Annotated in this window: 22 protein-coding genes (1 of these 22 running past the window's edge); 21 read left to right on the top strand and 1 reads right to left on the bottom strand. The window is 36.9% G+C overall.

All coding sequences use genetic code 11. The features are described 5' to 3' along the window. On the bottom strand, nucleotides 1-886 hold the 5' portion of the coding sequence (locus tag ACP6PL_RS17135) for an MFS transporter (protein ID WP_426546472.1). 440 nt of this gene lie to the left of the window's left edge; 886 of the gene's 1,326 nt are visible here — the first part of the coding sequence; the start codon lies at nucleotides 884-886; the stop codon falls past the left edge of the window. Nucleotides 887-1,767: 881 nt separating this feature from the next. Between ACP6PL_RS17135 and ACP6PL_RS17130 the strand changes: the two genes are divergently transcribed. From ACP6PL_RS17130 to ACP6PL_RS17030, 21 genes are all read left to right on the top strand, one after another. After that, on the top strand, nucleotides 1,768-3,576 hold the full coding sequence (locus ACP6PL_RS17130; RefSeq protein WP_426546471.1) for a fatty acyl-AMP ligase: 1,809 nt from the start codon (nucleotides 1,768-1,770) through the stop codon (nucleotides 3,574-3,576). Further along, nucleotides 3,561-4,526: an acyl-CoA desaturase gene (locus ACP6PL_RS17125; protein ID WP_426546470.1), complete on the top strand. Its 966-nt coding sequence runs from the start codon at nucleotides 3,561-3,563 to the stop codon at nucleotides 4,524-4,526. The genes ACP6PL_RS17130 and ACP6PL_RS17125 overlap by 16 nt, the downstream gene beginning before the upstream one ends. 92 nt (nucleotides 4,527-4,618) lie before the next feature. Next, nucleotides 4,619-4,885 (top strand): acyl carrier protein, encoded by a 267-nt coding sequence (locus ACP6PL_RS17120; RefSeq protein ID WP_426546469.1) that lies wholly within the window; start codon nucleotides 4,619-4,621, stop codon nucleotides 4,883-4,885. A 135-nt stretch (nucleotides 4,886-5,020) separates the two neighbouring features. Continuing rightward, nucleotides 5,021-5,902: a class I SAM-dependent methyltransferase gene (locus tag ACP6PL_RS17115; protein WP_426546468.1), complete on the top strand. Its 882-nt coding sequence runs from the start codon at nucleotides 5,021-5,023 to the stop codon at nucleotides 5,900-5,902. A gap of 274 nt (nucleotides 5,903-6,176) precedes the next feature. Continuing rightward, on the top strand, nucleotides 6,177-9,566 hold the full coding sequence (locus ACP6PL_RS17110; RefSeq protein WP_426546467.1) for a type I polyketide synthase: 3,390 nt from the start codon (nucleotides 6,177-6,179) through the stop codon (nucleotides 9,564-9,566). A gap of 9 nt (nucleotides 9,567-9,575) precedes the next feature. Continuing rightward, on the top strand, nucleotides 9,576-14,558 hold the full coding sequence (locus ACP6PL_RS17105) for a type I polyketide synthase (protein WP_426546466.1): 4,983 nt from the start codon (nucleotides 9,576-9,578) through the stop codon (nucleotides 14,556-14,558). Nucleotides 14,559-14,644: 86 nt separating this feature from the next. Further along, entirely contained in the window at nucleotides 14,645-18,499 is a 3,855-nt protein-coding gene (locus ACP6PL_RS17100) for a type I polyketide synthase (RefSeq protein WP_426546465.1), read from the top strand. A 501-nt stretch (nucleotides 18,500-19,000) separates the two neighbouring features. Then, nucleotides 19,001-22,480: a non-ribosomal peptide synthetase gene (locus tag ACP6PL_RS17095; RefSeq protein WP_426546464.1), complete on the top strand. Its 3,480-nt coding sequence runs from the start codon at nucleotides 19,001-19,003 to the stop codon at nucleotides 22,478-22,480. Between the two features lie 276 nt (nucleotides 22,481-22,756). Further along, nucleotides 22,757-27,319, top strand: coding sequence for a type I polyketide synthase (locus tag ACP6PL_RS17090; RefSeq protein WP_426546463.1), 4,563 nt, complete (start codon nucleotides 22,757-22,759; stop codon nucleotides 27,317-27,319). A gap of 356 nt (nucleotides 27,320-27,675) precedes the next feature. Then, nucleotides 27,676-31,035 carry a non-ribosomal peptide synthetase gene (locus tag ACP6PL_RS17085; protein WP_426546462.1) on the top strand — a complete coding sequence of 1,120 codons (3,360 nt, stop codon included), beginning with the start codon at nucleotides 27,676-27,678 and terminating at the stop codon, nucleotides 31,033-31,035. Nucleotides 31,036-31,077: 42 nt separating this feature from the next. Continuing rightward, a complete protein-coding gene (locus tag ACP6PL_RS17080; protein ID WP_426546461.1) occupies nucleotides 31,078-35,697 on the top strand; it encodes a type I polyketide synthase in 4,620 nt (1,539 codons plus the stop codon). Between the two features lie 162 nt (nucleotides 35,698-35,859). Then, nucleotides 35,860-38,397 carry a condensation domain-containing protein gene (locus tag ACP6PL_RS17075; RefSeq protein ID WP_426546460.1) on the top strand — a complete coding sequence of 846 codons (2,538 nt, stop codon included), beginning with the start codon at nucleotides 35,860-35,862 and terminating at the stop codon, nucleotides 38,395-38,397. 159 nt (nucleotides 38,398-38,556) lie between these two features. Then, entirely contained in the window at nucleotides 38,557-46,401 is a 7,845-nt protein-coding gene (locus ACP6PL_RS17070) for an amino acid adenylation domain-containing protein (protein ID WP_426546459.1), read from the top strand. 510 nt (nucleotides 46,402-46,911) lie between these two features. Beyond that, nucleotides 46,912-47,928, top strand: a complete 1,017-nt coding sequence (locus tag ACP6PL_RS17065) for a TauD/TfdA family dioxygenase (RefSeq protein ID WP_426546458.1) — start codon at nucleotides 46,912-46,914, stop codon at nucleotides 47,926-47,928. A 250-nt stretch (nucleotides 47,929-48,178) separates the two neighbouring features. Then, nucleotides 48,179-53,974 (top strand): SDR family oxidoreductase, encoded by a 5,796-nt coding sequence (locus tag ACP6PL_RS17060; RefSeq protein ID WP_426546457.1) that lies wholly within the window; start codon nucleotides 48,179-48,181, stop codon nucleotides 53,972-53,974. A 294-nt stretch (nucleotides 53,975-54,268) separates the two neighbouring features. Beyond that, nucleotides 54,269-55,213: an aldo/keto reductase gene (locus ACP6PL_RS17055; protein WP_426546456.1), complete on the top strand. Its 945-nt coding sequence runs from the start codon at nucleotides 54,269-54,271 to the stop codon at nucleotides 55,211-55,213. A gap of 59 nt (nucleotides 55,214-55,272) precedes the next feature. After that, nucleotides 55,273-55,449: a hypothetical protein gene (locus ACP6PL_RS17050; RefSeq protein ID WP_426546455.1), complete on the top strand. Its 177-nt coding sequence runs from the start codon at nucleotides 55,273-55,275 to the stop codon at nucleotides 55,447-55,449. 96 nt (nucleotides 55,450-55,545) lie between these two features. Further along, a complete protein-coding gene (locus ACP6PL_RS17045) occupies nucleotides 55,546-56,292 on the top strand; it encodes a hypothetical protein (protein WP_426546454.1) in 747 nt (248 codons plus the stop codon). Between the two features lie 327 nt (nucleotides 56,293-56,619). Beyond that, complete coding sequence (locus ACP6PL_RS17040; RefSeq protein WP_426546453.1) at nucleotides 56,620-56,826, top strand: hypothetical protein; 207 nt, start codon at nucleotides 56,620-56,622, stop codon at nucleotides 56,824-56,826. 57 nt (nucleotides 56,827-56,883) lie between these two features. Beyond that, on the top strand, nucleotides 56,884-57,171 hold the full coding sequence (locus tag ACP6PL_RS17035; RefSeq protein WP_426546452.1) for a hypothetical protein: 288 nt from the start codon (nucleotides 56,884-56,886) through the stop codon (nucleotides 57,169-57,171). 21 nt (nucleotides 57,172-57,192) lie between these two features. After that, nucleotides 57,193-57,621, top strand: a complete 429-nt coding sequence (locus ACP6PL_RS17030) for an NAD(+) synthetase (protein WP_426546505.1) — start codon at nucleotides 57,193-57,195, stop codon at nucleotides 57,619-57,621. Nucleotides 57,622-57,671: the final 50 nt, after the last annotated feature.

The following is a 57,671-nucleotide window of genomic DNA, read 5'->3' as shown; positions in this document are numbered from 1 at the left end:
ATATTCCATGAATTCGTAACTTTGGTCCTCCCCAAATACTAAACATCATCGCACCTATTGAAGCACCGACTCCAAAAGCAATGTTGACACTTGCAAGTATCTCTGGATTGTTATTAGTTCGAGCTAGAATCATAGATGAGAAAACTGCCATTCCGACTTTATCTACAAAATTATTGGTTAGCAGAAATGTAAGGAGAGCTAATAAACTTGGTCTGGCGAATATATAACGGAAACCAAAAGTTAATTCTGGCAATATTTTATTGTCACTGAAGTTTTCTATTTTAGGAATGGAAGGCTGAGGAATATGTACCAACAACAGAGTAGTACCTGCAATAATACAGGTGATGACATCAATAAGTAGGATACCTTTTAAACTAATGATTGGGTAAAAAGCTCCTGCAAGTGCCGGACCTAAAATTACAGAGCTAGCTAGCTTTAATGATGACATTGCCGAGCATCTTGCGTAATGCTGTTTTGGTACTATTGTAGACATGGAAGCAGAGTAGGCTAGACTTTGGAAATATCCAAATAAGCCGTTGATCGCTGTTGTTACATATAGATGCCAAATTTGTAAGTTGTTGTTTAGCAGTAGTAGTAAAATGGCAATAGTAGATAAGGCAGCTATTGCATCCCCTACTATCATCAGTTGCTTCCTATTCCAACGGTCTACTAATATTCCGGCAAAACAAGCTGCAATGACTGTGGGCGTCTGGGTAAAGAATAAGATTAGAGATAAAGGTGTTGCTTTACCTGTTAGTTCCCAAGCCCAGATAGCGATCGCAAAACTTGTCATGTTAGAGCCGATAGTTGAGACTAATTGACCTCCCCAAATTATGAAGAAAGTTTGCAAGCTCGTCGGTTCTCTTGGCGACGTTTTTACGGTCATGTATTCATATGGTATTTAGTTTTATTTTTAATTAAATTTTATGATTATTTAATTTCAAGTGTTTCTAGATAAGTTAACATAGATTTATTAGAAATAACTGTAATTCAACAAAAAATCCATTTAAGGCGATAAATCCATTTAAGGCAATATTGATCTTTCTGGCAATAGCTATATTATAAAGAAAATATAAAATAAAAATTGTTCTAAGTAGAAAGGTGTTATCAGTTTTTTTAAACTTCTTAGTTAAAAATTTGAGAAACTGATATTATGTTCGCCAAAGCTAGCTGAAATTTTGAGGTTCCTTTGGGTTCACTGACTCAATTTAGGCTTGTAAGTCACGATAGTATATAACAAAAACAAATTATTAATTTTTTGTTAATAATATTTATTTATGGTAGTTGCCAAATTGAAACCAAGTAGTTAACATATTAATAGAATTTTATTGAGATGTTATATCAATAAGTTATAAGGCAAAATTTTTATAGATACGGTTATGCTATAACACCTTCAATATTGTGAAATCTAAGTTTTCCTTGCACAATTTTATCTAAAAATGAAGGTATGTAGTCCAGATAGAGCAAATATAAGGGTATTTTTTTAAGAAAATTTCTTAATTAGTATGTTATTTTGTTTCTGTAAAAGCAAACCGATCATTTAACTTTGATGCAAATCTACTACAAGGCAAAAGATAAATAGCTACATACTATGTAGTAAACGCAATAAAACTATGAAGACCATCAAAACAATATATCTAGCATCAGTAGTTTCTGTAGGGATCATGTAGCAGAAGCAACTATGGTTTAGTTCCCTTCGTCCAAATTTTAGATGTTGAAAAATGACGAATTTAATATTTATTGACATAAAAATAGGGTGCAGTATTTATGAAGCAGTTATACGAAAAATTTTCTATAGAACACAGACTAAAATGCAATACATTAGTAGATTTACTAATTAGTCTAGCTAGTCATCAACCAAACAAAATTGCTTATACTTTCCTTGAGGATGGAGAAGCAAAAGAAATTAGTCTAACTTATCAAGAATTAGATCGGCAAGCACGAGCGATCGCCAATCAAATTTTATCAGTAACAACCAGTGGCTCAACTGCTTTGCTACTCTACCCGTCTGGTTTAGAATTTATCACTGCATTTTTTGGATGTTTGTATGCGGGAGTTATTGCAGTACCAGCTTATCCACCGCGTCGCAATCAAAATATGTCTAGGCTAGAAGCAATTATTACAGATTCTCAGGCAACAGTAGCACTGACTACTAAAGATATATTAGTTAATATCAAAACTCGGTTGGCAGAAAATTCTGAATTAATTAACTTAGAATGGTTAGCAACTGATATTATAGCCACAGAAGCAACAGATAATTTGGTAGACATTCCCTACATCTCTAGGGATACCATAGCGTTCCTACAATACACTTCTGGTTCTACGGGCACTCCAAAAGGAGTAATAGTAAGCCATAGAAATTTGCTTTATAATGAGGAAATGGTTAGAGTAGCTTACCAACATACAGAGAAAACAATATTTGTTGGTTGGTTGCCTCTATTCCACGACATGGGGTTAATTGGTAATGTACTGCAACCTTTATATCTAGGCATACCCTGCATTTTAATATCGCCAGTAGCATTTCTCCAAAAACCTTTCCGTTGGTTACAAGCAATTTCTCGCTATCATGCAACAACCAGTGGTGGGCCTAATTTTGCTTACGATCTCTGCGTGCGTAAAATTACACCGGAACAGAAAGCTACTCTTGACTTAAGTAGTTGGGAATTAGCTTTTAGTGGAGCGGAGCCAGTAAGAGCAGAAACGTTAGAAAATTTTACTAACAGTTTTGCATCTTGCGGTTTTCGTCGCGAAGTATTTTACCCATGTTATGGTATGGCTGAGGCGACATTATTTGTTTCTGGAGGACTAAAGGCAGCAGCACCTCTAGTTTGCTCTGTAGAAAGTAATAGTTTAGAACAAAACCAGATCGTTGCAGTTTCCGATAGCAACATCTCACAAAAAGAGGTAAAAAATATTGTTGGTTGTGGTCGAGCATGGTTAAATGAGGAAATAGTTATTGTCGATCCTGAATCTTTAACACAATGTCCAGCAGGTCAAGTAGGAGAAATATGGGTTTCCGGTACAAATGTAGCTCTCGGATATTGGCATCGACCTGTGGAAACAGAGAACACTTTTAACGCCTATATTGCAGATACTAACAAAGGTCCGTTTCTCCGCACAGGAGATTTAGGCTTTTGTATTGATGGCGAGTTATTTGTTACTGGGAGACTTAAGGATGTAATTATTATTCGCGGTCGCAACCATTATCCTCAAGATATTGAACTGACAATAGAAAGAAGTCATCCAGCACTTCGCTCTAATAGTGGAGCAGCTTTTTCCCTGGATATTAATGGTAAAGAGGAGTTGGTAATAGTTCAAGAAGTAGAACGAACTTATTTGCGTTCTATGAATGTAAAAGAAATTGTGGGGAATATTCGTCAAGCTGTTGGTGAAGAACATGAACTGGAAATCTATGCTATTCTTCTATTGAAGACTGCTAGCATTCCCAAAACTTCTAGTGGTAAAATTCAGCATTATGCTTGCAAAAAAGGTTTTATCAAGGGAAGTTTAAATGTCGTCGCAAAGTGGAGTAAAAATCCTCAGAAGTTGGAGGCTTATTTATGTCAATATCAATAACGAGAAAATTAGAAACCCAAGAAGAACCACTTCAGAGAAAAAGAATAACAATTGAAAGCGATCGCCTAAAAAAAACACAACAAATTCATGCTTTAGCAATTAACATCATTCCTTTATTAGGCTCTATTGCTGCAATTATAATTGCTTTTTACTGGGGCATTGGCATAGTAGAAGTAGGATTATTCTTAGGAATGTACGTTCTGACTTTTCTGGGAATTACTGTTGGTTTCCATAGGCTGTTTGCTCATTGTGCTTTTCAAACCACTACTCCTGTTAAAGTTATCTTAGCAGTACTTGGTTGTATGGCTTTTCAAGGCCCTGTAACCTATTGGGTTAGCAATCATAGACGTCACCACCAGTACAGCGATCGCCCAGGAGACCCTCATTCTCCCTATTGCTCTGAAGGTGATGAGCAATACTTAAGTCAAACTCAAGGGTTATGGCACGCTCAAATTGGCTGGACGTTCACTCACAAAATCACAAATACTTTATTTTTTGCTAAAGATTTACTTCGGGATAAATATGTTGCTAAAGTCAACCAACTTTACTACGTTTGGGTAATAATGGGAATTGCCATTCCTACTATTTTAGGAGGCATATTAACGGGAACTTGGAAAGGCTTATTATCAGGATTTTTATGGGGAGGTGCGGTACGTTTATTTTTGTCTTATCATTTTACAAACAGTATTAACTCCATTACTCATTTATATGGCACTCGTCCTTTTAATACTCGCGAGCAAAGTACAAACAATATCTGGCTAGCTATTCCTACTCAGGGAGAATCTTGGCATAACAATCATCATGCTTTTCCTAATTCCGCAAAATTTGGTTTAAAGTGGTGGCAGATAGACTTTGGTTATTGGGCGATCCGTACTTTACAATTGATAGGGTTAGCGTGGAATGTTAAATCTCCTACTAGAGAAATGATAGAGGCTAAAAATAGAGGATAAAAAAAAATAATTCGATGCTTGGGTCTCCAAGAAAACACCTCGTAACTACAACAACACTTAACGTACACTAATAGTAAGACTAAAACAAAAAAATGCAAACTCAAAATAATCAATTGACACAGGCAGAAATTCAAGAGTGGTTGGTCTCCTACTTAGCTGAAACCTTAGAGATAGATAAAAATGATGTCGATATTGAAGAACCATTTACCCGCTATGGCTTAGATTCATCGTCAGCAATTGTGATGACTGGAGATTTAGGAACTTTTTTGGGTTTTGACATCGATCCTACAATACCATACGATTACCCAACTATCGAAGCTTTAGCTAAATATTTGGAGGAGCAAAAAAAAGTTGCATAGACTATTAAGGTCTATTAAAAGATACAAAAAAATATTCTGAGAGTTACTTTTGTAACATTAACTTTGGAAATTTTTCAAAGCTTACAAAGACAAACAGTAAACAAAACCAATTGAACCAGGGATCACCAAAGAAAAATGACTAACACAACAACTAAAAATCCTGGAACTTCTTCTGAAGCTCTACACTATCATTACGATATTAGCAACAATTTTTATCAGCTTTGGCTAGACCCGAGTCTGACATATTCCTGCGCACTTTGGGAAGAGAATGAGGGGTATGAATCTCACGAAATAGCCCAAATTAGGAAACTGGATTTTCATATTAATCAAGCTAGGGTAAAAGATGCAAAAAGAGTATTGGATATAGGGTGTGGTTGGGGTTCTACTTTGAAACGTCTAGCCGATGTTTATAAAGTAGAACGCGCTGTAGGAATAACCTTAACTAAATCTCATGCAGATGCAATTACTGCTTTTAAGAATCCGAATATAGAGGTGCTGCTTGAAAGTTGGGCAGAGCATTCTCCAGCAGAACCTTATGACGGGATTATTTCCTTAGAAGCATTCGAGCATTTTGCTAAATTAAATGCTTCCGAAGCTGAAAAATTGGAGGGTTATCGTTCTTTTTTCTCCCAATGTCATTCTTTCTTAAAACCAGGTGGTTGGATATCGATTCAAACAATTATATATGGGAACTCAACTAAAGAAGACTTCAGTAAATTTTGTGCGGAGAAAGTTTTCCCAGATTCTGATTTACCTCGCTTATGGGAGATCGTAAAAGCAAGCGAAGGACTTTTTGAAATAGTAGCTTTACGAACAGATCGCGAACATTATGTCCGTACATTTAAAGCTTGGCTGAAAAAGTTGAAGGAAAATAGACAACAAGCTGTAGATTTAGTAGGTGAAGAATCAGTTGCCAGATATGAGAAATATTGCGGTCTATTTATGATTGGTTTTCATACAGGAACAATGGATTTATCACGTATTGCTATGCGTCGCATTGACAAGCCACGTTTTTAATCACTGTTCAGTTTTTTCCTAACCTGATTAATCTTTGAATTTACCAAAACCAAAATTGTTCTTATCGGTACTTTGATATTTTTCACGGCGAAAATTGCTTCAAACCCAGTATTAGTAAGGAAAATACCTCAAACCCATTAAATAGCTTAAACCTAGATATATCAAGAAAATAATTATCTAATAAATAGTATTACTGTCTAAGGTTTTAGTCTCATTTTTAAGCTATTTTTTCCTAAAGTCCCACTATCCTCAAAACAAGATTTAACTATTTAGAATGGAACCAATAGCAATAATAGGTATGGGCTGTCGTTTTCCGGGGGCAAAAAATCCAGATTTGTTCTGGAAATCGCTTTCTGGTGGTAAAGATGCGATAGTAAAAGTACCTCCAGATAGATTTTCAAGTAACAAACAATGGAATATTGACAACTCCCAGCTCTGTTGGAGTGGCTTTATCGAAAATGTTGATAGCTTTGATGCCAGTTTTTTTGGTATTTCTCCCAAGGAAGCAGAAGCAATTGACCCTCAGCAGAGACTATTATTAGAGGTAGCTTGGGAATCTCTTGAAAATGCAATGATCGTTCCCCAAAATTTAGCTGCCAGCAATACCGGAGTATTTGTTGGCATCACTAATGTAGATTACCATAGGCTTTCTTACCAGGATAATTCTAGCTTGAGTGCTTATAATGGTACGGGTACTTCCCTCAGCATAGCAGCCAACAGGTTATCCTATCTCCTAGATTTACGAGGGCCTAGCATGGCGATAGATACTGCTTGTTCCTCATCCCTGGTGGCAGTACATTTAGCAACTTCTAGTTTGCAAGCTGGGGAAACCAATCTTTGCTTAGTGGGAGGAGTAAATCTAATTTTATCTCCTGAACCGACTATTACTTTTTCTCAAGCGGGAATGCTCGCATCAGACGGCCGCTGTAAAACTTTTGATGCTAGTGCTGATGGTTACGTTCGGGGGGAGGGATGCGGTATGGTGGTGCTAAAACGTTTGTCTGATGCGATCGCTGATGGTAATAATATTCTCGCAGTTATCAAGGGTTCGGCAGTTAATCAGGATGGTTTGAGTAATGGTATCACTGCACCCAATGGACCAGCACAACAAGCAGTTATCAGACAGGCGCTAGCCAAAGCTAATGTGGAACCCCATCGTATTAGTTATGTAGAAGTTCACGGTACTGGTACTTCTTTGGGAGACCCCATTGAGGTAAGGTCTCTGAAAAAAGTATTGATGTCTGGCCGTTCTAGTAACGAACCTTGTTGGATGGGTTCGGTTAAAACTAATATCGGTCATTTAGAAGCTGCTGCTGGTATTGCTGGTTTGATCAAAGTAGTGTTATCCCTGCAACACCAGGAAATTCCTCCTCATTTACATTTGAAAAAATTAAATCCACTGATTTCTTTGGCAAGTACTCCTTTTGCTATTCCAACTGAACCGCAACCTTGGTTAGTTGGTATGCAACCTCGTTTTGCTGGAGTTAGTTCCTTTGGTTTTGGTGGAACTAATGCTCATGTAATTTTAGCAGAAGCACCCTATGAAGTTAGAAGTCAGGAGTCAGAAGTCAGAAGTGATAATGATGGGGTGACTCCTCTAGAAAAGGCAGATGCTTTAGAACGTCCAGTGCATTTGCTAACATTGTCGGCTAAAAATGAAGGGGCGTTGAAGGAACTGGCGCAATGTTATGTAGAGAAATTGGAGTTTGCTTCGCAAGTATCTCTAGCCGATATCTGCTTTACTGCTAATACGGCGAGGTCTCGTTTTTCTCATCGCTTGGCAGTGGTAGCTGAGTCTATTGGTGAATTGAGCGATCGCCTAAATAATTTTATTAAGGAAGAAAAAGATGTATTCATAGGAAAAGTCCGCAAACGGAAAAAACCCAAAATAGCATTTTTATTCACAGGGCAAGGTTCCCAATATGTAAATATGGGGAGACAACTTTATGAAGAATCATCAGTATTCCGAGAAGCTATTAATAAATGTGACGAAATCTTAGGTACATTCCATACAACCTCCCTCAAAGAAATTCTCTATCCTGAAGACATAAACGCATTCAACTTATCCATATTAAATCAAACCGCTTATACCCAACCTGCCCTATTTGCTGTAGAATATGCTTTAGCACAACTATGGCAATCCTGGGGCATTAAACCAGATATAGTCATGGGTCATAGTGTGGGCGAATATGTGGCAGCTTGTGTAGCTGGAGTATTCAGTCTGGAAGACGGTCTGAAATTAATTGTATCGAGAGGTAGATTAATGCAGCAGTTACCTTCTGGAGGTGAGATGCTTTCTGTTATGGCATCGGAGTCTTATGTTAGAGAAGCGATAGCTTCCATTCCTCAAATATCCATAGCAGCAATTAATGGACCAGAAAGTGTAGTGATTTCAGGGGAATCTGTTGCCGTTCGCTCTATTGTTAATAGCTTAGAGTTATCAGGAATTAAAACCAAACAACTACAGGTATCCCACGCCTTCCATTCACCATTAATGGAACCAATGTTGACGGTATTTGAAGCAGTTGCTAATCAAATCACATATAATAACCCTCAGATACCCATTATATCTAATGTTACAGGAACAACAGCAGACAATAGTATTGCTTCTGCCCAATATTGGGCGGAGCATATCTGTAAACCAGTGCTGTTTGCCCAAGGGATGGAAACTTTGCACAAACAAGGGACTGAAATATTCCTGGAAATTGGACCCAAACCAATATTATTAGGGATGGGAAGACGGTGTTTGCCGGAGGATGTAGGTGTGTGGTTGCCATCATTGCGTCCGAGGAAAATCCCCCAACCGTCCCCCTTGGAATCCCCCAACCGTCCCCCTTTCCAAGGGGGAAAGCCAGAGGATGTTGCACTTTTGAGCGATGAATGGCAACAGATGTTGTCTAGTTTAGGAGAGTTGTATGTACGGGGAGCTGAAATAGACTGGATGGGAGTTGACCAAGATTATACTCGTCAGAAAGTAGCTTTACCTACTTATCCATTTCAAAGACAACGGTATTGGGTGAAAACAGCAATTGTTGATTCCTTCCACGATACTCAAAATCTCCAGTTTTCTACAGGTCATAAAAGTCATATTCAAAGTCTAATTAATTACTTAAAAACAACCGAAAAATTTTCTGAATCAGAATTAAAAATATTTGATAAAGTAGAAGATGTATTAGACAATGATTTTGTGACTCAATTAGAAGAAGAGTTAGAAAAACCTAAAACGGATACTGAATTTATCCAAATTTTAGAAAAAACTCCTGAAAAAGAACGTCAAGCTCTTTTAATCAATCATCTACAAAATCAAATTGCTGCTGTTCTAGGTTTACCACCTTCAGAACTTCCAGACCCAGAAATAGGTTTCTTTGAAATGGGTATGGATTCGCTGATGGCTGTAGATTTAAAGAAAAGATTAGAAAAAACACTATTAATTTCTCTGTCTCCAACTTTGGCTTTTAATTATCCTAATGTTTTAGCTTTATCTAGTTATATACTTGAGGATATATTAGGATTTAATGAGACAAAAAATGAAGCCATAAAATCAACAATAAATAATAAAAATTATATTAATAATATTTTGTCAGAAATAGAAGAATTGTCAGAAGATGAAATAGAAGCTTCAATTCTTGAAGAAATTTCTGAATTAGAAACAATTTTAAAATAAATAAATGCAATGGATAATTATTTACAAGAAAGGGAAAATTTGTCTTCATCTAAACGGTTATTACTGTTAGTTAAACAGTTACGGTCAAAAGTAGAAGAGTTTAAAAAAACAGAAAAAGAACCTATCGCTGTCGTTGGTATGGGATGTCGATTTCCAGGGGGTGCAAATAACCCGGATGCTTTCTGGGAACTATTGCGCAGGGGAATGGATGCAGCGATAGAAGTACCACCAGAACGATGGAATGTTGATTCTTACTATCACCCTGACCCCGGAACTATTGGTAAAATGTATGTCCGTCAGAGCAATTTTTTACACGAAGAAATAGATAAATTTGATGCCGATTTTTTTGGTATTGCTCCCAAAGAAGCAGTTAGCATGGACCCTCAACAAAGGTTATTATTAGAGGTCAGTTGGGAAGCATTAGAAAATGCCGGTATTGCCCCCAACAAACAGACAGGTAGTTGCAATGGAGTATTTATAGGGATTAATAACTCTGATTATATGCAGCTACAGATGAATTCATCTAATGGAAATAGCTTAGGAGCTTATTTCTTTACAGGCAATACTCCTAGTGTAGCAGCAGGTCGTTTATCTTATTATTTAGGTTGGCAAGGCCCAACAATGGCAGTAGATACAGCTTGTTCATCTTCTCTAGTGGCAACTCATTTAGCCTGTCAAAGTTTACGCGCTGGAGAGTGTAATCTAGCTATTGCTGGAGGAGTAAATTTAATTATTTCTCCCCAGGGAAATCTAGTTTTATCCCAGATGCGGGCGCTATCTACTGATGGTCGTTGTAAAACTTTTGATGCAGCAGCAGATGGTTATGGACGGGGTGAGGGTTGTGGAGTAGTGGTATTGAAGCGATTATCTGATGCTATTTCAGATAATGATAATATTCTAGCAGTCATTCGTGGTTCCGCAGTTAATCACGATGGACGTAGCGGTGGGTTGACTGTTCCTAATGGTTTAGCTCAACAAAAAGTGATTCGTGCTGCTTTAGCAAATGCTGATATTGCACCCCACCAAGTTAGTTATGTAGAAGTTCACGGAACAGGTACTTCTCTAGGAGATCCGATAGAAGTAGAAGCTTTGGGAGAAGTATTAAACCCAGAGCGAACTTCCGATCTACCTTTAACAATAGCTTCTGTAAAAACTAATATTGGGCATTTAGAAGCAGCGGCTGGAATAGCAAGTTTAATCAAAACTGTGCTAGTAATGCAGCATCAGGAAATTCCTGCTCATTTACATTTCAAGCAACCAAACCCTGCTATTGCTTGGGATAAAATACCCGTGACAGTTCCGACAAAGTTAACTCCCTGGCAAGTAAATAAGGATGAAAGACGTTTTGCTGGAATAAGTTCCTTTGGCATGAGTGGTACTAATGCTCATGTTGTCTTGGGAGAAGCACCGTATGAAGTCAGAAGTAGGGGCGATTCGCGAATCGCCCCTACAGAAGTAAGAAGTGATAATGGTAGTGCAGCTTCTCTGCAAGAGGGAAATTATTTAGAACGTCCGCTACACCTATTAACTTTGTCAGCAAAAACAGAGACTGCTCTTAAAGAGTTAACAGATAAATATGCAAATTATTTAGAAACTCATCCAGGGACATTCGATGGAAAGTCTTTAGCAGATATTTGTTTTACAGCTAATACAGGACGTAACCATTTTTGTCATCGACTGGCTTTAATAGGAGAATCATCAACAGAAATAGCTGAAAAACTAGCTGTTATAAACTTTTCAGATGAACCGTTGTCGTCGAATGCTCGACCTAAAGTAGCATTTTTATTCACCGGGCAAGGTTCCCAATACATTTATATGGGGCGAGAGTTGTTTGACACTCAACCCATATTCCGCAAAATATTGGAACGCTGTGATGAAATTCTCCGGCCATATTTAGATAAACCACTTTTAGAAGTATTGTATCCACCGCTTCGCGAAATTCAAAAGTCAAAAGTCAAAAGTCAAAAGTATGACTCCACAGATGAATCTAGGGGCTTGTATACATTAGATGAAACAGCTTACACCCAACCTGCTCTATTTGCTATAGAATATGCTCTTGCCGAGTTATGGAAATCTTGGGGAATAGAGCCAGATATAGTCATGGGGCATAGTGTAGGTGAATATGTTGCTGCTTGTGTAGCAGGAGTATTCAGTTTAGAAGATGGGCTAAAATTGATTGCCGAACGGGGACGACTAATGCAGGCGTTGCCAAAAAATGGCAAAATGGTAGCCATTTTTGCCTCGGAAGACCAAGTACGGGCGGCTATATCATCATCTAATTTTGACCAAGTTTCTATTGCAGCTATTAATGGTCAGAATAGTATAGTTATTTCTGGGGAAGCGACAGTAGTAGAAGCTGTGGTATCTCAACTAGAAAATCAGGGATTAGAAACCAGACAGTTAAATGTTTCTCATGGTTTCCATTCTCCATTAATGGAGCCAATGTTAGATGATTTTGCTAAAGTCGCATCAGAAGTTCAGTATTCATCCCCAAGTATTAAACTTATTTCTAATTTGACTGGCAAGTTAGTAGAGGAAAATCAAGTTTGTCAAGCAAGTTATTGGTGTCAGCACATTCGGGAAGGAGTACAATTTTCTGCAAGCATGGAAACTTTGCACCGAGAAGGATACAATATTTTTCTCGAAATTGGTCCTCATCCTGTTTTATTAGGAATGGGGCGCAGGTGTTTACCAGAGAATGCAGGGATGTGGTTCCCTTCATTGCGGAAAAAAATATCTGATTGGCAACAGTTATTGACTAGCTTGAGTGAATTGTATGTTCGGGGAGTTGAGGTAGACTGGGATGGATTTGATGCAGGTTATTCCCGTCAACGTTTACAACTACCGACTTATCCATTTCAAAGACAACGGTATTGGATAGAAGAAGGAAGAAGGGAGAAGGAAGAAGGAAGAAGTCAAGACAAGGAACTGTCGAAAAAGTCCGATATTTCTGATTTATTTTATCAAGTGGAATGGGAGGAAAAAGCGCTGACAAATGTTAGTTTGCCAACAAACCTTACTCCCGGAACTTGGTTAATATTTGCTGAGTCAAATGGGCGTTTATGGGAAAATCTAGTAGATTTATTAGAGAAACAGGGGCAGACTTGTATTGTTGTGTTTGCTGGGGAAGAACGTTGGTCGATCGCCCTTAAAGGTGAACGGGAAATGTGGCAAATTAATCCAGCACGACTTCAAGATTTTCAAAATTTAATAGATAGCACATTAACAAATGACTTACCACCATGTAAGGGAATAGTACATTTGTGGAGTTTGGAAACAACTCCAACTGCTGATACTACAATTGAATCTTTGGAAATAGACCAACTTAGAAATTCGGGTAGTGTTCTCCATTTAGTGCAAGCTTTGACAAAAAGGGTGACATCTAATTTGCCTAAATTATGGATTGTTACTCAAGATGCTCAACCTATTAAAAGGCAACAGGCAACAGGCAACAGGCAACAGGCAACAGAAAACAACAGTAGTAATGTTTATACTTCTCAACTCTCAGTAGCTAACTCTTCTACTTCCCATAATATAGAAGTTACTCAAGCTCCCTTGTTAGGTTTAGGACGAGTTTTGGCAATTGAACATCCAGAAGTTTTTGGTGGGTTGATAGATTTAACTTCTGATGACTCAGAAGAGGTGGCAACTACTGCGTCAGCGTTATTAGAGGAAATTTTACATCCAGAAGGGGAGACAGAAATTGGAATTCGAGGAAACAAGCGTTATGTAGCTCGCCTGACAAATTCTCAAGTTTCTTCCCCTATCAACAAAATAGATTTGTGTTCTGATGCTACTTATTTACTAACAGGTGGTAATGGGGCTTTAGGGCTAACATTTGCTAAGTGGATGGTAGAAAATGGGGCGCGAAATTTAGTTTTAGTGGGACGTAAAGATGCTTCCGAATTTGCTAGAGAAAAAATTGCACAAATGGAAACAATGGGGGCTAAAATAGTTTTGGCAAGGGGCGATATTTCTCTGGAAAATGACGTGCAAAAAATTATTAGCGATATTGCTCAGTCATTGCCACCTTTACGGGGTATAATGCACCTAGCTGGAGTCTTAGATGATGGCGTGCTGCAAAAACAAAATTGGCAACGTTTTGCCAAAGTTATGGCTCCTAAAGTCAAAGGTACTTGGAATATTCACCGTTATACCCAGGATTTACCATTAGACTTTTTTGTTTGTTTTTCTTCTATAGCTTCAGTTTTAGGTTCTCCTGGTCAAGGAAATTATGCTGCTGCCAACAGTTATTTAGATGCTCTTACCCACTACCGACAGCAAAAGGGATTAACTGGTTTGACTGTTAACTGGAGTCCTTGGGGTGAAGTTGGGATGGCAACAGGTGTAGGCAACCTAAACGAACAACGTTGGGAAGCAGCAGGGGTAAAAACTATATCACAGCTAGAAGGAATAGAATTTTGGGAACAAATACAAAATTCCTTGCAATCTCAACCTCAAGTTACTATACTACCTATTGACTGGTCGAAATTTTTCCAACAGTTTATGGGTGGCATTGAACCACCATTATTGTCAAGAATAGCTCAAGCACACCAGTCATCAATTTTCCCACAGCAGGAACAAATTAGTCAAAAATTAAAAGATGTACCTGCAAAACAACAAAAGGCTGTGTTAATTGCTGCTATTCAAGAAGAAGTTGCTGCCAGCCTGGCTACAAATAAATTGCCACAACCGCAGACAGGCTTTTTTGAGATGGGAATGGACTCTTTGATGGCTTTAGAATTTAGGAATCGTTTGCAAAATAGTGTTGGTAAGTCATTGGCTTCAACCTTAACTTTTGAATATCCCAATATTGAAGCGATCGCTGACTATCTATTACAAGAGGTATTATGTTTAGAATTAAAGGATGATTCTATTCAAGATACAACTATAGACCAGACAAAAAATTGGGAAGAAGAAGCTAAACAATTATCAGAAGCAGAATTATCAGCACTTATTGACCAGGAATTAAAATCATTGAGCAGTTCCTAGAGACAAGTAGGGGTTTGGACTCCAAACCCCCACCAATAACTACCAAATTTTGTTGCACAAAACTTTCTACCACTAGCTACTGACTTATGAACACAACCCCCCAAAACACAGAAGAATTATCTCCTTTACAGCGAGCATTTGTCACCATTAAGGAATTGCGCTCTAGGTTGGACGCAATAGAAACTGCTACTACAGAACCCATAGCTATCATTGGTACGGGCTGTAGATTTCCTGGTGGGGCAAATGACCCTGAATCGTTCTGGCAAATATTGCGTGATGGGGTGGATACTATTCAGGAAGTTCCTAGCGACAGGTGGAATGTTGATGCTTACTATGACCCGACTCCAGAGACTCCAGGTAAAACCTATACTCGTAAGGGAGGATTTTTAAGCAAAATTGATGAGTTTGATGCTGAATTCTTTGGACTCCATCCCCGCGAAGTCACTAGCATGGACCCCCAGCAGAGATTATTATTAGAAGTGAGTTGGGAAGCATTAGAAAATGCTGGCATTGCCCCAGAAAAACTGACGGGTAGCAAGAGTGGAGTATTTTTAGGCATTAGTGTCAACGAATACGGTCAACAAGCTTTATTTGATAGTCCTACGGATATTGATGTTTATGCTGCGACAGGAAATGCTTTAAGTGTTGCAGCAGGTCGTTTATCCTACAGTTTAGGTTGGCAAGGTCCAGCAATGGTAGTGGAGACTGCCTGTTCGTCGTCCCTAGTAGGTGTGCATTTAGCTTGTCAAAGTTTGCGTGCTAAGGAGTGTCATCTTGCTGTTGCAGGTGGAGTGTATTTAATGATGTCGCCCATGACAACTGTTGCGATGTCCAAACTTCAAGCTTTATCTCCTGATGGTCGCTGCAAAACTTTTGATGCTGCTGCTGACGGTTATGGTAGGGGTGAGGGGTGCGGAATGGTACTACTGAAACGCTTGTCTGATGCTATTAACGACGGGGACAATATTCTAGCTTTGATTCGGGGTTCGGCAGTTAACCAAGATGGTCGTAGTAGTGGTTTAACAGTTCCCAATGCTAAAGCACAGCAGGAAGTTATTCGAGCAGCATTGGAAAATGCCAAAGTTTCTCCTGGAGATATTAGTTATGTGGAAGCTCACGGTACGGGAACATCTTTAGGAGATCCCCTTGAGGTAAAAGCTTTGACTGAAGTTTTGCGGGGCAGAAATGCAGAAGCGCCAGCACTAATGTTAGGTTCAGTGAAAACTAATATTGGTCATTTGGAGGCAGGAGCGGGGATAGCAAGTTTAATCAAAGTAGTATTGGCAATGCAGCATGGAGAAATACCGCCCCATTTGCATCTTACTCAATTAAATCCACATATTTCTCAAGTTGGTACTGCTGTAAATATTCCCACAAAATTGACTCCTTGGTTACCAACGAAAGATGGAAAACTTTTTGCTGGAGTTAGTTCTTTTGGTTTTAGTGGTACTAATTCCCATTTAATTTTGGAATCATTCAATGGAGTCAGGAGTCAGGAGTCAGGAGTCAGAAGTAGGGGCGAATGGCCATTCGCCCTTACAGAACGTCCGTTGCATTTATTGACTCTTTCGGCAAAAACGGATACTGCTCTTAAAGAGTTAAAAAATAGATATCAAAAATATTTAGGAGCTCATCCAGAAGTAGAACTACCAGATATATGTTTTACATCTAATACAGGGCGTTCTCATTTTTCTCATCGCCTTGCTGTAGTAGGAGAGTCAACAGCAGAAATTCTTCAACAACTTGCTAGTTTTGAAATTCCTGCTGAGTCTACAGTCAAACCTAAGATAGCATTTTTATTCTCTGGTATTGACTCCCAATACATCAACATGGGAAGGCAACTTTTTGAGACTCAACCAACATTCCGCAAAACATTAGAGCGTTGTGATGAAATTCTCCAACCTTACTTACAAGAATCATTATTACAAATATTGTACCCAGAGTCAGATGAGAGGAGACCTAACCCCCCAACCCCCTTCCCTGCAAGGGAAGGGGGAGATAAAATGCCTCTCTCCTTGCAGGAGAGAGGTTTGGAGAGAGATTTAGATGAAACTTATACTCAAGCTACTTTATTTGCCTTAGAATATGCTCTTGCTGAGTTATGGAAATCTTGGGGGATAGAACCCGACGTAGTAATGGGACAGGATGTGGGGGAATATGTGGCTGCTTGTGTAGCAGGAGTATTTAGTCTAGAAGATGGAATAAAACTGATTATCAAAGAGTTAAGCCCATCAGAAGTAACTTATTTTCCTCCAAATATCAGTTTCATTTCCAATATTACTGGTAAACTTGCTACACAAGGAGAAATAGCAAATTCGGAATATTGGCAAAATAGTCTTAATAAGACTGTTAAATTTTCTGATGGCATTCAAACCCTATACGAAAATCAATACAACCTATTTGTAGAAATTTCGCCACAACCTATTTTTGACACATTTGCCAAGACAGCAAATGCTTCTTCCCAGAGCGCGCAAGGGACTTGGTTGCCTTCCCTAGATAAAACAAAAGCTGACTGGGAAGTATTATTGTCTAGTCTTGCGAAACTTTATCAACTAGGTGCTGACATTGACTGGGAAGGATTTGACATTGACTATCAACGCCAACGTCTACAGTTACCCACTTATCCTTTTCAACGACAACGGTATTGGATTAATAAAACTCAAAAACAAAGTAATACAATACTTTCTGCCCAACTTTCCCATCCTTTATTGGATAAACGACTATATTCGCCGTTGTCTGAAACTCAAATTGAGTCACAGTTTGTATTAGACAAACTACCACTTGTTGGCGATCACCGCATAGGTGGAACGCCATTGGTGAATTTTGTAGTTTATCTAGAAATGGTTGTTGGTGCTGTCAAAGAAGTTTTCGGCAAACTATCTTATCATTTTGAGGATGTATCTGTTTCTCAAGCATTAATTATGCCAGAATCAGCAACTCGGACTGTGCAGTTAATTTTAAATCCTGAAAACGAAAATAAAGTATCTTTTAAAATTTTCAGTTTGCCAACTGAGGATGATATGAGTGTTTGGATGCTTCATGCTTATGGGGAAATTTGTTTCGACAAGCAACCTTTAGAAGAAAGAAAACACCCAGAAGTTTTTCTGGAAAAGTATCCTGAAAAAATCTCTAGTTCTGAATTTTATCCAATGGTGGCAAAACTAGGAATTAAGCTAGGTAAAAGTTGCCAGTTATTGGATACAGTTTGGCGAGAAGATGGGGAAGCGATCGCTAAAATTAAACTCCTAGAAAATTCTAATTCTTCTAATAGTTATCTACTGCCTTTGGGAAGTATTGATGCTTGGATACAAATATTATCTGTCTGTTTTCCTCCCGAAGTTTCCGATATGTACTTGTTAGTAGGATTAGAAAAATTCCAGTTTTATAGCTATTCTGGGCAACAACTTTGGGGGAGAGCAAAAATTGAAACTAATGGAAATTATGAAGAAAACATTCAAGGTCAACTTTGGCTATTTGATGAGACAGGAGTGCTGGTTGGAGAAATTACTAATGCCCAGTTAAAGCGTGTTAGTCTTGAAACTCTACGACGAGCTGGACAGGCTAGTAATAGTAGTGGTAAACCTCGCCGTCAAAGCAATATTTCTCCTGAAATAGTTCTTGGCACTCCAAGAAAAGAACGCTCTCTTGTTTTAGAAAAATATTTAATAGAAGAATTAGCTGCAGCGCTACAATTAAATCCTAATAAACTAAATTCACAACAGCTTCTAGCTACTATAATTGATTCTTTAATGGCATTTGAACTTAGGAAATCTATTGAAACAGACCTAAGCATACAATTACCAATAGAAGAATTTTTAGGGGAAAGTAATATTGCTCAACTAGCTACGACTATACTTGAAAAATTGAATTTAGCAAACCTAACATTATCAGAATTATCATCAACTGAAATTGAGGAAGATATGGAAGAAATTGTCTTATGAGTATCAATAAATTTTTCCATAGGCAAAATCAGATATTCACCAGTTTTAGGCTTTGTTTAAAATTTAATATTAAATCATATAAGCACTGATTAATTTTACTCCTAATTTAAGGTTATCTAACAAGCTCACATTGGTTTGGTTTCGCAAGCTCAACCAAACCTACTAATTACTCAAAAAACTATTAAAAAAATGACTATAAACGAACTATTGACATTAACGAATATCTCGAAGAAATTCGAGAGCATTTCTCATAAAGATGAGCTACATTTACGATCCCCCTAAATCCCCCTTTGCAAGGGGGACTTTGAAACCTCTCCCCTTTTTAAGCGGTTACCCCCCTTATCAAGGGGGGTAAGGGGGGATCTAAAACTGTTTGACGAGAGCAAGATGTTCCCACTATTAACTACTCAAAAAAACTACTGACTACTACGGGAGCAAGATGCTCCCACTATTAACTACTCAAAAAAACTACTGACTATTGACTACTGACTACTAAAAAAAATGACTATAAAAGAACTATTAAACGAACTTTCAGAACAGGGTGTTAAGTTGTGGACGGATGGCGAACAACTACGCATTCGTGCTAATAAAGGTGTCATTACTCCCGAAAAACGGCAAATGATTTCTGAGTACAAAGCTGAAATTCTAGAGCAGTTGCGACAAAACAATATAGGAGCTAGCACCGCATCTTTACCCGTTATTGTACCTCAACCGGAGAAACGCTACGAACCCTTCCCAATGACAGATATTCAATATGCGTTTTGGGTTGGTCGGATGGGGGTTTTGGAATTAGGTGATGTTGCAAATCATGGTTATTACGAAATTGAAGCAGTTGGTCTCAACTTAAAGCGTCTTAACCAAGCACTCAACAAAATAATTCAGCGTCACGATATGTTGCGAGCGGTAATGTTGGCGGAAGGTTTACAACAGGTATTAGAAAAAGTACCGACGTATGAAATATCAACTCTCGATCTCAGAGGCGAAAATGAGGATGTTGCTCAGGCAAGAATTTTAGAAATACGAGATATCATGTCTCATCAAGTATTGCCTGCGGACAAATGGCCGTTGTTTGAGTTTAGAGCAAGTATTTTAGAGCAACAACGCCTCAGACTGCATATTAGTTACGACCTGCAAATATTTGATGCTTGGAGCATGATGCGGTTGTTTGAGGAGTGGTTTGAAGTCTACGAAAATCCAGAAATTCTTCTCAAACCACTAGAAATTACATTCCGTGATTATGTTTTAGCAGAACAAGCTTTAGAAAAAACTGAATTGTACGAGCGATCGCGACAATATTGGTTAAACCGGATAGATAGTTTACCACCTGCTCCTGATTTACCTCTGGCACTAAATCCTAATTCTATCAAAGATTATCAATGCCAGCGTTTTAGAGGGAAACTAGATAAGACTACCTGGCAAAAGTTGAAAAAACGAGCAGGTGAAGCAGGTTTAACTCCTTCTGCTGTATTGTTAGCTGCATTTGCCGACGTACTGACATTCTGGGGAAAAAGTCCTCAGTTTACCATGAATCTTGCTTTATTTAATCGCTTGCCTCTACATCCCCACGTCAACAATATATTAGGTGACTTTACTTCTGTAACTCTATTAGCAGTAGATAACTCAGCAACAGAAACATTTACTAAGAGAGCATTACGGTTACAACGACAACTGTGGCAAGATTTGGAACACCGCTATTTTAGTGGGGTGCGAGTCATGCGAGAAATAAATCGTAGGCAAGGTCAAACTCCTACTGCGATGCCAGTTGTTTTTACTAGCGCTATTGGTTTTGATGCACTAGGTCAAGAAAACTCAAGTTTATTTAGGTTTGGAGAATTAGTCTATGCTATTAGTCAGGCATCTCAGGTATGGATGGATCATCAAGTTAGCGAACAAAATGGAGAATTAGTATTTACCTGGGATGCAGTTGCAGCATTATTTCCAGAGGGAATGATTTCGGATATGTTTGATGGTTATTATAGTCTGATCCGAAATTTGGCTAATTCTGATGTTGCCTGGAGCGAGACAACAAGGCAAGGAATGATGCCAGAAAACCAATTATTACAGAGAAAAAATATTAATGCTACAGAAAAGCTGATTTCTGATGCTACTCTGTATAGTTTGTTTGCAGAGCAAGTTCAAGTGCGCAGAAATGAGGTTGGTGTTATTGCAAGGGATAGCTCCCTAACTTACCATGAATTATCTGAATTGTCAATACAATTAGGTGGAAAATTGCAGCACTTAGGAGCAGCACCTAATCGACTGGTGGCAGTAGTTATGGAAAAAGGATGGGAGCAAATAGTTGGTGTTTTGGGGGTTTTAGCTGCTGGTGCTGCTTATGTTCCTTTTAATCCTAAAGAACCAAAGGAGCGTTTGCAATATCTATTGTCCAACAGTGAGGCAGAAATTGTGCTTACTCAGTCTTGGTTGACAGATATTGCATTGCCTGAGAATATTAAGCGTATTGATGTGGATACTTTTTCCTCATCTCCAACGGATAATTTTCCATCACCTGTTACTGCTCACTCTGATGACTTAGCTTATGTTATCTACACTTCTGGTTCCACTGGTTTACCGAAAGGAGTGATGATTACTCATCGGAATGTGGTTAATGTTGTTGTTAACACTAATCAACGTTTTCAGGTGGGAGTTGATGACAAAATATTGGCTGTTACTGCTCTGAATCACGATTTATCGGTATATGATATTTTCGGTCTTTTAGCTGCTGGTGGAACAATTGTTATGCCTGATGCTGAGAGAGTTAAAGACCCCAGTCATTGGATTGAATTAATTAACCAAGAAGGAATTACATTATGGAATTCTGTACCACCAATGATGGAAATGTTAGTAGAATATGCTACTGATTTTAATCAAAGTTTATCATCTACTTTGCGTTTAGCAATTATGGGTGGAGATTGGTTGCCAGTTTCTCTTCCGACTAGGTTAAGAAAATTAGTAAAGGAGATAGAAATTCTCAGTATTGGTGGTCCTACGGAAACAACTATTTGGAATATTGGTTACTTAATAAAAGAGGTCGATCCGAATTGGAAAAGTATTCCCTACGGTCAACCAATGGTAAATTCTAAATACTATATATTGAGTGAAAATTTAGAAGATTGTCCGATGTGGGTTCCCGGTCAAATGTACTGTGCTGGAGTACAAGTTGCTAAAGGTTATTGGCACAATGAAGAAAAAACAAATGCTAGTTTTATTACTCATCCCCGCACTGGTGAACGAATATATGGAACAGGAGATTTAGGACGATATTTACCTGATGGAAATATTGAGTTTGTTGGTAGGGCAGATTTTCAAATTAAGATTCGGGGACATCGGGTTGAAACTGGGGAAATAGAGGCAGCTTTAACCAAACATTCGGAAGTAAAATCTGCAATAGTTAAAGCATTTGGCAAAGATGACAAACAGCGTTTAGTTGCTTATCTAATTCCTAGTCAAAAACCAGAACCAACTATTGCTGAAATAAGTCAATTTTTGCAAGATAAATTACCAGAATATATGATACCATCGGCTTATATATTTCTGGATAAATTTCCACTATCTGCCAATGGTAAAATAGATAGGCGATCGCTCCCTCAACCAGAGGGGAATTTTTCAATAATAGAGGTTAACTATGTAGCACCTAAAACCAAAATTGAGCAGACTATTGTGGAAATTTGGCAAGAGGTATTAGAGTTAGAAAAGGTAGGAGTTAACGATAACTTTTTTGATTTAGGTGGGAACTCCTTACAAGTTACTAAAATTTATAATCAACTGCGAGAAGCATTACCAAATGAATTTCAAAATATCTCTTTGGTGGATGTGTTTAAATATCCGACGATTAGTAAATTATCAGAACAATTAAGTCATGATTCAGACATCAATATTCAGGAATTAATAGAACAAAAAGATGAAAATTTAAAAGTCAAAATACAAGCTGGTAAAAATCGGATAAAAGCAAGATTAAATAAAAGTAGAACTGCCAAATGAAGTAGGTTGGGTTAAGCGCTAGCCCAACCAAACAAATAGCTACAAAAGAAGTTGGGTTTATCCTGCGGATAAGCTCCGCTAACGTTACTCAACCCAACCTACTATTATTACTTATAACTATAGAAGTTGGGTTTCGTTCCTAAACTACTAATTACTCAAAAAAGCTACTGACTACTAGTTACTTAAAAAAACTACTGACTACTGACTACTAATTACTTAAAAAAACTACTGACTACTGACTACTGACTACTAATTATTTAAGACTAAATTTTAACAATGAATGATTCAACAAATACAACAGGTTTAGAGATAGCAATAATTGGGGTATCAGGGAGATATCCTCGAAGTCAAAACATTAATCAATTTTGGCAAAACATAGTTAACGGAGTAGAATTAACCTCTGTTTTTCCTACGGCTAATAATGACAATAAAACCATAAAAGCAGGTTCCATATTAGAAGATGTAGACCTATTTGATGCAGATTTTTTTAGCATTAATCCCAGGGAAGCAGAAATCATGGACCCACAACATAGAATGTTTCTAGAATGTGCATGGGAAGCATTAGAAAACGCAGGATATAACACCGAAATAGAAGAAAGACCAATAGCAGTTTATGCTGGGGTAGGAATGGGTACATATTCCATCTATAACCTTTTTCCCAACCAGGAAATAATGTCATCAGTTGGGTTATTACAAAGCCTCATAGGAATAGACAAAGATTATGTCACAAGTCGGGTTTCTTATAAATTAAATTTAAAAGGTCCAAGTGTTAGTGTAGGAACTTCATGTTCCAGTTCATTAGTAGCACTTCATTTAGCTTCTCAGAGTTTGCTGAGTGGGGAATGCGATATGGCATTAGCTGCTGGAGTTGCGGTGAAAATTCCCCAAAATGAATCAACTTTATCTCCAGGGGGAATAATTTCTAAAGATGGTCATTGTCGTAGTTTTGATGCGAAAGCGAATGGTACTTTAGGAGGCAATGGAATAGGAGTAGTTGTTCTCAAACGTTTGGAAGAAGCAGTTGCAGATAGAGATACTATTTATGCTGTGATTAAAGGTTCTGCTATTAATAATGATGGAGATGAAAAAATTGGCTATACAGCACCCAGTGAAGCAGGACAAACAAGTGTAATTCGGGCAGCTCAAATTATGGCAGAGGTGGAACCGGACACAATTACTTATATGGAAGCTCATGGAACAGGAACTCCTTTGGGCGATCCGATCGAAATTTCTGCTATGACAGATGCTTTTCGCCTTAATACTGACAAAAAAGGTTACTGTGCTATTGGTTCGGTAAAAACAAATGTCGGACATTTAGATGCAGCAGCAGGAATTACGGGTTTCATAAAAACTGTGATGGCATTGAAGCACAAGGTTTTGCCACCGAGTATCAATTTTGAAACTCCTAACCCGCAAATAGATTTTGATAATAGTCCGTTTTTTGTCAATACTAAATTGTCAGAGTGGGAAACTAATGGGACGCCACGTCGCGCGGGAGTAAGTTCCTTTGGAATAGGTGGCACGAATGCTCATGTAATTTTAGAAGAGGCTCCTCCTGTAGAAGTTCCTCCAAGTTCACGAAAACATCAATTATTATTACTTTCTGCTCGTACCCCTTCTGCTCTAGAAACAGCAACAGAAAATTTAGTTAACTATTTGAAAGACAATCCTAGCATATCACTCGCTGATGTTGCCTACACTCTACAAGTAGGTCGCAAAGCATTCCCTCACCGACAAATAGTTGTAACTACAGATATAGAAGATAGTGTCAAAGTATTAGGCACAAAAGATCCACAGCGAATTTTTAGCAACTTTAACGAATCAAGTAATTCCCCGGTAGTCTTTATGTTTACGGGACAGGGCGCCCAATATGTCAACATGGCGCGAGAAATATATGAAACAGAGGAAGTATTTCGGGAAGAGTACGATCGCTGTCGGGAGTTACTCAAACCACACTTAGATATAGATATATATTCTTTATCCGACTTAAACCAAACTGCTATTGCTCAACCAGCACTATTCATTATCGAATACTCTCTGGCCAAATTATGGATGTCTTGGGGAGTGTATCCAGAAGCAACGATCGGTCATAGTATTGGAGAATATGTGGCTGCTACTTTAGCTGGCGTTTTTTCCCTGGAAGATGCTTTGATGTTAGTGGCAACTCGCGGTCGTTTGATGCAGGAACAACCCACAGGATCGATGTTATCTATAAGTTTGTCTGCTTCTGAGGTAGAGTCTCTGTTGGCAGAAACGAAAATTAGTGGAGTAGAGTTAGCAGCTAATAATGCTCCATCTCTGAGTGTAGTTTCTGGCAGTTTTGAAGCTATAGCAGAATTGGAAAATATGCTGACTAAGCGAGAAATTAACTGTCGTCGCTTGCATACGTCCCATGCTTATCATTCTCAGATGATGAATGCTGTCATCGAACCATTTACAGAGGCACTTAAAAAAGTAACACTTAATCCTCCGCAGATACCATTTATTTCTAATGTTACTGGGACTTGGATAACAGAGAATGAGGCGATCGCTCCGACTTATTGGGCAAAACATTTACGCCAACCAGTAAGATTTTCTGAAGGTATTGGGGAATTATTAAAAGACGGGGAGCGCATATTCCTGGAAGTTGGGCCTGGACGCACTCTTGCTACCTTTGTCAGAAAGCAAGCAGGAGAAAGGTTAGTATTATCTTCCTTGCGTCATCCCAAAGATGAACAGTCAGATACAGAATTTTTGTTAAATACTCTCGGCAAACTATGGTTAGCAGGGATAAAAATAGACTGGTTAGAATTTTCTGCTCGCGAAGAACGTTATCGTGTTCCTTTACCTACATATCCATTTGAACGTCAACGTTATTGGGTTGAAGCAGACAGCAGTAGGGGCGAACGGCCGTTCGCCCCTACTGGAGTCAGGAGCAAAACTGAACATTTCTTGAGAAAGCCTGAAATTGCTGATTGGTTTTATGTTCCTAGTTGGAAACAGGAAGTTTTACCACCGGTGGATTTTTCTAATCGCAAACGCTGGTTAGTTTTTGTGGATGATTCAGAATTTTGTTCTGCTTTTTGTGAGAGATTAAGTAGTGAACATGGTGCGGAAGTTATTCAGGTAAAAATAGGAGATAAGTTTCACAGCATTCAAGATGGAGTTTATACCATACATCCCGGAATCAAGGAAAATTACGATGTTTTATTAAATGAAGTTTTGGCATTAGGAGAAATTCAAAATATTTCTCACTTCTGGAGTTTGATGCCAGCCCAAAATACCGAAGAATATCAGGAATTAGGATTCTACAGTTTGCTCTATTTAGCACAGGCATTAAATAGCAAAAGTCTTAAATCATCACTACAAATAGGAGTAATTTCTAGCAATATTCAAAAGGTTACGGGAACAGAAAAAATTATTCCCGAAAAATCAACTATATTAGGTGCTTGTAAAGTCATACCCCTAGAATTATTCAATGTAAATTGTCGTCTTATAGACTTAGAAGAATCTGATTTTTCTGGCAATATATCTCCTCTAAAAATTGATAGACTAATTCTAGAATTAGCAGCAGACTTAGACGCTTTAGCAGTTGCTTATCGTAACGGAAAAAGGTGGGTAGAAACTTTTGAACCTATCAATTTAGAGCCTGTTTCTGGAAATAAAAGGTTACGAGAAAAAGGAGTTTATTTAATCACAGGAGGAATGGGAGGTATTGGTTTAGCGATCGCCGAATATTTAGCTGAAAAAGTACAAGCAAAATTAGTATTAATTGGGCGTTCTGGTTTTCCTCCAAAATCTGAGTGGGAAAATTTACTAAAAACAGAAAAAGATGATGGAGTTATCTACAAAATCAAAAAGCTACAAAAGATAGAAAAATTAGGTTCTGAAGTTTTAATTATTAAAACTGATGTTTCTAATAAAGAACAAATGCAAATAGCAGTAAACCAAGCATATGAAAAATTCGGTAATATTCATGGAGTAGTTCATTCTGCTGGAACTGTAGGTCGAGGTTTAATTAAAAGTAAAACACAAGAAGCAGTCGAACAGATTTTTGCTCCTAAAGTCAAGGGTACATTAGTTATAGATGAAATTTTTAAAGATACTAAACTAGACTTCTTAGTTTTTTGCTCTTCTTTTACTTCTATAATTGGTATGACTGGGCAAATGGATTATAGTGGAGCAAATGCTTTTCTGGACAAGTTTTCTAGTAGTAAAACTGATACATTTACAGTTTCTATTAATTGGAGTTTATGGAATGAAGTAGGAATGTCAGTAAATGTTAAAGTACCTGAAGGATCTAGAAGGAGACATGAAGAAGGTCTGCAAAAACAAGGTTTTAATAATCAAGAAGGAATAGAAGCATTTAGTCGTATATTAAATGGAGATAAATTACAGCTAAATTCTCTATCCCAAATTGTCGTATCAGCATTAGATTTCCAGGGGATGATCGAGAAATATGTGACGATAAAACCGAAAATTCAAAAGACAACAGAGCCGAAAAATTTATCTAGTTCAACTCATCTACGCCCCAAGATTGCTAATGCTTATGTAGAACCTCGTAACGAGATGGAAGAAAAAGTTGCAAGTCTTTTTAAGAGATTAATAGGTATTGAAAAAGTAGGTATTTATGACAACTTTTTTGAATTAGGAGGTGATTCATTACTGGTAACTCAAATTAATTCTCAAATTCGGGAAATGTTTGATGTAGAAATAGGAATGGAGGATTTTTTTGATATGCCAACAGTAGGTGCAATTTCTGAAAAAATTCAAGGTTATCAGTTAGCAGGAAATCAAGTTCAAGCTCAGAAAATAATTCCAGTTTCTCGCGAAGCATATCGACGAGTCAATCTTAATTAGGACTTACTTCAAGAATTTAGAATTTAGAATTTAGAATTGCCTCTCCTTGAAAATAAGACGATTGACGAACAGGAAAATTTTTATTTATTATCCCCTATCCAAGGGGAGGCTTTAAACCACAATATTTCGGTGAAAACAGGGTTTATGAAATGCTAACATACTGACATCTGTCCCCCAGAAACCCGGTTTCTGAGAACATATATTCATTTATTAAAGCGGAGAAACCGGGTTTATATGAAATGCTAATATACTGACATCTGTTCCCCCAGAAACCCGGTTTCTGATCACATAGTTAAAACAGTTTTTTCCTGACTATCAATCTTACTCCGATCCCTATTCCCTATTGCCTTATTGTTATGATAACTACAGATATAGAAACACCTCCAAAACAAAATAACGAAGATGTGTTCGTATTTCCAGTATCTTTTGCTCAGAAACGACTATGGTTTCTGCAACAACTCCAACCGGAGAATTCTGCTTATAACGAATCTGGTGTGTTCCATTGTAGAGGTAAACTAAATACAATTGCACTAGAACAGAGTTTAAATGAGATTATCCGCAGACATGAAGTATTACGCACATACTTCGTAATAGAAAAAGGAGAACCAGTTCAGGTAATTTTACCATCCCTAATCGTAAAATTAGCTGTTATTGATCTGCGTTCAATTTCAGAAAATGAAAAAGAAGTTCAAGTAAAACAATTAATTAAAAAAGAAACTGAGCAACCTTTCGACTTAACACAAGCACCACTCATCAGATTTTCCCTACTGCAATTAACAGAAAACGAATATATATTAATCTCTGTTATACACCACATTGTTAATGATGGTTGGTCTTCAGGTGTATTTTTTAAAGAAATTGAAGCACTGTATGAAGCATTTAATAATAACAAACCATCACCTTTACCAGAACTTTCGATCCAATATGCAGACTTTACCATATATCAGAATAACTATTTACAAGGAGAAGAGCTAGAAAAATTACTAAATTATTGGCAGCAACAGCTTAAAAATTTATCGGTATTGGCATTACCTACTGATAAAATAAGGCCAACGACAGAAACATATAAAGGTGCTACTAAAACTCTGCTACTGCCTAAAGAATTATGTAATGCCATCAAAACCTTGGGTAAACAACAAGGTGTGACTTTATTTATGACATTGTTGGCAGCATTCAAAACTTTATTGTATCGTTATACGCAACAGAAAGATATTGCAGTAGGAACACCGATTGCAGGACGTAACTTAGCTCAAACAGAAAGTCTAATCGGATTTTTCGTTAATAATTTAGTATTGCGCACAAACTTAGAGGGCAACCCAAGCTTTTTAGAATTTCTCAGTCAGGTGCGTCAAGTTGCTCTGGGAGCTTATGCTCACCAAGATATGCCTTTTGAAAAATTGGTAGACATATTGAAACCAGAACGAGATTTAGGGCGTTCGCCTCTATTTCAAGTAATGTTCATTCTCCAGAATACCCCTTTATCAAAAATTAAGTTCTCAGGAGTGAAACTCGAAACAATACCTATAGAAAAAAATGTATCAAAGTATGACCTGACTTTGGCAATGGAAGAAATTTCTGATGATGAAAGTTTGACTTTAGATTTGGAGAGGAATACAGGGTTATTGGATCGAAACAAATGGGGGATGATAGCAGCATTTGAGTATAATACCGATTTGTTTGATGCCGAGACTATTGATCGAATGGCAGAACACTTTCAAACATTGCTGAGTGGTATTGTTGCTAATCCCAACCGCCCTATTTCTGAATTACCTCTACTGACAGAAGCAGAACATCATAAGTTATTAGTGGAGTGGAATAATACAGCAATTGAGTATCCAAAAGATAAATGTATTCATCAGTTATTTGAAGAGCAAGTTGAGAAAAGCCCTGATGCAGTTGCAGTAGAATTTGAGGGAGAAAAACTCACATATCAACAACTCAATCAAAAAGCAAATAAACTAGCACATTATCTACAAACTCTGGGAGTAGGGGTAGATGTAAAAGTAGGCATTTGCGTAGAACGTTCTCTAGAAACTGTCGTAGGTTTATTGGGTATTCTCAAAGCTGGCGCCGCTTATATACCCATCGATCCTAACTACCCAAAAGAACGTATTGAGTTAGTTTTGTCAGACTCTCAAGCATCAGTATTGTTAACTCAAAAACATTTGGCTGATACTCTACCAGAAAATCAAGCTAATGTTTTGTGTTTGGATAGTGAGGAAATTTTAACTAACCAAAGTTCCGAAAATCCTGTTAGTAACATTGCTAGCGAGAATCTAGCTTATCTTATTTACACATCCGGTTCCACAGGTAGACCTAAAGGCGTACAAATACGCCACCGTACTGTTGTTAATTTCCTGCTCTCCATGCAGCAACAACCGGGTATGACAAAAGATGATGTACTTTTGGCCGTAACTACTATTTCTTTTGATATTGCTGGATTAGAAATTTATCTACCTTTAATTACTGGAGCCAAAGTTGTATTAGTAAGTCGCGCTACTGCCACAGACGGAATAGAACTAGCTAAACAAATTTCTTTGTCTAATGCAACAATAATGCAAGGGACTCCCGCAACTTGGCAGTTATTATTAGCTTCGGGTTGGCAACTCAGTCAAAATTTAAAAATTCTTTGTGGTGGAGAAGCTTTACCGACTGACTTAGCGCAGCAGTTATTAAACAAAAGTAATTCAGTATGGAATTTATACGGTCCGACAGAAACAACTATTTGGTCAGCAGTGTCTCAGGTAGAAGTTTCTCAACTAGAAAAAACATCAATACCAATAGGACACCCCATTGCTAATACTCAGCTCTACATTTTAGATAGCAATAATCAACCTGTACCGAGAGGAGTACCAGGAGAACTACATATTGGTGGTGCAGGTTTAGCTCGTGGATACCTCAACCGACCAGAATTAACAGCAGAAAAATTTATTATCTGGAAGGAGTCAGGAGGTAGGGACGTTGCATGCAACGTCCGTACGGAGTTAGAAGGGAACAAATTATATAAAACAGGAGATTTAGCTCGATATTTGCCCGATGGCAAAATAGAATATCTCGGTCGCATTGACAATCAAGTTAAGCTCCGAGGTTTTCGTATTGAAATTGGGGAAATTGAATCAGTTTTATCTAACCATCCTCAAGTACAACAAACTGTAGTTATTTGTCGAGAAGATATCCCTGGAAATAAACAACTTGTAGCTTATCTAATCACCTCCGCTCCAGAGTTAAATACTACTGAACTGCGACCTTACCTAGAGTCAAAGTTACCAGAATACATGATACCTTCTGCCTTTGTATTGTTAGAAACTCTACCACTAACTCCCAATGGCAAAATTGACCGTAAAGCTTTACCGGCACCAGATATAGATTCAACTCGTTCCCATGAATATGTTGCGCCTCAAACTGAAACAGAAAAACAAATTGCAACTGTTTTACAAGAGGTATTGAAATTAGAAAAAGTTAGTATTTATGACAATTTCTTTGAACTAGGAGCTAATTCTTTAATGTTAGTTAAAGTCAATAGTAATTTACGGGAAATATTATCAATAGAACTACCACTTGTTGATATGTTTAGCTACCCCAATATAAAAGCTTTAAGTCAACATTTATCTAATAAAATTGAGACTCCAGAATTTTCACCAGAAGTGGCACAGCTTGAGCGGAAGCAAGTTAAAGATAGTCTGAGAAAAAGACGTAAGCTCAGACAAAAAAATTAATATTTTGACTAAATTAAAATTATAAAATAAGCAGAGAAAAGTATGAATGAAATTAACGAATTAGATATTGCAATTATTGGATTATCCGGTCGCTTTCCTAAAGCAAAAGATATTGATTCTTTCTGGCAAAACCTCAAAGATGGTGTTGAGTCTATTTCTGTGTTTTCAGAACAAGAACTCCTAGACTTAGGTATTAGCTCTAACCTGCTCAAAAATCCCAACTATGTAAAAGCGAGACCAGTCATTTCAGATATCGAAATGTTCGATGCAAATTTCTTTGGTTTCAGTGCTAAGGAAGCTGAGGATATCGATCCACAACAACGTCTTTTTTTAGAATCAGCTTGGGAAGTTATTGAAAGTGCTGGTTATGACTCAGAAAAATATCGTGGAGCGATCGGAGTCTATGCGGGTATAGGTTTAAACACTTACTTGCTTAACAATGTCTATCCTAACTATGACTCCGAGGATTTTGTGGGTGGCTACAAATTAATGATAACTAGCGATAAAGATTTTCTGCCCACCCGCGTTAGTTATAAATTGAATCTCCGGGGGCCTGCTGTTAACGTTCAGACAGCTTGTTCAACTTCATTGGTAGCAGTTCACCTAGCTTGTCAGAGTTTGCTCAATGGAGAATGTAATATGGCTTTGGCAGGTGGAGTCTCTATTATGGTGCCCCAGAATACAGGTTATCTATATACTGAAGGCATGATTCTTTCTCCAGATGGTCATTGTCGAGCTTTTGATGCCCAAGCTAAGGGTACTATACCGGGTAGTGGTTTAGGTATTGTTCTGCTCAAGCGACTGGAAGATGCGATCGAAGATAGAGATTCTATCTATGCTGTTATTAAGGGTTCGGCCATTAATAATGATGGCTCGGTAAAAGTTGGTTACACCGCACCGAGTACAGAAGGTCAAGCAGCAGTTATTGCGCAAGCTCAAGATGTAGCTGAAGTAGATGCTGAGAGTATTACTTACATAGAAGCTCATGGCACTGCTACAACATTGGGAGACCCCATTGAAATTGCTGCTTTGACTAGGGCATTTAGAAAAAGTACCCAGAAACAGAATTTTTGTGCGATCGGTTCTCTCAAAAGTAATATGGGACATCTAGACGCAGCAGCAGGTGTGGGAGGATTGATCAAAACAGTATTAGCTCTTAAACATAAGTTAATTCCTCCTAGTTTACACTTTGAAGAGCCATCGCCTCAAATTGATTTTGCTAACAGTCCATTTTACGTCAATACTACCCTATCTGAATGGAAGAGCAATGGTAGTCCTCGACGAGCTGGGGTTAGTTCTTTTGGTATTGGTGGCACTAATGCTCATGTCATTTTAGAAGAAACTCCCGAACTCCCCCCTTCAGGAGAGTCTAGAGGAAAGCATTTGCTGCTCATTTCTGCTAAAACCAGTTCTGCACTCGACCAAGCAACTGCTAACTTGGCGAAACATATCACAGAAAATCCCGACTTAAATTTAGCTGATGCTGCTTACACCTTGAGTTGCGGTCGCCGAGCGTTCAGTTATCGACGGATGTTAGTTTGTCAGTCAGCTACTGAAGCAGTACAAGAACTGACAAATTTAGATTCCCAACAGGTTTTTACCAAGAACGTCTCAGAATCAACAGACCGACCTGTTGTCTTCATGTTTCCTGGTCAGGGGTCTCAGTATGTAAACATGGCATTGGAAGTCTACGAAACTGAATCTGTATTTCGGGAACAGGTAGATTTATGCTCGGAAATACTTAAACCAGAGTTAGGGTTAGACCTACGTCAGATACTTTATCCTCAACCTGACGCAACTCAGACAGCACAGGAAAAATTACAACAAACAGCGATCGCTCAGGTCGCTATTTTCGTCATAGAATATGCTCTAGCGAAATTATGGCAATCTTGGGGTATTTCTCCTAAAGCAGCGATCGGTCATAGTATTGGTGAATATGTAGCTGCAACTTTAGCAGAAGTATTCTCCCTAGAAACTGCTCTATCGTTGGTTGCAGCGAGAGGCAAAATGATGCAGCAACTGCCAACTGGTGGAATGCTTTCTATTCCGCTTTCTTCAGAGGAACTCCAACCTCTGTTAACAGAAAAACTTGCCATTGCTGCCATAAATGAGTCTTCCCGATGTGTAGTTTCTGGCGATACAGAATCTATAGAAATTCTCGAAAATAAATTAGCTGCTAAAAATATAGAATGTCGTCGCCTCCATACTTCTCATGCTTTCCATTCTCAAATGATGGAACCTATCCTCAATGATTTTAGAGATAGAGTTAAACAGGAATCGTTAAAACCTCCTCAAATTCCTTATATCTCTAACTTGACAGGAGATTGGATTACAGAATCTCAGGCAACAGATCCCAATTATTGGGTGCAACATTTGCGTCAAACTGTTCTGTTTGCTAAAGGGTTGGAAAATCTGCTGCAAAGTCCAGAGCAAATTTTGTTAGAAGTAGGTCCAGGTAGAACCTTGACTTCCTTAACTAAACGACATCCGAGTATCAATCAAGAACAGCTAGTATTAACATCGGTACGTCATCCCCAAGAGGATAAATCGGATGTCGCTTTTTTACTTACCTCTGTTGGTAATCTTTGGTTAGCTGGAGTTGAAGTAAATTGGAATGCATTTTATAGTCAAGAGGATCGTTATCGCGTTCCTTTACCTACTTATCCTTTTGAACGTCAGCGTTACTGGATATCTCCACCGAAACCAGGAGAAAACACAAAACTGAAGCAGCAAGTTGCAGGTAAAAAGTCAGATATTTCTCAATGGTTTTATATTCCTTCTTGGAAGCGCTTGCCCCTACCACCAAGTCAAGCAGAAAAATCATTGGGTAATATTTTGTTGTTTATAGATGAGTCTGGTTTGGGAGAAAAGTTAGCTACGCAACTGACACAACTTAGCGAAAAAGTAATTTGTGTCAAAGTGGGAGACTCGTTTATGAAGGATAGTCAAGGAATTTATACTTTAAATCCGACTCAACCTGATGACTACAATACTCTGCTAGATGAACTTGTCAGCTCAAACTTAATTCCAGAAAAAGTGATTCATTTGTGGAGTTTAACAACAGAGAAATTAACAAAAGAATTAGATGCAGATTTATTTGACAAAGCTCAAGATTTAGGATTCTATAGTTTGCTATTTTTTGCTCAAGCTTGTGGAAAACAACTCTTAGCAGAGCAATGTGAAATTTTTGTTGTCTCTAATAATATGCAGGATGTAACAGGAAACGAGATTTTGTCTCCTGAAAAATCCACTATATTAGGACCTGTAAAAGTAATTTCTCAAGAATACTTTAACTTTAGTTGTCGTTGTATTGATGTAGCGCTTCCCGATATTGGAAGTAAGCAAGAAAAGATACTTATAGAGCATCTAATTACTGAATTAACTGCAACATCTTCAGCACAAATTATTGCCTATCGTGGAAAGTCTCGCTGGGTAGAAAACTTTGAATTATTCCCATTAAAATCTCAAACCAAATCTCCTCAACAAAAGCTAAAAGAACAAGGAGTTTATCTAATTACAGGAGGACTTGGTGGTATTGGAATTGTATTAGCAGAATTTCTAGCCAAGACAGTACAAGCTAAGTTAATTTTAATCGGACGTTCTACTTTTCCAGAGCGAGATAATTGGTCAGAATGGGTTAAGAGTCATGACGAACAAGATAGTATTAGTCAGAAGATTCAAAAATTACAAGAATTTGAAACTTATGGAGCCGAAGTTTTAGTTTTGAGTGCTGATGTTTCTGACTTTCAAAAAATGGAATTAGTCATTGAAAAAGCAGAGAAAAAATTTGGTAAAATTAATGGAGTGATTCATGCTGCTGGTATGGTCACAGGAAACTCAATTAATGCTATTCAAAATATAGGAAAAGCCGAGTGTCAGCCACAATTTATGTCTAAGATTTACGGCACATTAGTATTAGGAAAATTGCTCAAAGATAGAGAGATAGACTTCTGTTTATTAATGTCTAGTATCTCATCAATTTTAGGAGGATTAGGATTTGTGGCTTATACAGCTAGTAATAGTTTTATGGATTATTTTGTTCAGGCAGATAATCATCTAGAAAATAATTCTCCTTGGATAAGTGTTAATTGGGATGGCTGGAAAGTAGGTTCAGAATCAAAACAAAATTTAAGTTTTGGCAAGAACTTAGCAGAACTATTAATTACGCCCGAAGAAGGAACAAAAGCTTTTGAGGTAATACTATCTGAAAGTAATACTAATCAATTAGTTGTTTCTACTGGAGATTTAGAAGCAAGAATAAACCAATGGGTTAAGCGAGAGCGGGTCAAAAAAGAAAGTAATTTAGAGCAATTAGTAGATTCTGAAAAAGATAGTTCTATAAATTTAGGAACTGTTTATGTTGCCCCAAGAAATCAACAAGAAGAAATTTTAGTTGAGATTTTTCAATCTGTTCTTGGTGGTAATAAAGTAGGAATAAATGACGACTTTTTTGAATTAGGAGGAGATTCATTAGTAGCAACTATGCTCATTGCCAAAATCAAGCAAAACTTTACAGTAGATATTAATATCGGTGAGATATTTAATTTGACAACTGTTGCTAATTTTTCAGAATATATCAATAGTCAAAAAGAGACTATAGATAGCGATTTAGAAAAGATTAATCAAATGCTAGAACTTGTGGAGAGTACGATAGATGATTAATGGATAATGGATAATGAAAATCATCTCTAATTATTAATTGTTCATTAGTAAAATTTATAGCAATTATCAATTATTTATGATGATTTTTATAATTATGATTAACAGAAAATTTTTAAGATTATGACTACTGACTATTAAAAAAACTACTGACTACTGGAAAAGATGATGACTTTAAATCAAATTGAACAACAAAAAATAGCTAAAAAACTAACAACTCTCTCTGATAAAAAACGGATAGCACTAATCAAATTATTAACTAAGGAAGGAATAGATCCACTCAAGTTACCGATCGCTCCTGCCATCAGAAAATCAAATAAATTTCCTCTATCTTGGGCACAGGAAAGACTGTGGTTTCTCTACCAACTAGAGGGACCAAATGCTACCTATAATGATTCTGGATGGTTAAGGATTACAGGCGATATCAACTATGATGCTCTCAAGTCAGCTATAGTAGAGATTGGCCGTCGCCATGAAGTATTACGCACTCGGTTTCAAGAGGACAACGGTACTTCAGTACAAATAGTTGAACCAGAGCTTAACTTCCAATTTGAAGTTAACGATTGGCAAAATCTATCTCCTACTCAACAGCAAACCGACTTGCAAAAATACGCCCGACAAGAAGCGGCAAAACCTTTTAATCTGACTACAGGCCATCTGTTAAGAGTTAGTATACTAAAATTCTCAGCCACAGAATCAATACTACTGGTGACAATGCACCATATCATCATTGACGCTTGGTCCTTTGGAGTATTTATCAAAGAATTTTCTGCTCTCTACACTGCCTATAGTCAGGGTAAGTCATCCCCGTTAACAGAATTACCTATTCAATACGCTGACTATAGTATTTGGCAACGACAATGGTTAAGTGAGGAAATTCTAGAAAATCTGATTTCTTATTGGAGGCAACAACTGGCAGGGGCACCCCCTACTTTGGAGTTACCATTTAAGAAGGAAGATACAGGGGTTAGAAGTGGGCAAAGTAAAGTTGAATCTTTTACTGTTTCTCCCACAATTACAGAAAAACTCCAAGCTTTGAGTCGTCAACAAGGCGTAACTTTATTTATGACATTGTTGGCAGCTTGGCAAACTCTGTTGTATCGTTATACAAATTCTGATGATATTGTTGTAGGTACCGATATTGCTAATCGCAACCGAGCAGAAACAGAATCTCTGATTGGTTTTTTTGTAAATTTGCTAGTGATACGAACTAACTTATCTGGTAATCCTACTTTTAAAGAGTTGCTAAAGCGAGTTCAGGAAGTGACTTTAGGAGCTTATGCTCATCAAGATTTACCATTTGCTAAATTGGTAGATGTTTTGCGGCCTGAGAGAAAAAATAATACAACTCCACTATTTCAAGTGTTGTTTGTGTTTCTAAATACTCCGAAGTCTAAGTTTGAACTTCCTAATTTAACTATCGAACCTTTGGGGATTGATAATGGAGCAACTAGATTTGACTTGACTATATTTGTTGAGGAAACTGAGGCTGGAATTACTTGGGATTTAAGATATAATACCGACCTTTTTGAACAACAAGATATCGCTAAAATGTCCGGCAATTTACAAACATTATTAAGTAATATTGCCAATAATCCAGATACTAAAATTAAGGAGTTAGAAATGCTGACTGAATCAGAAAAAGAAGCTCAAGTAGCTGCTAAAGCTAAACGAACTAAAGCTAATTTTAAAAAGTTTAAGTCTATCAAACCCAAGGCAGTTAGTCTGCCACAAAAAGATTTAATTAAAACGAGTTATTTACAACCAGAACAAACGCTTCCTTTAGTCATTGAACCTAACAGTGAGGAGGTCGATATAGCTGACTGGGCAACGAATAACCGAGAATTTTTTGAGACTAATTTACGTCAACATGGTGCAATTTTGTTTAAAGATTTTAATATTAATTCTATCTCAAAATTTGAAAAGGTTGCTGGTGCTATTTCCTCCAATTTATTTGGAGAATATGGAGATTTACCAAGGGAAGGTGTCAGTAAGAAAGTTTATGGTTCCACGCCTTATCCAGAGGATAAAGCTATCCTATTTCATAATGAAAGTTCTCATTTACATCGTTGGCCTCAGAAAATATTTTTCCTATGTGTAAAAGCAGCAGAATCAGGGGGAGACACTCCTATTGTTGACTGTCGAAAGGTTTATCAAATGTTGAGTCCTCAGTTACGAGAAAAATTAGAGGAAAAACAATTAATGTATGTCAGAAATTATGTTGAAGATTTGGACGTAAGCTGGCAAGACTTTTTCCACACTAACAATAAATCGGAGGTTGAAACTTATTGTAAAAATGCTGGAATGGAATTTGAGTGGTTAGAAAATAATGGTTTAAAAACTGCTAAATTAAGACCAGCAATTACTACTCATCCCAAAACTGGAGAAAAGATATTTTTTAATCAAATTCAGTTACATCACATTTCATATTTAGATGCTGCTGTGCGCGAATCTTTATTATCTGAATTTGGAGAAAAAAGTCTGCCTCGAAATGTTTATTATGGTGATGGTTCTCCTATTGAAGATTCAGTAATTGAAGAAATTGGAGCGATTTATGAAAAGGCTACAATTAGTTTTCCTTGGCAAGCAGGAAATATGATTATGTTAGATAATATGCTGATTGCTCATGGTCGTAATCCTTATGTTGGCGAACGAAAAATTGTTGTAGCAATGGGAGAATTAATGGAGGAATCAGAAAATTAATCAAGTGTTTGTAGTAGGGCTTCAGCCCGATAATTAGAACTAATTAAAAAATTAAAAAATTAATCAATTGCTTGTAGTAGGGCTTCAGCCCGATACTTTGAATTATAGGGCTAAAGCCCTACTACGAACTTTACTACCTAAAATTATAAAATAATAACTATGACTACTTTAACTATCGCGGGATATAGACTCTCTCCCCAACAAAAATATCTCTGGCAATTACAAGAAAATAATATTAACTATTTAGCAAAATGTACGATAAAAATTAAAGGTAAGATAAAAGTAGATATTCTCAAATCTGCTTTAGAAAAAATCCTCAACCGACATGATAATTTTCGCACAATATTCCAGCGTCACCCTGGTATAAAAATGCCGATTCAAGTCATCTTAGATAATGGTAAAATTTCCTGGACTCATATAAATTTAAGTAACTTAAAATCGGATAAGCAAACAGAGCAAATAGGGGAAATATTACAGAATCAAAATGGTTTAATAGCTCAACTTGACCAAGAACCTATATTTCCTACAGCTTTCGTAACTCTATCTGAAGAAGAACATATTTTATTAATTAGCTTACCTGCACTTACTGCTGATAGTTTCACTCTGAATAATTTGGTTCAACAAATTAGTGAAAGCTATGATTTATGCCTCAAAGAATCAGATTTTGAAGAGGAAGCGGTACAATATTTGCAATTCTCAGAATGGCAAAATGAATTGTTGGAAGAAGAGGATGCAGAAACCGAAATAGCTTATTGGCAAAATCAACAATTCCAGTCAGTGAATTTACCTTTTGAAAACTCTCAGTTTGAGGAGGAAAAATTTACACCGGAACAATATAGTTTAAATTTAGATGCAAATTTTATTGCTAAGTTAGAAGCAAATATTTCACCTAATATTAGTATTGAAAATTTTTTACTTGGTTGTTGGCAGACTTTACTTTGGCGACTCACAAAACAATCGGATATTACTGTTAAGACGGTCTTTTCTGGCAGACAATATGAAGATCTGGAAGAAGTAATGGGTTTACTGGCAAAATATTTACCTATTTCTTGTCAGTTAGAAGAGAATTTGAAATTTACTAAATTATTAGAAGAAATTAGCGATCGCCTCACGGAAGCTTCAGAAAGACAAGAATATTTTATTAATTCAGAAACAGAACTTCCTGCTATTAGTTTTGAGTTTATCGATCTTTCAAAAATCTATTATGGAGGAGATTTATCTTTTACTTTAGAAAATCAGTCTGTCATTTTTGACAACTTCAAAATTAAGCTAAATTGTCTCAAAACTCAGTCATCTATCACAGCAGAATTTCAATATGATTCGGAACTGATAAATATTGATGTAATTAAATCTTTTGCCAAGCAATTTGAAGCTTTAGTTGCCAGTGCTATTGAAAATATAGATGCTACGATTAGCCAGTTAAATATATTCAGTGAATCTGAAAGTCAACGTCTTTTAGATGAGTTAAACCAAACTGAACAAAATTACCCACAAGAAAAATTAATTTATCAAATATTTGAGTCACAAGTAGAACTTTACCCCAATAATATAGCAGTAGTATTTGAAGACCAAAAACTTACTTATGCAGAACTGAATTCTCAAGCAAATCAACTCGCTCATTATTTACAAAAAAAAGGAGTTGAACCAGAAACAATAGTAGGCATTTTTATAGAGCGATCGCTTGAAGTAATCATAGCTATATTAGCTATTCTTAAAGCTGGTGCTGCATACTTACCTTTAGACACAAAATTACCAGAAGAAAATTTAGCTTTTCGCTTAGAAGATGCTGGAGTTAATATCCTATTATCTCAGTCAGAAATTGCACCGAAAAACCTCAATCAAAACATCAAAATCATCACTAAAACTGATGAAAATATTGCCCAACAACCACAAACAAATCCTACTAGCAAAGTCAGCACAGAAAATCTAGCATACATTCTCTATACATCCGGTTCCACAGGCAAACCTAAAGGTGTGGCGATCGAACACCAACAAATTCTAAATTATCTCCACGGTATCCAAGAAAAACTGCAAATTTCTTCTACTGCAACATCCGCAATAGTCTCCACTTTTGCTGCGGATTTGGGTAACACAGTTATTTTCCCGACTTTATGCAGTGGGGGATGTCTGCACATTATTTCCCAAGAATGCGCCTCCGATGCAACAGCACTAGCAAATTATTTTCAACGCTATCCCATCGACTACCTAAAAATTGTTCCTTCTCATCTGTCAGCTCTTTTAATATCAAACCCATCTCCCTTTTTGTTGCCACGTCAATGTTTAATCTTGGGAGGAGAAGCAGCAACATGGGATTTAATTGCTAACATTCAGCAGCACTCCCCTGAATGTCGTATTCTCAATCATTACGGGCCTACAGAAACTACCGTTGGCGCTCTCACCTATCCAGTTGATAAGCCCAACAAATACAATGCTAAAACTGTTCCCATCGGTATCCCTATACCTAATGCTCAAGTCTATGTATTAGATGAAAAATTGCAACCAGTTCCGGTTGGGGTTGCCGGAGAGCTTCATATTGGAGGTGCCGGTTTAGCTCGTGGTTATCTGAACCGTCCAGAATTAACAGCGGAAAAATTTATTTCCAAAGAAGGGAACAGGGAACAGGGAACAGGGAACAGGTTATATAAAACAGGAGATTTAGTACGGTATTTACCAGATGGGAATATTGAATTTCTCGGACGTATTGATAACCAGGTCAAAATTCGTGGTTTTCGTATAGAGTTGGGAGAAATAGAAGCAGCGATCGCCTCCCATCCAGAAGTACAAACTGCCGTAGTTATTGTCAAGGGTGATGACTCTAGCAATAAGCGTTTAATCGCCTATTTCGTACCTACTAAAAAACAGTTTTCTCCTAATAATTTACGTCAGTTTCTCCAAGAAAAATTAGCAGACTATGCTATTCCATCAGCTTTTGTCAAACTAGAATTTTTACCACTTACTCCCAACGGTAAAATTGACAAAAAAGCTTTACCTGAACCTGACAATGTTCGTCGCGAATTAGAAAATTTTGTTGCTCCCCGCAACCCAACAGAAGAACTTTTAGCTAATATTTGGTCTCAACTATTAAAAGTAGAAAAAATCGGCATCCACGATGATTTTTTCTCAGTTGGAGGAAATTCCTTATTAGCAACCCAAGTGATCTCTCGGTTGCGAATAGCATTTGAAACAGAAATTCCCCTCAAATATTTATTTGACTTTCCTACAATTGGAGAAATTAGTAAAGCTATAGATGAATTTAAGGGAGAAAAACTACAGCTACCTCCTATTGAACCAATTTCACGAAATAACGATATTCCCCTATCTTTTGCCCAACAACGACTTTTGTTTCTCAATCTCTTGGAGGAAGAAAGTACCGCTTACCATAACCCTGCTGCCCTACAACTAACAGGAAAACTCAATATTTCTGCTCTGGAAAAAACGATTGAGGAAATTGTTCGTCGTCACGAAATCTTGCGCACAAATTTTGTGATGAAAAATGAAAATCCCATACAGGTAATTAATTCTCCATCTAGTTTAAATTTCCCAATAATTGATTTGCAGTCATTGCCAGAAACAGAAAAATTAACTGCTGCACAAAAAAAAGTAATAGAAGAACAAACAAAAGTTTTTGACTTGAGTAATGGTTCCCTATTGCGAGTTTCTCTGCTCAAACTAGGAGAAGAATCTCATATTTTGTCAGTGGTAATGCACCATATAGTTACTGATGGTTGGTCAACTGGAATATTCATCCGAGAATTATCTACTCTTTATCAAGCATTCTCAGAAGGAAAACCTTCGACTTTGCCGGAGTTATCTGTTCAATATGCTGATTTTGCTTACTGGCAACGTCAGTGGTTATCACAAGAATTGCGAGATGCTAATCTCAACTATTGGAAGCAACAGTTAGCAGGGGCACCAGCATTATTAGAATTACCAGGCGATCGCCCTCGTCCAGCTATTCAAACTTTCCGAGGCAGTCTTGAATCATTTCGGGTAAATTCTACAATAACTCAGAAGTTGAAAACCCTGAGTCAGGAGTCAGGAGCTACTTTATTTATGACTTTGCTGAGTGCTTTTGTAGTTTTACTCTCGCGCTATAGCAACCAAGATGATATTGTAGTCGGTTCTCCTATTGCCAATCGCGATCGCTCGGAAATTGAACCATTGATTGGCTTTTTTATAAATACCTTGGTTTTGCGGACTCAATTGGAAGGTAATCCTAATTTCTCAGATGTATTGAAACAAGTACGACAGGTGACTCTAGAAAGTTACACTCGTCAAGATGTACCTTTTGAGCAATTAGTAGAAGCTTTACAACCAGAACGCTCTCTCAGTTATAGTCCTCTATTTCAGGTGATGTTTATTTTGCAAAATGCGCCGATGGATAAACTGGAGCTACCTGGTTTAACTTTAACTCCTTTGGGTGGGGACAATGTGACAGCAAAGTTCGATTTAACTTTGTCTATGAGAGAGATAGACACAGAAATTGAAGGATTTTTAGAATACAATACGGATATTTTTGATGCAACTACGATTATTCGTATGGGAGAGCATTTTCAGCAGTTATTAGAAGCAATTATTGCAAATCCCGAACAACCTATTACCAAAATTCCTCTCTTAAAAGAAGCAGAGCGCAATCAATTATTAGTGGAGTGGAATGATACAGCAGTCGAATATCCCTCAGATAAATGTATTCATCAGTTGTTTGAGGAGCAAGTTGAGAAAAATCCTGATGCAGTTGCCGTCGTATTTGAGCAGGAGCAATTAACATATCAACAGCTAAACGCCAAAGCTAATCAACTTGCTCGCTACCTGCAAAGTTTAGGAGTGAAACCAGAAACATTGGTGGGTATTTCTATAGATCGTTCCCTGGAAATGGTAATAGGATTATTAGGAATATTAAAAGCAGGTGGTGCCTATGTTCCGATAGATCCCAGTTATCCCCCAGAACGTTTGAGTTATATGTTAGAAGATTCAGCATTACCAGTGTTGCTCACCAGTGGATCGGTAATGGAGCTTTTGCCGGAACATTCTGCACAAGCGATCTGTTTGGATAGCAATTGGGATGCTATTGCAACTCAGAGTATTGAGAATATAGTTAGTGGGGTGACTCCAGAGAATTTGGCTTATACAATCTATACTTCAGGTTCTACCGGAAAACCCAAAGGAGTTCAAATCTGTCACCAGTCTGTAGTCAACTTCTTAGTATCCATGAATAGTTATCTGAGATTGACTGCAGAAGATACCCTCAGTGCCATTACTACCATATCCTTTGACATTGCAGCTTTGGAGTTATATCTCCCACTGACTTTAGGAGCAAAACTGGCTGTGATTTCCCGTCAAATAGCCACTGATGGTAATCAGTTATTGGATTACTTAGAAAAATCATCCACAACAGTGATGCAAGCAACTCCTGCTACCTGGCAAATGCTCTTAACTGCTGGTTTATCAAAGGCTAACTTAGACATCAAAATCTTATGTGGTGGAGAAGCATTGACTGTTAAAATGGCCAACGAACTTAAGAAAAGTGGTATGGAGCTATGGAACCTCTACGGTCCGACAGAAGCGACAATTTGGTCAGCGATTTATAATGTAGGAAATGATTCCAAGCTTATAGAAAGTGGAAAAGTAACTACACCCATAGGTAGTCCCATTGCCAATACTCAACTTTATATTTTAGACAAGAATGATCAACCAGTACCCATTGGAGTCGCAGGAGAATTACATATTGGTGGTACGGGTTTAGCACGGGGATATTTGAACAGACCGGAATTAACAGCAGAAAAATTTATTATCTGGAAGGAGTCAGGAGGTAGGGACGTTGCATGCAACGTCCTTACGGAGTCAGGAGTTAGGAAGGAAGAAGAACTCACAAGTCTGAAGTTAGAGGGGCAGAGGTTATATAAAACAGGAGATTTAGCTCGATATTTGCCTGACGGTAACATAGAGTATCTAGGTCGTATTGATAATCAGGTGAAACTCCGAGGTTTCCGCATAGAACTAGGAGAAATAGAATCAGTTTTAAACCAATATCCAAAAGTAGAACAGACAGTAGTAACTGTTCAAGAATATAATCCTGGTGACAAACGTTTAGTCGCCTATCTTGTTTGCCATTCCGAATCACCTACGACTGATGAACTACGGTCTTTTGTTAAAGAAAAACTACCAGACTACATGATTCCATCAGCTTTTGTGATGTTGGAAGCTTTCCCTCTAACTCCCAATGGCAAAATTAATCGTCGGGCATTGAAACCACCTACAGACTGGGGTAGTTCTGCCCAAAGTTTTGTACCACCTAGCACCCCAGTTGAGAAACAACTAGCAGCTATCTGGTCAGAAGTTTTAAGGATAGAAAAGGTCGGTATTCACGATAACTTCTTTGAAATAGGCGGTCATTCACTTTTAGTCATTCAAGTTCAGAATAGACTTAAAGAAATATTCTCCACTAAGCTCACAGTTATCGACCTATTTAAAAATCCTACGATCGCCACCCTAGCGCGAATAGTGGAATTAATTTCGACAACTGAGATTTCAGAAAGTCAATCTATTCAACCTATATCGCGCCAACTCAAATTACCTCTATCATTTTCTCAACAACGTCTATGGTTTATCGACCAACTTGAGAAAAATGCTGCCTACAATATTTCCTTATCTACACGTTTGCATGGCATTTTGAAGTTGGATATTTTGGAGCAAGCATTTGTAGAAATTATCCGCAGACATGAAGTTTTGCGGACTAGCTTTCAAGTAGTCGATGGAGAAGCAGTACAAATAATTTCTGACAATACAGATTTTAGCCTTTCAGTTATCGACTGGCGAGAACTACCAAAAGCAGAGCAGGAAGAAAAAGTTCGAGAATTAGGAATATCGGAAGGTCAACACATCTTTGACTTGAGCCAAAACCCATTATTGCGAGTCAGCCTAATCAAACTGACAGAGCAAGAACATATATTAGTATTTGTCATTCATCATATTATTTTCGATGAGTGGTCATTTGGTATCCTGATTCAGGAGTTAGCGACTTTATATGATGCTTTTGCTCGTGGGAAGCGATCGCCTCTATCAGACCTTTCTATTCAATATGCTGACTTTGCCTACTGGCAACGACAATATTTACAAGGCAACTTGTTTACCGAACAACTAGCTTACTGGCAACAACAGTTAGCAGGGGTTCCGACGGTGTTAGCTTTACCCAAAGACAAACCGCGCTCAGAAGTGCAGAGTTTTCGAGGTGCAACTACTACGTTCGAGTTGCCATCAGAACTCAGTAACAAGATTAAAGAAGTGAGTCAGTCTGAGAAGGTAACATTATTTATGATGTTGTTGACTGGGTTTCAAACGTTATTTTACTGTTATAGTCAGCAACAAGATTTTTGTATTGGTTCTCCTATTGCTAACCGTAACCGACGGGAAACGGAAGGAATTATCGGATTTTTTGTCAATACTTTGGTGTTGCGTGCTAATTCATCTGGCAATCCCAGTTTTCGGGAGTTATTGCAGCGAGTTAAAGAGACAGCAATGGGAGCTTTTGCTCATCAAGATTTGCCATTTGAAAAGTTGTTAGAAGAGTTAAAAATTGAGCGTTCTTTAAGTCATAATCCACTATTTCAGGTGTGGTTTGTGTTTAATAATATGCCGATGTCTACATTAAAAATGTCAGGATTAAATTTTACTCCTCTGGAACTTGACAATGGATTTGTCAGACACGATTTAAGATTGGGTTTATGGGAAACAACCGTAGGTTTTTCTGGTTCTTTTCAGTATAAAACTGATTTGTTTGATGCTGAAACTATTAACTCTATGGTCAAAGATTTGGAAACTATTTTTACTCACATTGTAGGAAATGTAGATATGAAATTAAGTGAAATGTCAGATATTATTCAGGATTCTCAGAAACAAAAACAAATTTTGCAGGAGCAAGAATTAGAAAACAAGAATCGGCAAAAGTTGAAAAAGATGAAAAGAATCAGGAGTCAGGAGTCAGGAGTCAGGAGTCAGAATGAATAGCTTCGATACGGTTTATTAGTTCATACAGCAGATTCCAAGTATATGAAGTACAAATATTAACAATTCAATGAATGTATGTGCGGGCATCTTGCCCGCGTGGGTATACCTCACAAAACTGGAATCCGCTGTAACTTATATCAAGTCCGGTTGAATAGTTATAAATAATTAGGGAGGAGTCAGGAGACTCGAGACTCGAGAAAAGAATGTACGAGGAGAAAGAAGTGTTTTTATCACGTTCTTATCCGGACATGGTATTACTTCAAAATCCTATAAAACAGATTTGGGATTAAATAAATATGGTTTGATTTGATACCTCAAACAAATCTAATTAATCAAAAAAATATCAAACATGACTACTCAAATAAAACAGTCCGAACCAAGCAGATTTGATATTAAACTGAATACCATCCAATCTCAATAAAGTTAAAAATAATAAATCAAAATATGGTTAGGTTGAGGAAACAGAAACAAAACCTAGGAAAAAAACTCTTAATAACTACTCAAATAAAGATGAATAAAATAGGCACTATTAAACGCAAAAAAGTTAAATTATCCTCCCAAGAACTGGTGAAAATTTATCCATTCCAATTGGGTAATAATTTACCAGTTGTAATTGAACCATCTCAAGAAAAGTTAGACTTAGTTGGTTGGGCTACAAATAATCAAGAGTTAATTGAAACTCATCTGTTAAAAGAAGGGGGAATTTTATTTAGGAATTTCCAATTAAATGGGATTGCTGAATTTGAAAATTTTATGCAATCTACTTTCGGTAAGTTGTTGGAATATTCTTACCGTTCGACACCCCGAACTCAAGTCAATAATCAAATATATACTTCGACAGAATACCCGCCAGAACAATCTATTCCTTTGCACAATGAAATGGCATATAGTCTTAGCTGGCCGATAAAAATTTGTTTTTATTGTGTTCAAGCTGCTGAAGAAGGAGGTGCTACACCAATAGCTAATAGTCGAAAGATTTTTGAACGTATTAATCCTAGTATTAGGGAAAAGTTTCAGGAAAAAAAAGTAATGTATGTCCGGAACTATGGCAATGGATTAGATTTACCTTGGGAAACTGTTTTTCAAACTAATGATAAATCTGAAGTAGAAAAATATTGTCATTCTGCTGGAATTAAATTTGATTGGAAAGAGGAAAATTCTCTCAGAACTTATCAAATTTGTCAGGCTGTTGCTAACCATCCAAAAACAGGAGAAATGGTATGGTTTAATCAAGCTCATCTATTTCATATATCGAATTTAACGAAGCAAGTTCAAGAGCAACTTTTATCTGTTGTGTCAGAAGATGAACTTCCTCGTAATGCTTATTATGGTGATGGTACTCCTATTGAGTCATCTATTCTTGATGAAATTCGGGAAATTTATCAGCAAGAAGCAATACATTTTCCTTGGCAAAGTGGGGATGTTTTATTACTAGATAATATGTTAACTGCTCATGGTAGAACTCCTTTTGTCGGTAAACGTAAAGTAGTAGTAGGAATGGCTGAATCAGTAGTCAGTAGTCAGTAGTAAGAATTTAAGCAAGGAAATTATAAAGTCAAAAAATGATCTTAAGAGCTACTTCTACTGACTCCTAACGACTAATATTATGTTCGGATAATCCACTTATAATAAAGTTTTTTTAGTAGTAGGGTTGAAGCCCTATCTACAGTTCGGGCTGAAGCCCTACTACGAGCTTATAATAACTACTAAAAAAACTACTGACTCCTAACGACTAACTACTAAAAAAAACTACTAAAAAATAATAAGGAATAAAAATATGAATAATTTGGTAGCTGAAACAGAACCAGAAATTACTGAAGGATATCGACTATCTCCACAACAACGACATCTGTGGTTTTTACAACAAGCTGAAACAACGGCAAAATATTTAGCTAAATGTGCAATTTCAATTTCTGGTAAATTTGATTTACAAATACTCAAATCTGCCTTAAATAAAATAGGCGATCGCTATGAAATTTTTCGGACAAATTTTGACTCCTTACCAGGAATGACAGTAGGAGTACAAATTATTAGAGATGTGAATATTTCCTGGGGAAAAGAACATGATTTAACTCAGGTATATTCCAATCAAAAAATGGCAGAATTTGAAAAAATCTGGTCAAGTTTCAGTCAGAAAATTTTTGACTTAAAACAAGGGTCTCTATTTCATGTATCTTTAGTAAAAATGTCTTCCGAAGAGCAGATTTTACTAATTAATTTACCCACCCTAAATGCTGATTCAAAAAGTCTGCAAATTTTAGTCAACGAACTTAGTCAAGAATATGCTGCTTGTTTAGAAGGAAATGAATTACCTGAAGCTGAATTACAATATGCAGATATTGCTGAGTGGCAAAATGAATTGTTGGAAGCTGAGGAGGCTAAACTAGGAAAGGAATATTGGCAAAAACAAGATATTTCCCATCGTTTTAATTTAGAAATTCCTTTTGCAAAACAGTCGGAAGAATTTCAACCTCAAGTTGAAAAAATTACAATTGATGGAAATTTAGCTGACAATATAGAAAGTATTACCAAGCAACTTGATGTTTCCACATCTGACTTTTTATTAACTTGTTGGTTAACATTAATTTCCAGACTTACCAAAGAATCAAATATTCTACTAGGTATTGTCGGGAATGGTCGTAGATATGAAGAATTAGAAACGGCATTAGGATTATTTGCTAAACATTTACCTTTGTCTTGCCAAGTCGAGGAAGATTTAAAGTTTTACCAACTATTAGAACGGGTAAAATTATCCGTATCTGAAGTTTTAAAATGGCAGGAATATTTTACATGGGAACAATTTGTTGCATCAACAGAAAATTACTCTGAGGAATGTTTTTTACCTCTGAGCTTTGAATTTATTGAACTTAACAATATTTCCGGCAATACGAATTTTTCCCTAGACAGAATTTACACTTGCATTGATAAATATCAAGTCAAACTGGTTGTTACTAAAAGCGACAAATTAACCGCCGAATTTCACTACGATGCTAATGCTTATCATCTTGAGGATATCCAAAGATTAGGAGAACAATTTCAAACATTATTAACTGGTGCTGTTGAAAATACAGCAGCAGAAATTAGTCAGTTAAAAATTAACAATGATCGTCACTTACAACAACTGCAGGTTGAATTTAACAATACTCAAAAAACTTACCCAGTCAATCAATGTATTCACAAGATATTTGAAGAACAAGCAAAACTAAATCCAGATAATATTGCCATTGTATTTGAAGATCAAAAAATATCATACGCTGAACTCAACGCTAAAAGTAATCAACTTGCCCATTATTTACAACGACAAGGAATCAAACCAGATGTACCAGTTGCTATTTATAGCGATCGCTCCCTAGAAATAATTATTGCCATCTTAGCAATACTCAAAGCAGGAGGCGCATATCTACCTCTAGATTCAAAGTTACCTCTAGAAAATCTGAGTTTCAGATTACAAGATGCTAACGCACCAGTAGTTCTAACTAAACAGTACTTAGTCAAAAATTTATCCAATAATGAAATAGAAAAAATCTGTCTCGACAGCGACTGGGATAAAATTTCTCAGGAAAGCACGGAAAACCCTAGCAGCGAAGTTACCCCAGAAAACCTCATCTATATAATATACACTTCCGGTTCCACTGGAAAACCGAAAGGAGTCGCAGTCGAACATCAACAACTTTTCAATTATATCTACAGTATTCAAGACAGACTAGAATTTACTATTGCTACATACGCAATAATCTCTACATTTGCTGCCGATCTCGGAAACACTGTTGTTTTTCCTGCCTTATGTTCTGGAGGATGTCTGCATATAATCTCAGAAGAACGTGTTTTTGATGCGGAAGCTCTGACAGACTATTTCAGCAATCATCCCATCGACTGCATGAAAATAGTACCTTCCCATTTGGGAGCGCTCTTATCTTCATCCGATCCAGAAAAAATCCTGCCTCGTCAACGACTAATTCTTGGAGGAGAAGCACTCTCATGGCAATTATTAGAACGCATCCAAAAATTAGCACCCGATCTGCAAATTTTTAATCATTACGGCCCCAGTGAAACCACCGTCGGCGTAACTACCCTTAAATTACAGAATATGGAACTTCCTTCTGCTACAGGAAGAGAATATAACAGTTATGCCAAAACAGTACCTTTGGGGCGCCCGATTGCTAATACCTACATCCATATATTAGATAAACATCAGGAACCAGTACCCATTGGAGTAGCAGGGGAACTGCATATTGGTGGAGCAGGATTAAGTCGTGGTTATCTCAACCGTCCAGAGTTGACAGCAGAAAAATTTATTATCTGGAAGGAGTCAGGAGGTAGGGACGTTGCATGCAACGTCCGTACGGAGTCAGAATATGTAAAGGAAGAAAGAAGTCAGAAGTCAGAAGGGAAGAGGTTATATAAGACTGGAGACTTAGCTCGGTATTTGCCAGATGGAAATATAGAATTTCTCGGACGCATTGACAACCAGATTAAAATCCACGGTTTCCGCGTAGAGTTGGGAGAAATAGAAACCGCAATTAACCAACATCCAGCAGTAACAGAAACTGTAGTTATACTCCGAAAAGATGAACCAGAGCGCCAACGGTTGGTAGCTTATATTGTTTTAAACCAAGAATTAGAATCTGTGAGTGAAAAACTCCGAGATTTTCTCACAGCAAAACTACCAGAACCGACAATACCCTCAACATTTGTACCACTCAAATCATTACCTCTGACAGCTAACGGTAAAATCGATCGTCAAGCACTTCCTACTCCCGAAACAATTCTCAGTCAAAATACTTTTATTGCTCCTACTAGCACAGTAGAAAAGCAACTGGCAGAAATTTGGGCAGAGGTACTGAGAATAGAAAAAGTCAGCATCAACGACAACTTTTTTGGATTAGGAGGTGATTCAATTCTAGGTATTCAGGTAATTGCCAAAGCTAACCAAGTTGGTTTGAATATAACTCCCAAACAATTATTTGCATATCAAACGATCGCTAAATTAAGCACTGTTATTGATGCGCTCCCTGCTTTTATTGCAGAACAAGGAATTGTTACAGGCGAAGTTCCCCTTACTCCCATCCAGCATTGGTTTTTTGAGCAAAATCTACCAGAAGCACATCATTGGAATCAATCAGTTTTGCTGGAAGTCTCCCCAGAAATTAATCTCACATTATTAGAAGAAACTTTATCCCATCTCCTACAACATCACGATGGTTTGCGGTTACGGTTTGTGCAGGATAAAGAAAAGTGGCAACAATTTTTAGAGGAACCCAAGGAGCAAATACCTTTTGTCCGAATAGCTGTTACCGATGATTCAGAATTTGAAGATTTAGCAACTCAAATACAAGCAAGTCTTAACCTCTCCCAAGAATTGATAAAAGTCGCTTTGTTTGAATTTCCTGGAAATCAGTCAAACCGTCTATTACTAGCAATTCATCATTTAGTTGTGGATGGTATTTCTTGGCGCGTCTTGCTCGAAGACTTTCAAACTGTTTACCAACAACTTAGTCAAGGTAGCGAAATTAAACTACCTGGAAAAACAACTTCGTTTAAAAAATGGTCTGAAAAATTAGGCGATTATGCTAAGTCAGAAGAACTGAAATCAGAACTAAACTATTGGATAAAAGAACTTAGTCAACCTGTCACTTATCTGCAAAAAGATTATCCAGAGGGGGATAATACTGTAGCACTATCTAAAACAGTATCAGTTGCACTAACTGTAGAAGAAACTCAAGCTTTACTTCAGGAAGTGCCAGCAGTTTATCAAACTCAAATTAATGATGTGCTGCTAACAGCTTTAGTGCTAGCTTGGCAACAACAAACAAGAAATCCTTCCCTACTGCTAGATTTGGAGAGTCATGGACGGGAGGATATTTTCTCCGACGTGAACCTTTCGCGCACAACTGGTTGGTTTACTTCTATATTTCCAGTGGGATTAAATTTACACGCAGATGTAGAAGTAGGAGATGCTTTGAAAATAGTGAAGGAGAAATTACGGGCAATTCCTAATGGTGGAATTGGATATGGTTTATTGCGCTATCTCAGCGATGAGGAAACTGTTAATCAACTACAGGATTTGCCAAAAAGTGATATCAGGTTTAATTATTTAGGTCAATTTGATGGAAATTTACAGCCATCTTCTTTATTTAAACCTGCTTCCGAGTCTCGTGGAATTGGTCGTAGTTTAAAGGGAACTCGCTCTTATCTTCTTGATATAAATGGCTTGGTTTCTGGGGGGAAATTGCAACTTAATTGGACTTATAGTTCTGCTATTCACCATCAAAATACTATCAAAAATTTAGCTGAATGTTATGTTGAAAAATTACGAGAAATTATACAACATTGTCAGTCTATAGAAGTAAGTGATTATATTCCCTCCGACGTTTCTAATGCTATACCCGATGATCAAGAAATTAATTTCAATGCAGAAGCAATTTTAGACCCTACCATTGTTCCTGCGACCATAGTTGGTAAAAATATTATTAATCCAAATAATATTTTATTGACAGGAGCAACTGGTTTTATTGGAACTTATTTACTGAATGAATTACTCCAAAAAACTTCGGCAAATATCTATTGCTTAGTTCGTGCCACTGATACTAATTCAGCCAAACAAAAACTGCAAAGTAAACTAGAATCATATTTCCTTTGGGATGAAGCATTTAGCTCCAGAATTATCCCTCTTGTGGGAGATTTGTCCGCAAAATCTTTAGGACTATCAATAGAGCAATTTAACTATCTAGCTAATCAAATTGATGTTATTTATCATAATGGAGCTTTGGTTAATCATATTTATCCCTATAGTGTACTCAAACCAGCTAATGTTTTAGGTACTCAAGAAATTTTAAGATTAGCTAGTAAAATTCATGTAAAACCCGTACATTTTATGTCTACTCTTTCAGTTTTATCATTACCTAATAATTCTGAAAGTACAATTATTTTTGAATCCGATACTCTCAGTGAATTTCCCTGGAATGAAAAAGGTTATACACACAGTAAATGGGTAGCAGAAAAATTGATAATGGCAGCACAAGATAGAGGAATTCCTACCTGTATCTATCGACTAGGAATGATAACAGGAGATACTAACACTGGTGTCAGTAATATTAATGATAGAATTTGTCGCATGATTCAAGGTTGTATTCAACTAGGAATGGTACCAACTCTAGAAGACGAAAAAATTGGTTGGGTTCCTGTAAACGAAGCCATTCAAGCAATTGTTCATCTGTCTCAACAAGAGAAATCTTTAGGTAAAGCTTTTCATTTAACTCACCCTGAACCTGGATCTTATAATAATCTATTTGATTGTATTTGCTCATTAGATTCTTCGGTGAAGAAAGTTTCCTTAAACGATTGGATAAAAAAATTATCAACTTCTCCAGAAAATTCATATTATGCTTTTTATCTTTTAAATTTGGAGTTGAATAATCAAAAATCTCCAGAAGAAAAGTCAGATAAAAAATCAATAACTATTGATAATAGTAATACTAAAAATGGATTAGCTGGTAGTAACATCATGTTTACTTCTATAAATAAGAAATATATTCAAACTATGCTTCAATATTTACAGCAGTCTTCAAGTTAATGAAATAAACAATTTTAGGAATAAGCGTAAATAGGAAATAGAAATAAGGGAGTTGCATAATTGCGGGATGATAATTGAATTTGCAGAAACTGAAGCTTTTGAAAAATCAGGGCAAATTTTCAGGAAAATATCAAAGTCATCCCTTAATAATGCAACACCAAAATTACTATTAAACTTTACCTAATCCATCCTAAAAAATACTATCGATTACAGTATTTTTTTAGACTAATTTACATAATATGGGTTTCAAGTAATCCCTCAATAGTTCATTTTTTTAGCAAAAATATAGAATTTATGGTAACGACAGATTTTAACAAAAATCAATTAGCTATCACTCCGATAATTATTGGCACTTTATCATGGGTTAACACATCATCTAATAGTTATGGCATTGAGTACGGTGAAGCTGAATTAGAAGGAGCTTTTAAAGCAGCTTTAGATGGGGGGATAAATTTCTTTGATACTGCGGAAAGTTATGGCAAAGGTTTATCAGAAGAACTACTAGCAAAATTTATGCAAACAACTGAACAACCAGTACAAATTTCTAGTAAATATGCACCAAGATTGTGGCGTTTTTTTCCATTTTCTGTTACTAATGCCTTAACTGCTAGTTTGGAACGATTAAGACTGCCAAAAATTCAATTATACCAAGTCCATTGGCCTTTGACTTACTTGATGAGTCAAAAAACGTTATTAAATACCTTGGCAGATGAAGTAAAAAATGGCAGAATTGAAGCTGTTGGTGTCAGTAAATATTCTCTAGAACAAATGCAAAAAGCTTATGAAATATTGGGAGCGCAGGGCGTCAAATTAGCAACAAATCAATTGAAATATTCTCTTCTATACCGTCAAATAGAAACTCAAGGATTTCTCGATAAAGCAAAGGAATTAGGAATTACAATTTTAGCTTTTTGTCCTTTAGCTAAAGGATTACTTACTGGCAAATACACAGTTGATCAATTACCTACAGACGGTCGTAAACCAAGACCTGATTTTAATAAAAGTGAGTTAGAAAAAATAGAACCTGTAATATCATTGTTAACAAAAATAGGAAAAAAATATGATAAAACTCCAGCACAAGTGGCGTTAAATTGGTTGATTTGTCAAGACAATGTTATTCCAATTGTTGGTTGCAAAAATGCCGAACAGGTACGACAAAATATTGGAGCTACAGGTTGGAAAATTAGTCAAGATGAATTTAATCAATTAGAACAAATAACCCGCCCTTGGCTAAAATAAAGGAAATAGTGGGAATTATATAGCAATTTGAATCTCGCTCTTTATTATCTTTATTTTCTGTGGATAAAATCTCAGCAGTCGATTCTGTAGCTTTTGGTTACTTAAATGAATATGATTTAGAAAATAATTGTATTAGTCTGAATTATGTTATTGAAAATTTATTTGAAAATATGCCACTTTTAAGAAGTGTTATAAAAACTGATTTTGGTAAAATTGGTGCAATAATTTTACCTTGATTTAGTTCCGAGCTATATGGCGATTGAGATGCTCTAGTAAGTACAATTGTTTAAGCCATTTCTAAAGCTTCAACAATTGGTGCTAAATGTGTTGCTTTGACTGGCTTAATTCCTTCTGCTACTGATTATGGTTCTGCAATTGCTAAGGCGATTGCTAATCGTCAGGATTTACCAAAAATTACGACTGGACATAGAACAACTGGTGCTACTGTTGTACTTACTATTAAGAAGATATGTGAGCACAGTGGACGAAATTTAAGGGCACAACAAGTAGGATTTATTGGCTTAGGTTCTGTGGAAATGAATGTGCTGCCGTTAATGTTGAAATGCTTACCACCTCCTCAAGAAATTACTCTTTGTGATGTTTATAGTAAGTTAGAATTTTTGGAAAATATTAAACAAGAATTAGTGCAAAAATTTGGTTTTAAAGGTCAGATAAACTTGGCATTATCAAAAACAACAGTTCCCGAACAAATTTACGATGCTACTTTAATTGTTGGTGCTACAAATGTGGCTAATGTATTAGATATTATGCAGGTTAAACCTGGTACATTAATTGTTGATGATTCTGATCCTCATTGTTTTTCGGAAGAACAAGCTATTCAACGTTTTCAGGAACAAGAAGATATCTTATTTAGTGAGGGTAGAGTATTGCGATCGCTATCTCCTCTGAAAAAAACAATCTATTTACCATCCTCTGTAGAAAAGATGATGAATAATGTTCAAAAGGCAGCAATTTTCAATTCAAATCCTTTTAATATTATGGGTTGTGTTTTTTCTGGTTTACTATCATCTAAGTTCGAGCAACTGGAAGCTACTGTAGGAATTTGTGATGGAGAATAGTCTCAATTACATTATCAAATGTTGCAAGAATTAGAATTTGAAGCTGGGGATCTACATTGTGGAGAATATGTATTCCCACAAGCATCAATTGCCAATTTTTGACACCGTTTTGGCAAAGATTTAGTAAAGCAATAATTGTAGCTATTAGACCATTATTGCATCTGACTTTAATTAGGAATTTTGATTAAATAAGTTCCTAATTAAAACCACATTCAAAATCTACTGTAAATTTCACTTCCACTTAATCCTGTTATTGGTGATATTTCCGGCAATGCCCAATTAATTTTTGATTCTGCACAAAAAGCACAAAGTTTAGATGCTAAGTTGATGATAACTCCAGAATTATCATTTATAAGTTATCCGCCACGAGATTTATTAATTTATCGTAGTTTAATAGAAGCTGCTGCTGTAGAATTAGAAAAGTTAGCTCAAGATTTACCATCAGAAATAGCAGTTTTAGTAGGAACTGTAATTTTTAATTCTCAAGCTGCTAAAAATGGAGAAAAATCATTATTTACAGCGTTTTTCATATGAATAAACCACAATCATACTGACTCATTACTCCTTACTCCTTACTCCTACAACATTTTTGTGGTCTACTCAACTGAAAAGCACTGTAATAGTGCAGCTTTATTAGCCAATAGAAAAGTTAAACAAATATTTCATAAACGACTTTTACCTACTTATGATGTCTTTGACGAAGACCGATATTTTGAACCGGGTAACACTAGCGATTTTTTTACATTAGAAATTTCTCCTGAAATATCAGAATATTCAGCTAAAGTTGGTGTGACTATTTGCGAAGATTTGTGGAATGATGCAGAATTTTGGGGAAAGCGAAATTATACTTGTGATCCAATGAAAGAATTGGCGGAATAACAGGTTAATTTTGTGATTAATATGTCAGCTTCTACCTATCGAGTCAGAAAACAAAAATTGCGAGAGGCAATGTTTGAACATAGTACGAATCGTTATCAAATACCAATTATTTATGTTAATCAAGTTGGTGGGAATGACGATCTAATTTTTGATGGTTGTAGTGTGGTTTTTAATAGTGCTGGAAATATTATTTATCATGCTAAAGCTTTTGAGACAAGTTTGGCAGTTGTAGAATTTAATTCGGCAAAAAAAGATTTAATCTCAGTGAATTTTGAAAATATAAATTTGCCAGAAAGTGAGGATGAAGAAATTTGGTCTGCTTTAGTTTTAGGAGTAAAAGATTATGTGAAGAAGTATGGTTTTTCTAAAGTTGTTCTGGGTTTAAGTGGAGGAATAGATTCGGCTTTAGTCACAGCGATCGCTACTGCTGCATTCAGAGGTGGTAAATAAACAGGACTTACGCAAAGACACTATATATAGCGTATACTAAATAGAGCGAT

Origin of the sequence: Dapis purpurea BLCC-M126 (genome assembly GCF_050015975.1) — a bacterium.
GTDB lineage: Bacteria > Cyanobacteriota > Cyanobacteriia > Cyanobacteriales > Microcoleaceae > Trichodesmium.
The sequence above is the reverse complement of the archived record's forward strand: the minus strand, read 5'-3'. Positions and strand labels throughout refer to the sequence as shown.

What these genes read in the sequence shown, in the direction of transcription:
- ACP6PL_RS17100 (WP_426546465.1), top strand. Translation starts at nt 14,645, where the DNA reads ATGAACACAACCCCCCAAAACACAGAAGAATTATCTCCTTTACAGCGA.
- ACP6PL_RS17120 (WP_426546469.1), top strand. Translation starts at nt 4,619, where the DNA reads ATGCAAACTCAAAATAATCAATTGACACAGGCAGAAATTCAAGAGTGG.
- ACP6PL_RS17030 (WP_426546505.1), top strand. Translation starts at nt 57,193, where the DNA reads ATGTCAGCTTCTACCTATCGAGTCAGAAAACAAAAATTGCGAGAGGCA.
- ACP6PL_RS17115 (WP_426546468.1), top strand. Translation starts at nt 5,021, where the DNA reads ATGACTAACACAACAACTAAAAATCCTGGAACTTCTTCTGAAGCTCTA.
- ACP6PL_RS17055 (WP_426546456.1), top strand. Translation starts at nt 54,269, where the DNA reads ATGGTAACGACAGATTTTAACAAAAATCAATTAGCTATCACTCCGATA.
- ACP6PL_RS17090 (WP_426546463.1), top strand. Translation starts at nt 22,757, where the DNA reads ATGAATGATTCAACAAATACAACAGGTTTAGAGATAGCAATAATTGGG.
- ACP6PL_RS17060 (WP_426546457.1), top strand. Translation starts at nt 48,179, where the DNA reads ATGAATAATTTGGTAGCTGAAACAGAACCAGAAATTACTGAAGGATAT.
- ACP6PL_RS17110 (WP_426546467.1), top strand. Translation starts at nt 6,177, where the DNA reads ATGGAACCAATAGCAATAATAGGTATGGGCTGTCGTTTTCCGGGGGCA.
- ACP6PL_RS17080 (WP_426546461.1), top strand. Translation starts at nt 31,078, where the DNA reads ATGAATGAAATTAACGAATTAGATATTGCAATTATTGGATTATCCGGT.
- ACP6PL_RS17105 (WP_426546466.1), top strand. Translation starts at nt 9,576, where the DNA reads ATGGATAATTATTTACAAGAAAGGGAAAATTTGTCTTCATCTAAACGG.
- ACP6PL_RS17065 (WP_426546458.1), top strand. Translation starts at nt 46,912, where the DNA reads ATGAATAAAATAGGCACTATTAAACGCAAAAAAGTTAAATTATCCTCC.
- ACP6PL_RS17130 (WP_426546471.1), top strand. Translation starts at nt 1,768, where the DNA reads ATGAAGCAGTTATACGAAAAATTTTCTATAGAACACAGACTAAAATGC.
- ACP6PL_RS17095 (WP_426546464.1), top strand. Translation starts at nt 19,001, where the DNA reads ATGACTATAAAAGAACTATTAAACGAACTTTCAGAACAGGGTGTTAAG.
- ACP6PL_RS17040 (WP_426546453.1), top strand. Translation starts at nt 56,620, where the DNA reads ATGATAACTCCAGAATTATCATTTATAAGTTATCCGCCACGAGATTTA.
- ACP6PL_RS17070 (WP_426546459.1), top strand. Translation starts at nt 38,557, where the DNA reads ATGACTACTTTAACTATCGCGGGATATAGACTCTCTCCCCAACAAAAA.
- ACP6PL_RS17085 (WP_426546462.1), top strand. Translation starts at nt 27,676, where the DNA reads ATGATAACTACAGATATAGAAACACCTCCAAAACAAAATAACGAAGAT.
- ACP6PL_RS17125 (WP_426546470.1), top strand. Translation starts at nt 3,561, where the DNA reads ATGTCAATATCAATAACGAGAAAATTAGAAACCCAAGAAGAACCACTT.
- ACP6PL_RS17075 (WP_426546460.1), top strand. Translation starts at nt 35,860, where the DNA reads ATGATGACTTTAAATCAAATTGAACAACAAAAAATAGCTAAAAAACTA.